The organism is Kutzneria sp. 744 (assembly GCF_000568255.1).
Lineage (GTDB): Bacteria > Actinomycetota > Actinomycetes > Mycobacteriales > Pseudonocardiaceae > Kutzneria.
Genome location: NZ_KK037166.1, coordinates 9,095,834 through 9,146,612, shown reverse-complemented (window position 1 = coordinate 9,146,612; position 50,779 = coordinate 9,095,834). Strand labels below are relative to the sequence as shown.

Sequence of the window (50,779 nt, the reverse complement as noted above, 5' to 3'; positions counted from 1 at the left end):
GGCGCAGGCTCGTCACGGCGTGCCGGGCAGCCTCGGCGTGACGGCCCACACGCCAGTGGGCCAGGGCGAGCGCGTGGTGCGCGTAGGACTGGGCCCAGCGCTCGCCCCGGGCCTCGGCGATCGCGATCGCTTGGGCGGCAAGGACCTCGGCCCGGGCGAGGTCACCTTGAGCGGCCGCCGCCATGGCCGTCGACGCGTAGGCCAACACGATTCGACAGTCGATCACGTTGGCGCGCAAGTAGAACTCGGCGGCGCGGGCATGGTGCCGCTCGGCGAGGGCGAGCTCGCCGTTCGCGAACGCGGAGCCGCCGGTGACCAACAGGGCGTTGGCCATCATCAGCGGATCGCCTGTCTCGTCGGCAATCGCGGTCGCTTCCTCGGCGAAACGCCTGCCCTCAGCCAGTTCCCCGAGCGCGGTCGCGGCGTACGAGTTGAGGCACAACGCATCCTGGCGTATCGCGGCGGGCAGCGCGTCGATGCTCAGCACCCGATCGAGCCAGCGCCGGGACTCGCCGATCCATCCGCACAGCCAGTAGAACGACAGCGCCGTGGCCAGCCGGGCACCGGCGAACGTCTGCTCGCCGAGGCCGAACTCCAGCGCGGCACGGAGATTGCCGTGCTCGCGGCGAATCTGCGTCAGCAGCTCGATCTGGTCCGGGCCGCACCACTGCCGGGCGATGCCCTCGATCAGGCGGCGGAAGTGGTCGAGGTGCCGGCGGCGGAACTGCCGCTCGTCGCCCGATTCCGCCAGCCGCCGCAGGCCGTAGTGGCGGATGGTGTTGAGCATGCGCAGCCGGGTCACGCCGCCGACTTCGTCCCGTACCAGCACGGACTTGTCGACGAGGGCACCCAGCAGCCGCAACAGCGCCGTGGCCGTGATGCGCTCGTCGGTGCACACCGCGGCGGCGGCCTCGACCGTGAAGCCGCCGGTGAACACCGATGCCCTCGCCCACAGGCTTTGCTCGTCGGGAGTGCAGAGCGCGAAGCTCCAGTCCACCGCGGCGATCAACGTCCGCTGGCGCGTCGGCCGGGCCGCGGCCTCGGGCGTGAACAGCGTGAACGTGTCGTCCAGCCGGGCCAGGACGTCGTGCGCCGACATCACCCGCAGCCAGGGCACCACCAGCTCGATGGCCAGCGGGATGCCGTCGAGCCGCGAGCAGATGCCCAGCACGGTGTCGCCATTGTCGCCGTTGACGGTGAAGTTCGGCAGCGCATACGTGGCACGGTCGGCGAACAGGGCGACGGCGTCGTCGGCCACGTGACGGTCGGGCTGGTAGCGGTCGGGCACCGGCAGCGGGCGGATCGGCAGCAGCTGCTCGCCGGCGATGCCGAGAACGTGCCGGCTCGTGGTGAGGAAGCGGACCTCCGGCGCCGCGGCCAGCACCGCCGTGACGAACTCGCGACAGGCCCCGACCAGGTGCTCGCAGTTGTCGAGCACGATGAGCATGGACCTGGGGCTGAGCCAGGAGATGAGCTGCTCGGCCTGCCGCAGGCCGAGATGGGTGGCCGCCACCTGCGGCAACAGCGTCGGGTCGGTCACCGCGCCCAGTTCGATCACGGCCACGCCGTCCGGGAAGCGGGCCTCGTGGGCCAGCCGGCGGGCGATGCGAGTCTTGCCGACGCCGGCCGGGCCGAACAGGGTGAGCAGCCGCACGGCGCCGAGCAGGCGGCCGGCCGTCGCGAGTTCGGCGTCGCGACCAACAAAGGTGGTCAGCTGACAGCTCACGATGCGCTCCCGCCACGGGGGATTTCGAGCATCCGAACGTAATGCAACGACCGGACCGGCCACAATCCCCGCGCTTGATGAGGCTGGCCTTGAGGATTGTCGACGCTTTTCACCCGATTTGATGAAAATGGCGAATTAATCGGCGTTATTGGCCTTGTGCGCGGCCGTCGGCGACCCAGGCCGCCAGCTGCGCTCGTGAGCTGAAGCCGAGCTTGCGAAGGATGTTGGCCAGGTGCTTCTCGGCCGTCCGCGTGGAGATCACCAGCCGGGCGGCGATCTCCTTGTTGGACGCCCCCGCCGCCGCCAGCTCCGCCACCTCGTCCTCACGGCTGGTCAGCACGGACGGCGCCTCCGCGTGCGCGGCGGCCAACACGGTCGCGAACTTGAGCGTGTGCACCACCGCGTCGTCCACCTTCGCCGCGCTCGCCGCGCCCTTGGCATGGATCGCGTCGAATCGCTCGTCCCCCAACGCCTTGCGCGCCGCGCGTTCGCAGCGCTTGTGCGGCACCGCCCAGTTGTCCGAGGCCAGGAACACCGCGCCGCCCGTGTGCCGCCACATCGAGCTCGCCACGCCGAGGACCTCCGCCGCCTGCGGCATCGCGCCGGCCGAGGCCGCGATCCAGGCGATCAGCTCGACCAGCATGGACAGCCCGAGCATGTCGTTGAACTGGTCCTTGATCCGGATGCTCGTCATGGCGTGCCCGGCCGCCTCCGCCAGCCGCCCCAACTGCCAGGTCGCCAGCGCCACCGCGTAGTGCGCGTACGAGCGGGTCCAGCGTTCCCCGTGCTGGTCGGCGAGCTCGATCGCCTGCTCCGCCGCCGTCACCGCGCGGTCGAACTTGCCGGCGAACGCCGCGCACATGCCGAGCGCCGCGTAGGCCAGGATCGTCTGGCAGTCCGTGACTTCCGCCGCCGCGTAGTGGTCCACCGACACCTGGTAGAGCGACAGCCCGTAGTCCAGTTCGCCGCCGACGAACGCCGCCCCGCCGTACGCGAGCATCGCGTTGGCCATCATCAGCGCGTCGCCCGTCTCCCGGGCGATCCTCACCGCCTGCTCCGCCAACACCTTGCCGGCCGGCACCTCGCCGAGGGCGATCGCACAGTAGGCGTTGATCCACAGGGCGTTCTGCCGGACGTCCGTCGGCAGGTTCTCGACCTCCAGCACCCGGTCCAGCCAGCGACGCCCTTCGCCGATGAAGCCACAGTCCAGCCAGTAGTACTGGAGTGCGTTGGCCAGCCTCGCCCCCGTGACACGGCGCTCGGGATCCGTCAGCGCGAACTCCAGCGCCGAACGCAGGTTGTTGTGCTCGCGCCTGGTGTCCGCCAACAGCTCAACCTGGTTGGGGCCCAGCCACTCCTTTTCGTTGCGCTGCGCCAACATCAGCTGGTAGTCGAGGTGCCGGCCGCGGATTCCCCGCTCCTCACCCGACTCCGCCAGCAGCTGCAAGCCGTACTGCCGGATCGTGTACAGCATGCGCAGCCGCGTCACGCCGTCCACTTCATCCCTGACCAGCACCGACTTGTCGACCAGGCCGCCCAGCAGCCTCAGCACCGCCGTCGCCGGAATCCTCTCGTCCGCGCACACCGCCACGACCGCCTCGACCGTGAACCCGCCGCTGAACACCGCCGCCCTGGCCCACAGCGCCTGCTCGTCCGGCGCGCACAGGGCGTAGCTCCAGTCCACCGCCGCGATCAGCGTCTGCTGCCTCGACGGCCTCGCCGCCGCCTCCGCCGTGATCAGCGTGAACGTGTCGTCCAGGCGGCTCAGCACGTCGTTCGTGGACAGCACTCGCAGCCAGGGCACCACCAGCTCGATCGCCAGCGGAATGCCGTCGAGGCGGGTGCAGATGCCCAGCACCGTGTCCCAGTTGTCGTCACTGAGCCGGAAGTTCGGCAGCGCATACGTCGCACGGTCCGTGAACAGCGTGACCGCGTCGTCCACCGTGTCCTCGACCCGCTCCGGCACCGCCAGCGGCCGCACCGGCAGCAGCTGCTCGCCCGGGATGCCCAGCACGTGCCGGCTGGTCGTGAGGAAGCGGACCCCCGGCGCCGTGTCCAGCACCTCGTTCACGAAGTCCCGGCACGCCTGCGCCATGTGCTCGCAGTTGTCCAGCACGATCAGCATGTTCTTGGCGGACAGGAACGCCAGCAGCTGCGGCATCGGCGCCGTCGAGACGTCCCTCAGACCCAGCTCCGCCGCCGCCACCTGCGGCAGCAACCCCGGGTCCGGCACCGCATCCAGCTCGACGAACACCACCCCGTCCGCGAAGCCCTTTTCGGCCCGCGCCGCCACACGCTGCGCCAACCTCGTCTTGCCCACCCCGCCCGCCCCGATCAACGTCAGCAGCCGCGCCCCCGCCAGCAGCCGCCCCGCCTCCCGCATTTCGTTGCCCCGGCCAACGAAGGTCGTCACTTCGCTGATCAATTAACGCTCCCGGCCTCGCCCCTCGGCTCAGCCGAACGTAATACAGGAAATGACCACGCGCAATCCCTCGGTTATCCCTAAGGGCCGAGGTTATTCGGGCGCAAGTCCCCATTCCGGTTGTCGGACGGTTGGGGGGATGCGGGGGTGCAGGCCCGTCCGGACGGGGGATTCGGCGGCGACCCGTCCGGACGGGGGCGGCAGGCCGGGATGGGAGGGGCTCGGCGTGCCGCATGGGAGCGCCGCGGGGGCCGCGGCGGCGGGGGATGTGGTCGCGGGGGCGGCGTTGCGGGGTGGGGGGTGGTTGGGAGGGAGTTTAGGAAGTGGGGGGTGTGGTTCCAAGGGGTTGTTCTGGATCCTGGAACGTTGACTGCTCCTCTGTGCCTGCGACCACACAGTGCACCGCCGCCCAGCGGCCGGAGGGGGTGGGCGGGGCTGTGGCGGGGTTTCTGCGGTGGGTCGCGTGGATTTTGCGCGGAGCCACTGATCGATGTCGCGAAGGGCTGATGCGGGCAGGCAGGCCTGCCCTTCGCGACATCAATTGTACGACATCGATCCCCTCCACGCAAAATCCACGCTTCTTTGGGAGGTTAGAGGGTGGGGCGCGGGAGGGGCACTGCTTGATCGCGGGAGGGGTCGGGTTCACAGGTGAAGGGAGGTCTCCGCCGGCATAGCTTGGGGCTCGTTGCCAACGTAAGCCCGCTTGCCGCCTAGGCATCTATGGTTTCACTTGCCGAAACATCTTCAGTTTCCGACGGGCCCATCTTCAAACGGCCCTACCGTCGCGATTATGCATGAAACATTCACCCGTTAGTGATTCGAGTTCGATCATGCGTTCTAGTAATATAGAGACATGAAAGAAATCTGTCGGGAGTGGGAGGGCGTGGAGCCCTGTGGGGCGATGGTGGATCTGCTGGTGGGGATGGATGTCGGGCGGCTTAGTGAAGAGCAGAAGGTCACGGCTTACATTCTCGCGCGCAAGATCGGAGCGTTTGCCAGTGCGGTGGAGTTGGAGGTGCTCAATGGGGTGGAGGATGTGACGGAAGTGGCGATGGCGGCGAGGGAGCCGGAGAGGGCGGTGGGGAGGCAGAAGGAATTCAGTGGGGTGGTGGAGGCGCTGCCGCGAATGGTGCGGCAGCTGAGGCGCGGGGAGATCGATCTGAGGCGGCTGGAGGTGGTGTACTACTGGTGAACTCATGTTTTCAACTGTCATGGATTCTCGTGTCGTGACGCCCGTTTTGGGTCGGTCGACGGCTGGCGTAGCGGCTCCATGTGATGCCTTCCTCGGCCGCTATTCGTGCGGTGGTGCCGGGGTGGATTCCGAGCATGGAGGCGACCACGGGGCTGGGTGTGGTGTGCAGCAGTTCCCGCAAGCCGGTGGTTCGGCCCAGCTGGATCGGTATCCCGAGTTTGGAGAAGCGGTTGTTGAGTGTCTTGGAGTTGATGGGCTGCTCGGGACGTTTTCCGGGGAAGAGCCAGTCGGTGTTTGCGTTGGGGCCTCGGTAGGTGTTGCGGTGCTCGAGGAGTTGACGGGTCATGTCGTCCAGCGGTGGCGGCAGCGGAGCGGGCGGGTCGCCGAGCCGGATGAAGACGTCGGGGCCGATGATCGAGATGTCGGTGCGTCGCAGGCGGGTGATCCTGCTGAGCGGCTGGGCGTAGAGCAGCACCAGCAGCGCGATGAGACGTTCACGCAGTGGCCACTCGTCGCTGGTGACCAAAGCGTTGATCAGTTCGTGCTGCTGTCGGCGCGGCTGGATGGTGGCGGCGGGCAGTGGCGCCCTGGTGAGGCGACGGCGGGGCATGAGCGTGGCTTGGCCGGCCCAGCGCAGGAACGCGGTGGCGGGCTTTCGGGTCTGAGGGTTGGTCGCGAGCCACGTGTCCAGCGCGGGCTGCGGGCAGGTGGCGAGGGTGTGCCCGCTGATGTCGAGCCAGTTGAGCAGCGCGGCAGCTTGGCGGACGCGTTCGCGAGAGCCGCGGATGGTCGCTGGGCTCAACGGCGCCTGCTCGGCCTTGTGACGCAGGCGCCGCAGTTCGTTCCAGGTGGCGAAGCGCTGCAGAAGAGCCCGGTGTTCGGCGTCAGCGACGGCGTCGAGCTGGGTGTCGAGCCAGCGTTGGAAGAGCATGAGCTGTTTGTCGATCGGCGGGAGGATGCCGCAGACGATCAGCAACTCACGGAGATAGGTGGCTTTGCGCCAGGCCGGATGGGCGGCCAGGGCGTCGTGGCTGATCGCGGTGGCACCGGTAGCAAGTGCGGTGAGCAGGTCGGCGGTGCCGGGTTTGTCCAGCCAGGTCAGTCCGCTGTGTGGCGTGTCGGTCAGGCGCAGCTTGTCCAGCAGCGGCAGCAGTTCCGCGCGGGGCTGGCCGGTGCCGTCGTCGAGCACCGTGGTGAGGCGGTCGGTGAGGGTGCAGCGTTCGCAGAGCTTGTCACTGACCAGGAGTCCCTCGTGATGGCAGCGGCGGCAGAAGAACGAGCGGGCGATGCCCGCGCAGTCGCGGCAAATCGGGTGGCCGGTGTCGTCCCGGCCGGGCAGCAGCCGGTGGTTCCCGCAGTGCGGGCAGCAGCCTCGGTTGCGGGTTGCGCGTTTGATGCAGGGGCGGCAGACCGGCCCCTCCCAACGGACAGCGGGCTGAGAGTAGCGGTCGCAGCGCACGCACTTGCTGTCGGCGAGAGGCGTGTCGCCGCACTGCGCTCGGGTTCGCGGAGTCACTGTGGACGGATGCGAGCGCGCGTGGGCCGTAGCGCTCCCGTAGCTGGCGGTGTGGCCGTTCCGGCCGTGCCGGTGGCAGTGCGGCGGGTGAGGTTGGCGGCCTCGGTGCGGATCAGCTCGGCGGGGCTGCACTCGAAGATGTCACACAAGGCAGCCAGCACCGTGAGCGACAGCCGTTCCGGAGTGCCGGTGACCAGGCGATGGACCTGCGAGACCGACAACTCGACTCCGCGATCGCGCAGCAGCGGGACGAGCTCAGTGGTGGAGAACATGCCGTGATCGGCCATCAGGTCCCGCAGCCGCCAGTCGTAGCTGACCCGCCGCTTCATCGCGTTCATCGTGCGCTCCCGCCGTCGGTGGGCGATTTCAGTGCCGCGGCAAGGGTGTCATCCAGGCTGCGCCGCAGGGTGCGGGTGCGGAAGTCCGAGGAGACGCAGGTGTAGATGGAGGTGGTGGACGAGTGTTCGTGACCGACCTGCTGCTGGACGAAGAACGGGTCCCAGCCGGCCTCGATCAGGTGGGTGACATACGAGCGGCGCAGCGAGTGGAAGTCCAGGCCGGGCTCCAGGCCCAGCGCGTCGCGGTAGGTGGCGAAGCGAGCGTTGAGCGCCGCGCCGCTGATGCGCTTGGACTGCTCCGAGGGCCACAACGCGGGACTGGACGCATGGGCCATGCGCGGCCGGATCTCGGTGATCCACTCCTCCAGCACGTCCACCGACCAGTCCCACACGGTCAGCACGCTGCGCCGCTTGGGCGGGCTGCCGGGTTTGGCCTTGCCGAACCGCACGTGCAGCACGCCGTACTCGCCGAACTCGCGGGCGTGCGGGTTGGTCGCGAGGTCGGCGGTGTCCAGCATCCGCGTCTCGGTGCGGCGCAGGCCAAAGGCATAGGCGACCTTGAACATGGTGGCGTCGCGGAACGCCGCCAGCCATCCTTTGCGGCCGGCGTCGCGCACCCGCAGGACCGCGTCGTCGGCGTAGTCGAAGAACGCCTGGATCTCATCCAAGGTGAACGCCCGTTTCGCCGGCTCGGACTCGTTGTCCTGCACGTGCACCGCGGTGTTCCACTCGTGGCACACCTGCACCGGGTGTGTGCCGAAGCGCCGCTCGCATTCGCCGGCCCATCCGTAGACGGGGTCGGTCAGGTAGTGACAAAACAGCCTCAGGGCCTGCTGGTAGGTCCGCAAGCTCGAGCGGCTCACTCCTTTGATGCCGCGCAGGTCGGCGCACCATTCGTCGACCATCGCGGCACTCCACTGCCAGGGGAAGGCATTGACGTGCTCGACGAAGCCACGCACTCTCTTGTCCCGGTTCGCGATAGTCGAGGAAGCGAGGTTCCGCGCCGCCTGCTGGCGCCCCCAACCGGTCAGCATCGCCTCGAAAACCTGTTCCTCCGGCCGCAGGAACACCACGCCGTCGACCAGCTGCAGCGCTGTCGCGCCCGCCGTCGGCCGCTCTGCCTCGGTCACCAGTCACCTTCCACCGCTCGCATCAGATGCGACATCTTCGCATCGAACGCGATCTACCGCGCAAATCAGCAGCTAGAAGGCGACACAAGTAGCCAATCAGGCCCTCGGTCCAGCCGGGCCGTCACAAGCGCCACCGGCCCGTCAGACGACTCTTACCACACAGGTAGAAGCCACCTTCCGGCAACAGCACCGCCGACTGGTTCCAAGCTGACTCGGGATCGCATCTGATGCGATCCTTGCTACTTGAGCGGACGGTCCATATGGGGGATCCGAGTCTTGTCGCGAAGGTGGAAGACGGGCTGGTGGGGGTGGCGGCGGGGCTCAACCGGAGCCAACTCGCACGGCGGGCCACCAAGCTGGTGGCCCAGGTCGACCCGGAGGGCTACCAGAGGCGCTGCCGGAGCGCGGAGAAGGAGCGGCGGGTGGAGTTCAAGCCGCTGCCGGACGGGATGGCGCAGATCAAGGCGATCCTGCCGGCGGTGCAGGCCAGCATGGCGCAAGAGCTGCTCAGACAGGACGTCGCCGGCCTGCCGGCGGATGAGCGGAGCACGGATCAGAAAAGGGCCGACGCGTTTCTCGAACGGTTCCTGGGCAACGCCAGGGAACGGGAGGTGCAGGTCCACGTGACGGTTCCGATGGAGACGCTGCTGGGCCTCACGGAAGAGCCGGGGCTGCTCGACGGGTACGGGCCGATCGCGGCGGGCATGGCCCGTGAGCTGGCGATGCGAGGGCCGTGGCGCGGGGTGCTGCTGGACGAGTACCGGCACGCGGTGGCGATGAGCACCAAGAAGTACCGGCCAACGGCGCGTATGCGGGAAATGGTGAAGGTGCAGGACGGCGGGGTGTGCACGGCGCCGGGATGCACGAGCCCGATACGAGAACTCGACCACGTCATTCCCTGGCCGAAAGGGAAGACGACGGCCAAGCAGCTCAAAGGGCTGTGCGCCTGGCATCACCACCGCAACCACGACAACTACCGGGTGACGCTGGACGCCGAGGGCAGTGCGCGGTGGACGACGCCGCTAGGGCGCTCCCATACGGTTACGCCCCACCGGTACTGAGTTACACGGGGGAACCGATGGAACGGCCGAAACGCACGGGGTCGGCCACGGGACCGGTCGAGGCGCGCAGCTTGGCGGCCTCCTCCAACTTGGCCAACTGGTCGCCGCCGCCGATCTCGCCCAACAGGATCCGACCGTCCTCGACGCCGAGCACCTGAAAGCGAGTGCCGGGCAAGAAGACGATGGGATCCAGCTCGGGCTCGAAAAAGCCGGTGCGACGGCCGCTGTCGGACCAGATGACGAACTCGGCATCGCCCGGCAGAGCGACCTCGGGGGCGGTGACGGCGTTCAAGAAGCTGACCTCGGTGAGAATGGCCCCGGCACGGTGGGTGCCAGGATCCAAAGCGCCGCCACAGAAAGCGACACCCTCGTAGACGGGCAGGCGCTGGAGGCCGGAAATGACGCAACTCAAGAACGGCAACAGGGCGTCGACATCGCCGGACAACAGGGCCTCATCGGCCTTGCGCTCGCCGGCGGCCAAATACACGAGTACCGACACCAGATCGGTGACAACGGACTGCAACTCGCCCTCGCGGAGCGAAGGATGCTGAATCAACAACCGCAGCACCCGGCTGGCATACGAGTCGTACTGGTCGCCGAGAGTGCGACGCACCCAGGCCCGGTGCTCGTCCAAAGCGGTCTCGGCGGCGACCAGAGTGTCGAGCATGGTGTCGACGTCGATGCCGGGATCCACGAGGAAAGGCTCGATCCGGGCGGGCACGGGCGGCGGCTCGACGGGGGCCGACCAAGTCTCCACCGAGGCGGCGGAACCGGTGAGCTGCACGAGTTCCATCTGACGCCGCAACAACACCATGGTCGGCAGGTCGTCGCCGATGTCGTAGTTGACGTCGACGTCGACGGAGGTCGGCACCGGGTCCGAAGGCTCCAAAGGAACAGCCACGACCGGGGACTCGACAACGGGAGCCTCGACGACGGCCGGCACCAGAACGAAGTCGTCGACAGCAGTCGGCTCCTCGACCTCCGGCTCCAAAGCCTTGACCGGGGCCTCGCCGAAGACCAGACGCACCACCCGCTGCGTTTCCGCGTCCAGGCCGGCGAACAGCTTCGCCCCGGCCACGCTGACCTCGTCCCCAACGGGCTCCCCCGGCACCCCGACGGTCAACCGCGCCCACTCCGGGTCCACCGGCGCGGCCCGAACGACGTCCACCGTCGTGGTCCCGGCGGCCCGAACCCACAACCCGGCGGCCACGGCCTCGACGACGACGTTGGGGGAAAGCTCCCACAGCCCGGGCCGCAACGGCTTCAGCCCACCAACGGGCGGACGGGCGGCGACGACCTCCGGCGGTTTCCCCGGCCGATACCGAAGCTCGGTGGCGAAGGACCGCCAGGTCGCGCGGCCGTCCCCGGCCACGATCCCGACCTCGATGCCCCGTTCCGTGGACAGCGGCAACCCGTTGTAGGCGATCACGGGCCGGCCGATGGTGTCGGCGGCGAACTGCCCCAGGTCGGCCCCGAACGACGCGAACCGAACCCGACGCCGGATCTCCTCCGGCAACGCCTCCCACAACGCCCGCAGGTCAGCCGACGGCAGCCGCCCCTCCTCCGGCCCGCCCAGCACGACGGTCAGCACGTCCATCCGCACCGGCACACCGAAAGCCAGGGTCGAATGCCGGCGGGTGGCGGCGCTGGGCGTCGCATGCAGCCACAGCCCGGTCGGCACGGGCTCCGCCACGGACACGGGACCGGCCCGCCAAGGGGCCGTGGTCATGAACGACTCCCACTCCGGCGACGGGAATCGGGCGCCGAGGGACTCGCTGGGCTTGTCGGGGTGGAAGCTGCGCCACGCGCCGGTGGCGTGGGCGTTGGCGACGAACGTGGAGCCGCCGGGCACCGGCACCAGGGTGCCGTCAGGGGCGACGACCTCGGCCTGCAACTGCTCGGACAGCCACTGCGCCGCGATGGCCCGGGTCGGCCCGCTGCCGGAGGCGCTGCCCGCGCCGGACACGGCCAGCCGCACCGGCCCGCGCCCGCGCAGGGCCTGCACCAGGGCGCTCCAGTAACCGCCGTTGTCCCCGGAAGGGAAGTCCACCACGACCATCGTGCGCCCCGGATCGCCCGGCACCGAGGCGGCCAGCGCCATCGCGTGCCAGCCGGGCCCGGGCGGGGCCGACACGATCAGGGCCGCCCCCACCTGCCGGGTCTGGAACTCGACGACCGGCGGCTGCGCCTCCGCGGGCACGGGGCGCTGCGGCTTCGACCGGCGCGACTTCAACCAGTTGATCACGAAGGCTCACCGGGGACGGGGGACACACGCACGCCCCCGATACTGCCAGGTCCCCCCGGACACCTTCACCCGGCCGGGTGAACAGCGGCGTCGGCGATGGTCGACGCCAGCAGCCGCGTCGAGGTCTGCGCACCCGGGTTGACCAGGGCATCCACCTCGTGCTCGGCCAGCATGCCGGCCAGCTCCTCAGCGTTCACCACCTGCCACGCCTCGGCCCGCACCCGTCCCCGATGCGCCGGGGCGGTGGTCACCAGCAGCGACAGCACGTCGTCGGGTGCCGGGGCGATGACCGGCCGCTGGTGCTCGTCCAGCGCGACCCCGAACTCGGACTCGCGCAGCACGGCGAACAGCGCGTCGGCGTCGACCTCGCCGTCGGCCATCAGCCGCAGCGCGGCGTCCACCGGGTCGGTCGGCGACTCCGGTGTGGCCGGCTCGTAGTCTGGGTTCGGCTCGAACCGGCCGACTGCCCCGTCGGCGGCCACCAGCCAGCCCCCGACCACGGCCTCGGCCGGCGGGTTCTGTCCCGCCGCTGATCGACCCTCTTCGGCTGGCTGCCAGGCCGGGTCGACCAGCAGCATCCACTGGTCATCGGACATCTGACGTCATCTCCTCGATCAGCACCGGTTCGAAGCCTAGCCCCAACCGCTTCATGTCCTGGGCGACCGCGGCGGCCGCCACCGCGGGGCCGCCCTGGGCGTAGGCCCGAGCGACGCCCTCCAGCACGTGCGACAGGGTCAGCCCGGCGGTCACGGCGTCACCGGCCTGCCGCAGGAGCTTGCCCACCACGCCGGCCTTCTCCAGCAGGCGCATGGCGTGCGGCATCGCGGACGCGAGCTTGCCGGCGGCCGCCTCACCTTCCAGGGCCCGGGTCCCGTCCACGGCGTCCTTCGCCGATGACACAACCAGGTCGGTGGTGTCGTCGTGGGCGCCGTGCCCGGCCAGGCTCGCCGCCAGGCCGTGCTCGTCGAGAGACGCCGTGGCGGGCGTGTCCGGGATGGGTTCCAGCAGGTGCGGGTTCACCGGCTGCGGCGTCGGCTCGGGCCGCCAGCCGCCGGTGGCGATCCACCGCCGGACGCGGGATGTGCTGGTGGACGAGAAGCTCGCGCCCAGCACCCGGCCCTCGTGCACCAGCGGACCGTCGCCGGCGGCTCGGCTTTCCGTGACGCCGTGCGGCACAGTGCTCTCGTCGGCGGTGTGCAGGGTGACCACGGCCTCCCGCGAGTTGGCGCGGCCGGGCTCGTACACGCCCTGGATCCCGTTCTCCGGCACCAGTTTCTCGGCGTCGATCACCCGCGTCTTCGGCGGCGTCATCCGCTCCAGGTGCCGCGACACCAGGTGGATCAGGTGCTCACGGGTGTCCGAGGCGCGCAGCTTGCCGGTCGCCTCGGCGGTCTCCTTGGTGTTGCCCAGCATCGAGCCGTTGCCGTAGCCCTTGATGTGCGCCTCCGGCAGCGGCAGCCCGTCGCCCTGCCGCTCGATGGCCAGCTCGGCCAGCGTGCGCGCGAAGTCGTCCAGGCGCTCGGACCGCAGGCGGGGGTCCAGCGTGGTCTGCTTGCGTCCGAACGGGACAGTGACCGGCTCGTGCTTCACCGGCTCGGACAGCGGGCCGTGCTCCCCCACCGCGTTCAGCCGGACCGGGCGGCTCGTCCTGCCGGCATCATCGTCCCAAGTGGACTTGCCGGTGACGGTGAACCGCTGCCGGACATGCTCGCTGACCGGCACCGGCACCCAGCGGTCGTGCCGGTCGAGGTACCGGTCGGTGATGGCGCGCACCGAACCGGCCAGCTTCGGGTCGGACGCGATGTGCGACAACACCGTGGCGGTGACGATGTCCGGCCGCTGGTGCCTGCTCGCCGCCTTGTGCACGGCCGCGAGGTCCAGCTGCCCGCCGTTGGCCGGCAGCTTCGCCACCGCGCTGTCCACAAGGGACTTGGCGAGGGCGATCGTGCCGGCACGGTCGGACAGCCCGATCCGGCCGTCCGGCCGGACGTGGTCGTGTCCGGCGTACTTCCAGTCCTTCCGCATGGCATGGACCATCTCGTCCACCATCGCGGCCTCGTGCCTGGGCAGCACCTCGCCGTAGACGTTGAAGTGGCCGCCGCTCTCCAACCCGGTGAACCGGTCCCCGTCACGGTGCCCGAACCGCATGATCGTGCTGCCGCCGAGCGTCGTGTCGGTGAGGTCCTTACGCTGCAACGCCTTGTGCAGGTCGTGGGCCAGACCGCCGGGCCCGGTCTGCGCGCCGGCCTCACACGCCAGCAGCATCGTGGTGCGCCGGCCGTCGCCGACGGCCTGGAGGAAACCGCTGCTGCGGGCGGCGATCTCGCCCATGGTGTCCGGGCGGACGTGCACGGTGCCGAGGCCGCGGACGTGCAGGCCGGCGGTGTACGGGTTGGCGTGGAAGGCCAGCACCGCGGACTCGTCGGCCATGCCCGGGCGGCTGGTGACGAGGTCCGAGTCGATGGCGCCGCGGTCCTTGCCGTCCGCGTCGTACTGGTAGACGCGGTCCGGGTTGCCGCCACGGGCCCACCGGTCGGCCGCGCGCTGGTCGGATTCCTCCTTGTAGAAGGAGGTTCCGAACACCTTGCCGGACGAGTCCCGCAGGTCGGTCTGGGTGACCCGGCCCATCGGGAACCGGCGTTCACGGCCGGCGGCGTCGTGGCCGCTGAACCAGTCCTGCCGGGTGTCGGCGTGGCTCTCCGCGTGCGGCATGGAATCCACGCCACGCTTGGGTTCCTGCGACAACTGCGCCAGGTGGTGCTGGGTCAGCTTCTCGCCGGCGTGGTGCTCGGTCAGGCCCAGCGCGGTGCCGATCTTGTGCGCCAACTGGTCGCCCGTGCTGTCCGGGCGCCACGTGTCGTGCCGGTCCGGGCCGGACTCGGTGATCTTGGCGCGGACGTCCGCGTCCAGCCGGTCGTCGACCCGCTCCAGCCGCACCCGGAAGTGGTCGCCTCCTGGCAGCCGCTCGTGGTTGAACTGCTGGTCCGCGCCCTGCTCCAGCTTCTTCCACAGCTGGTCGACCTGGTGCGGCGTCCGGTCGCCGGGCTCGATGTGCACCTTGACGGTGGCCTCGCGGACCCAGGTGCCCGGCTTGACCTCCATCCGGCGCATCTCGTAGTGGAACCGGTGCTGGCCGACCTGCGGCCGCACGAAGTTCAGCGGCGCGTCGTCCCGGACGAGGTCGATGTCCGCGTGCGACACCGGCTCGTGGCGAGTCGGCCCATGGGGAGTCGACTCAGCGTCCTCGTCCGGCGCGGAGACGATCCGCTCGCGGTCCTGCACGAGGTGCTCGCCCTCGGCGTGCATCCGGTCCAGCAGCGCGTGGTTCTGCTGGAAGCCGGCCAGGTCGCCGTCCCGCAGCGCCCGCATGGACCGCTCCCGCACCGCGCCGGCGTTCGCCATGTGCACGGCGCCGTTGTGGGCGTTCAGGTCCAGCTGCTGACGCTGGTGGTTCAGATCCTCGTCCAGCGACGCGGTGACGTGCTCCTCGTCGTTCATCCGGAACTGCGGCCCGAGGTCCAGCGCCGGCAGGTGCTGGGCCGGCGGCGCCGGCTCGTCCCGGGACGGCGGCGGCGGGGGCGTTCGGGCACAAGATTTAATATTTGACCAAAAAGGATCCTGCTAGTTCTTATTTGCTAGAAGAAAGATTCGGTGGCCGGACTTAGCGGCAGGTGGTATTAACGTTAAAGTAAGTAACGGGTAAGGTCTGATGGCGCCGGACGATGCCGGCCGTGCTCGTTGGCCTCGCCGAGCTGCCGCTCCAGGTCGGTGATCCGGTCCAGGTGGCCGCCGGCGTAGGCGTCCCACAGCTGCTGGCGCAGCTGGTTGACGTGGTCGTTGTGGTCGCGCTGGTCCTGGAGGTTCTCCGCCAGCTCGTCCCGGTGCTGGTCGCGCAGCTGGTCGATGCGCGGCTTGGCCCGCAGGTACTCGTCGTCCACGGCGTGCTGCGCGGTGACGACGTCCTTCTCCGCATCCTGCCAGTTCTTCTCGGCGTCGCGGACCCTGTCCTGGGCGTCCGAGACATCCCTGGGCAGCGAGCCGTCGTCGTACACCCGGATCCGGGACGAGTCGTCGAACTTCAGCGTGACGCCGCGGTCGCCCTTGACCAGGCGGATCTCGGTGTCGTGCAGCACCACCTTGGTCCGGCCGGAAATGGACGTGGAGCTGCCGGTGGCCGGGTGGACCGGGCCGCTGGAGCCGAGGTTGCGGTTGTTCTCCATGCCGCCGCGGTCGAAGTAGACGCCGGTGCCGCCGGCGTTGACGTCCCGGTGCTGGGCGCTGTGCGGCGGGTCGGTGACGTTGCCGCCGAGGCCGCCGATGATGGCGTTCACCGAGCCGGACACCGACCGGTTCACCGAGGTGTCGATCGAGCTGTGGTCGGTGCGGCCGCCGCCGAGGTCGACCGAGTCGCTGACGGTGGCCAGCCGGGGGTTGGTCAGCTTGGCGTACGCGGTGAGGCCGGCCTCCTTCAGGCCCGGCAGCTCGACCGGCCCCTTGGCCATGGCCGGCATGTTGGCCTTGATCACCTCGGGGGTGAGCGTGGTGGTCAGCGCGTGGTCGGCGGTGGTGTTGAGGTCGCCGGCCAGCTGCCGGGCCTCGTGGCGGATCTCGTCCACGTTGCCGGTGAAGTCGTCCACGTGCAGCTCGTCGGGCAGCCGCTCGCCGTCGCGCTGCCACTGCTCGTGGTCGCTCGGCGGCGTGTCGCGGAAGTGCTCGACGGTCGCCTCGTGGCCGACCGGCCCGTTGGTGGCGGTGCTGACGTCGTCGGCCAGCTTGCGCACCACCAGGTCGTGCGGGTCGGAGTCGGAGACCGCCAGCGACTCGCCCTTGTGCTTGAACTCCAACTGGAACGTGACCGGCAGCTTGTAGCGGGCCTGCGGGCCGCCGGCCGAGCTGCTCTGCGTGATGTCGGTCGAGTCGTTCCTCGTTGTGCTGTGGCCGGTGGAGTGGCTCAGGCTGAACGAGGTCGCGTTGTTGACGGTCATGCTGGCCGACGAGTCGGGCAGGTGCGGCAGGCCCGTGCCCAGCAGCCGGCCGCCGACGCCGGAGCTGGCGTCCTTGCCCTTCATATCGGCCTGGGACAGCGCACCCGTGGCGTCGTGCGACAGCGTGCTGCCGTCGTTGCTGACGCCCAGGTACGTCGCGCCCTCGTCGGTCGGCCGCGCGTGCAGCACGACCTCGTAGTTGTCGTGGGTGAACACGTTGGGCTTCGGCGTCATCAGCGAGACGCCACCGTTGAGCGCACTGTCCACAAGAGATCGAACACCGTCCTGAGAGGACTGCTCGTCCATCCGGCGCAGGTTGCCCATGGCGTCGTCCAGCACGGACTGCGGCAGCAGCTTCGGGCCGAGCTCGCCGAGGTTCGCCCGCAGCGACGGCACCAGGTTCACCAGGTCGCCGGTCGGCTCCACGTGGCCGAAGCCGATCGACGGCCGCTCGGTGGCCAGGGTGCTCGGCGTCGGCAGGCCCGGCTTCGGGCCGATCGGCGTGTCGCCGCCCAGGTTGTGGTCGGGCAGCGCGCCCATCTGCCGCGCTTCCTGCTCGGTGACGCGAACGAACACGCTGTCCGGCAGCTCGACCGTGCGGCCGGCGGTGCGGACGTCGGTGTCGTGCAGGATGCTCGTCTGCCGCGACTCCGCGACCAGGTGCACCCGGGCGTCCATCCGCACCAGCACGGTCCGGCCGTGCGGCGAGGAGACGCCGTGCTCGGCGGTGCCGCCCAACGACTTCGTCAGCTTCGACGTCCACGTCCAGTTGCGCAGGCTCGCCACCGCGAACACGCCGGCGCGGCCCTTGGCGTGCGGCACGTCCGGGGTCAGCGTCAGCGCGTTGCGGGACGCGGAGGTGCCCAGGTTCAGGCCGAAGGAGTGCTGGGTCTGCTTGCCGCCGGAGGCCGAGTAGCCGCCGGAGTCCTCGTGCTTGAGCGAGATGTCGTCCGAAATGGACACGATCCGCGGGTTGTCCAGCTCCATTGTCATGGCGACCGCGCCGACCCGGTCCGCGAGCCGGCGGTTGTGCTGGAGGCCGTCCACCTGCACGCCGTGCTTGACGACCTGCGGGTCGGCGGTCAGGTTCTCCGGGCTGAACGCATGGTGCAGCGCGTCCGCGCTGACCGTGCCGTTCAGCGACAGCGACCGGTCGCCGCCGGCCGCGTCGGCCAGGACGTCGTCCGCGGCCTGCTGGACGTGCTCGGCGCCGATGATCGCCTCCACCCGCTGGAACTCCGGCTGCCGGGTACCGCGGGCCTGCGCGAGCAGGTCGTTGATCGACGGCGGCGTGTCCATCCGCGTGGTGACGTGGTTGTCCACGTGCGGGGTCGCCGCGGCGCCGCGGGTCAGGCTCTCCGGCACCATCACCGTGACCTCGCCGCGCGGCGGCCGGCTCAGGCCGCCGGGCCGGGCCACGTGCGGGTTGTTGTGCACCTCCGGCACGTGTTGGCCAGGCGTGCCGGGCGTGATCCGGCGGATCCACGACCGCACCCGGCTGTGGTCGTTGACGGTGACCTCGTAGTGCACCTTCGCCTTGAAGCCGTGCACGTCCTCGCTGCCGCCGGTGGACAGCTTGTGTCCGGTCGACGGGCCGGCCTCGGTGGAGTGCGCCCGCTGGTAGCCGTACTGCGCGCCGATCGAGGCCGTCGGCGCGCCCTTGACGTGGCCGCCGTCGAACGGCGTGGTGACCCGGCCGTCCGCGTAGACCGTCACACCCTTCTTGGCCGTGTTGGAGACGCCCAGCTTCGTCGACGTGGCGCCGGATCCGCTGATGGCGTGGTCCGGGGCCTTGCCGAGGTGCTCCAGTCCGGTCAGGCGGGCCCTGACCGTGACGGTGACGTAGCGGTTGAAGAACAGGCCCGGCTTCTTGAGCCGGATCTTCATGCCCTTGCCGAGCATGCTGTTCATGTTGGCCTTGAGGTGCTCGTCGGACAGCTTGGTGTCCAGCTCGCGCCGGTTGGCCGCGGCCAGCGCGGTGTCGCCGCGCGAGGCCCCCTTCAGCTTGTCGCTGCCGAAGTCCGGCGCCAGGTCCTTGAGATCCTCGTTGCTCCGCAACGTGTCCTCGACCCGCTCACGCACCTCGTCGCCGCCGGACAGGTGGAAAACCTTGGCCAGCCCCAGGGACTTGCCGCTGGCCAGGTAACTCGGCGCGTGGTGGGCCTGCGGCGTCGGCTGGAAGTCGCCGTGCGCGCCGTTGGGCACCACCAGGCCGGCGTGGTGCGCCTCCAGGCCGGACATCCGGACGTGCGCGGAGGCGTCGTGCACGGTCACCGGGTTGTGCCCGATCACCTGCATGTGCAGCCGGAAGCCCATCTTGTACAGGCCGCTGACGCCCTCGGACGCCAGCACCGACTCCCACTTCGCCGTGTCGCCGACCTTCGTGCCCAGGCTGTCGGTCTTGCTGAACGCGGTGGTGATGCTGGCGCCGGCGGCGATGCTGTGCGTCGGGTCGGCGATGCCGGCCCCGCTGCCGCCCAGCCACAGCTCGCCGCCGGTGGTCGAGGTGTTCGACCGGCCGGGGCCCCCGGACCCGCTCAGCGTCGAGCCGATCTTGTAGCCGCCGGCGCTGCTCTCCAGCGCGGCGTCGGCCGGCTCGATCCGCATCCGGACCGAGCCGATCCGACTGCCGTCCGAGCTGATCAGGTCGGGCGAGTAGATCCAATCCTTGCTCATCGCCGGCAGGTTGTCCCGGACGTTGCCGGCACTGACGAACTGCTGGAGCACCTTGCGGCCCGGCGAGCCGATCTCGGTGATCTTCGGGTGCAGGTCGGCGGCGACCTTGTCGAAGGCCTCGCCGACGCCGTGCACCGACTCGGCCCCGAACACGCCCAGGCCGTCCAGCCGCACCGGCCGCGGCGTGGTGTCGTGCGACGGCGTGTTGGTCTCGTGCGGGAACGCGACCGTGGCCTCGTGCTCGAAGGTCACGCCGCCGGCCGGGTTCGGGTTGACCCCGTGCTTGTCGGTGACCGAGATCTCCAGAGTTGCCTTGCCCTGCACGACATCCGAGCCGGTGTGGCTGACCGACACCGAGTGGCCGGCGCCGTGGCCGGACTCCAGCGTGACGGTCGGGGCGGCGTGCAGGATCGAGCCGAACACGTTGCCGCCGCCGATGCCGTTGCCGGCGCTGACGCCCATGGACAGGTCGTGCTGCTTGGTCTTGGTCGTGCTCTCCGAGGTGGACCGGTCGGTGCCGCCGGAGCGCTCCAGGCCGCGGTTGGCCTCGGTGGTGTGCTGCGCGTCGGTCAGGTCCGTGCGGGCCTTCACCGTCGCCTCGTACACCTTGTCGCCGACCCGGATCTCGAACTTGCGGCCGTCGCCGTGCAGCGAGTCGAAGTCCTGTGTCACCACGTGGTGGATGGCGTCCAGTCCCTGGGCGTTCGCCCGTTCCTCGGCGCTGTGCGGCAGCTGCTCCAGCACGGCCTGCTGGGTCTGGTGGGCCAGCCGGTCGCCGTCGACCAGCTTGCCCAGGCCCAGCGAGTCGCCGTCGTGCACGTAGCTCGACAGCTGGGTGTGGTCGTACGGCTCGGGCTCGTCGTTCTCGCGGATCGAGTCCAGCGGATCGAAGGCCGGCAGGCGCGGCGCGCGCTGCGGTCGCTGGAACGGGTCTCGGGGGTGGTCCTGCTCGTCCAGCCGCAGGGCGTTGCGGTGGTTGGACGGGCCGGCCTCGGTCTCGCCGACGACGCCATGTCGGTCGAACAGCGGCGCGGGCCGGGACGTCGTCACGGTGGACTGGTCGTTGCGCAGGCTGCCGTGCTCGTGGACGTAGGCGTCGATCTGCCCCTGCGTCGGCCTGGCCGGCATGCTGTCGCCGAGCCGGTCGGTCAGCGCCGGGTCGTCGTACACGTGCGACAGCGGCGTGTCCATGGTGATCCGCTCGGCCCCGTAGTTCTGGATCGGGCCGCCGACCTGGGTCTCGCCGGGCACCATGAACGCGACCGCGTCGCCGTTGTGCGCCGAGACGGTCTTGTGCAGGATCATGCCGACCGGGAAGTGGTCGTCGGCCGGGTCGTAGCCGGGCACGAACTTGATGTCGTCGCCTTCGCCCATGCCGGTCCTGCTGATCGCGGCGCCGCCGGCGATGTTGCGCTCGGTCGTGAACGGCACGAACCGGGTCTCGCGGGTGTCGAAGTTCGGGTGGTCCTCCATGCCCAGCGGCGGGATCACGCCCTCCTCGACCGTGTGCCAGGTCGGGTGCCAGGCCGGGATGCCACGCTGCAACCGCAGTCCGTTGGTCAGGTACCGGTCGACCTGGCCGAAGATGTCGGCCCGGTCCTGCGGATCCGCGTCGTCGCGGAACAGGTCCTTGCTGATGAAGGCGTTGTGCTCGTCGAGCTTGTAGAAGTTGCCGACCTCGTGCGCCGGCAGGTCGTGCGGGCCGAGGTGCAGCGTCACCCCGTTCGAGGTGTGCTCCACCAGGGGCGGCGGCGTGTGCTGGCCGGTGACCGCGCCGATCGCCTTGTTCAGCCATGAGGGGGCCGGCCGCTGCCAGCCCGGGCCGTTCGGGTCGTGCCGCAGGGCGCCGTGCTCGGCGACGTAGTCGGCGACCTGCTGCTGGTTCGGCCGCGCCGGCATGTGGTCGGCCAGCGTGAGGCCGTCGTCCGGCCCGCCGAAGACGTGCGACAGCGGCGTGCCCATGTGCAGGGTCGCGGCGTCGAAGTCGTGCAGCGGGCCGCCGAGCTGCGTCTCGGAGGAGTTGATGAACGCGACGGCGTGGCCGTCGCCCTGGGTCACCCGCTTGCTCAGCACCATGCCGACCGGATGGGCCGGGTCGGTCGGGTCGTAGCCGTGCACGAAGCGGCGGTCGTCGGCGCTGCCGTGCATGCCGCGCTGGGACATCGCCGCGCCGACCGCGGTGTTGCGGTCCGCGGTGAACGGCACGTACCGGGTGTCCCAGGTGCTGAAGTCCGGGTGCTCCCGGCTGCCCAGCGGCGGGATCTCGCCGCCCAGCACGTGGTGCCAGGTCGGGTGCCACGCCGCGATGCCCCGGTGCAGCGTGATCCCGTTGGTCAGGTACTCGTGCACCTGCCCGTAGACCAGCGCCGCGTCCCCCGGATTCCGGCCGTCGACCAGTTCCGAGCTGATGAACACGTCCTGGCCGACCAGCTTGTGGAAGCCGCCGACCCGGTGCGCGTCGAACGTGTGGCCGTTGCCGAGGTCGATGTGCTCCGGCTCCGGCTCGGACGCGAAGGCGTTCTTGATCTTGTCGAAGAAGCCCCGGCGGTCCTCGTGGGTGGCCGGGCCGTGGTCCTGGTGCTTGCCCGAGCCGACCGGGTGCTCGTCGAAGTTCCCGGTGTGGAACGCGTGCGGGACCGCCTTGTTGGCGACCTCGACGTGCCGGGCGTCCCAATGGCTGCCGGACTCGATCCGGTTCGCGATGTCGTCACGGGTGCGCTGGTCGACACCGGGCAGGTAGCGCTCCGGGTCGTCGCGCACCTCGTCCGCGACCTGCTTCCAGACGTCCCGGCTCTGGTGCTCGGCGCCCAGGTGCTCGTTCACCCGGCTGGCGAAGGACCGGCCGATGCCGGAGCCGGTGTACAGGTGGCGCTGGATCTGCGGCTCGGCCGGCAGCGGCTTGGCGCGCAAGCCTTCCGGCACCGGCTGCTTGCCGGTGAACATCTCGTGCGAGGTGTCCGGCAACGCCGCATGGTCGTGCGCGACATCCTCGATACCCTTGATGTCCTTGGGCTGGTAACGAGAATTCGGATTCGCCAGACCATCGCCCATCGGGCTCTTGCCGTCGTCGATCCGGTTGCGCAGATCGTGCCGACCACCGTCCAGACTCTTGGCCCGACGACCGTCGTCACTGTTCAGGACCCGGACGTTGTCGTCCTTGCCCGAGATCCGGTTCGGGTTGCCCTCGCTGCGCGCCGTGTCGTTGTAGCGGTCCGGCAAGCCGAGGTAGTGCCCGATCTCGTGCGCGTACTCGCGGTCGGTCGCGTCCAGCGGGAACCGGTGCTGGTTCACCGCACCGTCCTGGTTGACCTTGATCGACTCGTGCGCCGCCGCGGGGTCGTCGTGGAACTCGACCCGGACGTGCAGCTCGTCACCCGAGCTGGGCAGCTTGTGCTGGTTGTTGAACGCCTTGTCGACGCCGTCCTGGATGCGCTGCTTCAGGGCCTCGATCTGCGCGTGGTCGACGTTGGGGCCCTTGGCGAGGTGCAGCTTGACCGTGTGCTCCCGCACCCAGCGGCCCGGCTCCACCTCCATCCGCCGCACGTCGTAGTGGATCTTGCCGTCGACCTTGCTCAGGTCCGCCGGCCGGCCGTCGTCGTGCGTGCGCGCAACCTTGCGGATCACATCCGGGTCGTCCAGCCGGACCGTCCGATGTGGAGCCCGGTCGCGGCCCTCGTTGTACTGGCGGTTCCAGTCCTCTTGCGACACGTTTTCGGGCCGCCGCGGCGCCGAACCGGCGCCGCGCTCGACCGGGTGCGGAGCGGACACCTCGGTGTTGTGGTCGAACTCCGGGGCGTTGCGCTCCGGCAGCGTCTGCGGGTGGTCGGGATCGTGCCGCAGCGCGCCGTACTGGTCGACGTACGCGGCGACCTCGTCCGCCGTCGGCCGCCGCGGCACGATGGCGCTCAGCGGCCCGTGCACGTTCGGGCCCAGCGCCTCGCTGGCCGGGGTGTTCATCCGGAAGGTCGTCGTCTGGTAGTCCCGGACCGGGCCGCCGATCATCGTCTCGCCCGGGTTCATGAAGGCGATGGCGTCGCCGTTGGCGAACGACACGGTCTTGGTCAGCACCTTGCCGACCGGCTGGTTCGGGTCGTTCGGGTCGTAGCCGTGGATGAACTGCCGCTGGTCGCCCGGCCCCATGTTGCTGTTGCCGATGGCGACGCCCGCCGCGATGTCGAAGCTCTCGCTGAACGGCACGTACCGGGACTGGTCGGTGTCGAAGCTCGGCCGGTTCTCGGTGCCCCGCGGCGGGATTTCGCCGTTCTCCACCGCGTGCCAGGTCTGGTGGAAAGCGGCGATGCCGCGGTGCAGTGTCAGCCCCGTGGTCATGTACTGGTGAACCTGGTCGAGCACCTGCTGCTGCTCGGCCGCGCTCACCCGGTCGTCGAGCAGGTGCGAGCTGATGAAGACGTCGCGGTCCTTGACCTTGTAGAAGCCGCCGACGTCGTGCGCGTCGACGTGGTGGCCGTTGCCCAGGTCCAGGTCGAACGTCGGCGGGCCGGTGAGCGTGGACAGCGCGTCGGCCGCCCGATTCCACCACGGGGCCGGCCGCCCCTCGGACCGGCTCGCCTCGGCCCGGTCGTCCTGGAGCTGCCGGGTGAAGTCCACGAACTTCTGCAGGTGCTCGGTCGGGTGCCCGCCCTGGCGCGCGTGCTCGATCTGCTGCTGGACGTGGTCGTGCATCATCCGCAGATCGGCGTCGCTGTAGCCCCGCCAGCTGTGCGCGGTCGGGTCGTTCTCCTGCCGCAGCGCGTGCACGGTGACCGCCGTGTCGCGCTCGTCGCGCAACTGGGCCAGGCGTCGCTCCAGGCGCTGCACGTCGCGGTCCGCCTGCTGGCGGTTGGCCTGCTCGTTGGCGCGGAACAGGTCCGCCACGTTGCGCCGGTCGCGCTGGGCCCTCGCCTCGGCGAGCCGGTTCTCGACGCCGCGCACCCGCTGGTCGACGAAGTCCGGCCGGGCGGCATGCTGCGACGCCTCGATCATCCGCTGGATCGCGGCCGACCGCTCCGGGTCCCGCTCGTACGACTGCCGCATGTCGGTCAGCGTCTTGGTGTCCAGGCCGTACAGCGACGCCTCGAACGAGCGCAGCGGCGTCCCCTCGTGCACGGGACCGAAACCGCCGGGCACCACCATGTCGATGTCCGGCGCGGCGGACCGCGGCGGCTGCTCGGACCGCATGAACGGCTGGGGCTTCGGCTCGGGCCGTGGCGCGGGCGGCGCCTCGTGGCCGGCCTCGTCGTGCTGCTGGTCGTCTCGATGCTGGTCGTTGTACAGGGCGTTCAGGTCGTCGATGCCGCGGTCACGCCCCAGCTGCCCGGTGAAGTCCACGAACTTCTGGAGGTGCTCGGTCGGGTGCCCGCCCTGGCGGGCCGGCTCGATCTGCTGCCGCGCAACGTGGTGCACGGTCGCGAGATCGTTGTCGTCGTAGCCGCGCCAGCTGTGCCCGGCCGGGTCGTCCTCCTGCCGCAGCGCGTTGAGGGTGATCGCCGTGTCGCGCTCACTGCGCAGCTGGGCCAAGCGGTTCTCCAGCAACCGCACCTGGCGCTCGTCGTCCTCCCGGCGGTTGGCCTGCTCCTCCCGGCTCGACCGGGTCCGAAGCGGGTCGGGCAGCCGGCTCGGCGCGGCGTTCTGGTCGCGGCGGGCCTTCGCGTCGGCGAGGCCCTCCTCGGCGGCCCGGATCCGGCGGTCGAACAGGTCGGGCCGCATCGCGTGCCGCGAGACGTCGATCATCTTCTGGACCGCGGCCGACCGCTCCGGGTCGTTGCTGTGCAGCTGCCGCATGGTGGTCAGCGAGTCGCGGTCGAGGCCGAACAGCGACGCCTCGAACGAGCGCAGCGGCGTTCCCTCGTGCACGGGGCCGAAACCGCCGGGCACGGTCATGTTCATGTCCTGGCCCTCGGCCCGCGTCGACGGTCCCGGCCGCATGAACGGCTGCGGCCTCGGCTCGGCCACCGGCGCGGGCTCCGGCTCGTGGGTCAGGTGCAGGTCGTCGTAGCCCCGGTCGCGGCCCAACTGCTCGGTGAAGGCCACGAACTTCTCGAGGTGCTCGGTCGGGTGGCCGCCCCGCTGCGCCGGCTCGATCTGCTGCCGGGCATGGTCGTGCACGGTCCTGAGGTCGTCGTCGCTCAGGTCCCGCCACACGGGCGCGTCCGGGTCGTCCGGGTGCCGCAGCGCCTGCATGGTCAGCGCCGCCGCGCGGTCGTTGCCGACCTCGGCCAGGCGCTCCTCGTGCTGCTGCACCCAGCGCTGGGCCGTCGGGCCGGGATTCGCCTGCGCGTCGCGGTGGGCCCGCGCGTCGGCGAGCCCGTTCTCGATGGCCCGCAGCTGGTTGTCGAAGGTGTCGGGCCGACCGGCGTGCCGCTCCAGGTCGATCATCCGCTGGACGGCGGCCGACCGCTCCGGGTCGTCGGCGTACGTCTGCCGCAGATCGGTCAGCGCCTTGTGATCGAGGCCGTACAGCGACGCCTCGAAGGCCCGCTGCGACCGCTCCTCGTGCACCGCGCCGATGCTGCCGGGCATGAGGTGGTCCACGCCCGGGGTCCCGGTGTGCGCCGCGCCCGGCCGCATGAACGGACCCGGCTCCGGCTCCGGCCCGGTCTCGTGGGCCGGGCCGCCGAACAGCGAGTGCTCGGGGGCGGCACCGCTCAGGCCCAGCTCCCGCACCTGGTTGTACACGCCGTACAGGCGCTCCGTCGGCTGCCCCTCCAGCCGCGCGTTGTGCATCAGGTCGTTGACGTGTTCCTCGATGGCGACGAGGTCGTTGCGCGACAGCTTCTCCCAGCCGGGCGCCTTCGGGTCGGCCGGCAGGTTCAGCGCGTACTCCGTGAGCGCGTCGGCGCGCTCCGCCTCCATCCGCCGCACCTCGGCGGCGAGCTGACGCTCGTGCTGTGCGAGCTCCTGCTGGGCCGCCCGGTGCTGCGCCTGCTCGCGCTCGGTCGCCGCCGGGTCCGGTGGCACGTCCGCGGCCTGCCGCAGGTCGTCGAGTTGCCGCTGCTTCTCTTCGATCTCGTGCCCGAGGTCGCCCAAGTGCTGCTCGAGGCCGCCTTCCTGAAGGCGGTCGATCCGCGTGACGGGGTTGTCGAGCCCCGGCTCCATCTCGAGTCGGCGGATCGGGACCTGCTGCTCGAACTCCTCGTTGCGGCGCTGCTGGCGCTCCGCGATGCCCTCGGTGAAGCGGTCGAACCGCTGGACCCGGTCGTTGAGCCGCGACGCCTCGGCCAACCGGTCGCGGTAGTCGTCGTGCTCGGTCAGCGCCAGCGTGTGTTCGATCTGCTTGACCAGGTCCTTGGCGTCGGCCTCGGCCGCGCGGTGCGGGGCGAGGTCCTCGGCCGGCTCGAACATGTGGGTCACGCGGTGGCTGAGGGACTCACGCTCCTCGAAGCCCCGCCGGTAGTTCTCCACCGTGTCCTTCGCCTCGTCCAACGCGGTCCGCAGCGCGTCGGTGCCCTGCCGCGCGACCTGCACCCAGGCCCGGCGCGCTGCCGGCTCGTTCTGCACCCGCTCGTGCAGCTTGCGCAGGTCCGACGAGTCGAAACCGGCCCGCTCGGCGAGCTCGACCTGCCGGCCCAGGTGCTCGTCGAGTTGGCGGAGCGCCGGGTAGCCGAGCTTGCGCAGCCCGTCGGCGTTGGGGCCGGCCACGTAGCGGTCGACCGCCTGCATCATGTTGGCCTTGCCCAGGTTGGCGTCCAGGTGGGCCAGCTCCTGGCTGGTGCTCCTGAGCCGGCCTTCGAGGCTGGTGATGTGCGTCTTGCGCTGGCTCTCGGCCGTGACGTCGCCGCCGCGCAGCAGCTTGTTCACCCAGCCGGTCTGGGACTTCGCGTCCCGGATCCGGTTCTGGAGGCCGGCGGCCCGGTCCTCGAGCACCTTCCGGTAGCCGGACGGGCCGTCGGGGTGGTTGGCCGCCCGCTTGAGGATCTGCGTCTGCCGGGCGTGGTTGTACGCCGTCCGGTCCTCGCCGTAGCTGGCGTCGTCGACGTGGTGGCCGACCTGCTCGGTGGTGCGGCCGCTCAGCCACGCCTCCATGCCGTCGAGCATCTCCTGGTGGGTCTGCTCGCCCAGCGCGGAGTAACGGCCGTCGTGCGACTGGATCTCCACCGGCGGCGCGTCTTCCGGGCCGTGGTGGGTCTGCACGCCGTTGTGGTCGACGACGACGTGCGCGCCCAGCGCGTTGGCCACGGCGTCGGGCAGGTGCTGTCCCACGTGCGAGTCGTGCCAGGACGGGGTCTGCACGGCCTTGCCGACCAGGTCGGCCGACGACGGGATGGTGCCGTGCTCGACCACGGAGTTGGTGATGTGGTCGACGATGTCGTGGTCGCCGCCGGTCAGCCCGGGGCCGTCCATCATGCCGCGCACGGTCTGCCACCGCCGCGCCGACGGCGTGGCCAGGTCATTGGCCAGGTTCGTCCGCCACTGCGCCAGCTTGGCGTCGCCGGTGAGCCCCGGCTGGTGCGGCTCCAGGTCGGGCGCGAACTTCTCCAGCGTGCGCTGGTCGACGTGGTCCGCGGCCCACTGGGACAGGCCCTGGTGGTCGAGGCCCTGGTACTGGTGCTGCTGCGGGTTCTGCTCGATGTGGTGCGCCACCGAGTCGGTGGCGGCGTCCACGGCCGACCGGCCGCCGAACGGCGTCGCGTGCTCGACCGGCACGTTCTGCATCGCCGAGCTGCGCAGGATCGACTCGACCAGCCCGTCGTCCACAGTGGACGGATGTGCCTGCTTCGGCGGGGCCGGCGGGGCCTCCGGCTCGACGTGGTGGTCGCCGACCGACTCGGCGTCGTAGGAGCCCGGCATCCGATAGGAGGGCTCGTCGGCGCCGCGGTCGAACGCCGGCGCCGCGCGGCCCTCGTCCTGCTGCTGGTGGAGGTGGTCCCGCATGTGCTGCTGGTAGCGCTGCACGGTGTCGTGGGCCTGGCGCAGCTGGTTGGCCTCGTGCGAGCTCAGCACGTAGGTGTCGCCGTCCACCCGGGACTCGTGGTTGGTCCGGATGGGATTCCACTTCGACTGCGCCGGCGGCAGCCGGTAGTTGTCGTTCTCCACGCCGAACTTGCCGTGCATGCGCTGCCGGATCGCGGTGACGTCGTTCATCGCGTTCCGGACGTCGTGGGCCAGGTCGCTCGGGACGACGCCGCGCCGCTCCAGCTCGTTGACGCGGTCAATGGTGTTGGAGTGCTCGGTGATGCCGGAGTGCACGGCCAGCCAGCGCGTGCCCATGGTCAGCGAGCGCAGGAACTGGTCCTTGATGTTGGCCGGGCCGGCGGGCATCTCGTGGGGCCGCCTGTTCGCCTGCTCGGCCAGGCTGTCCCGCACCTCGTGGCGCACGTTGTCCGGCACGTTGGCGTAGGTCGCCTTCATGGCGTCGAACGCAGGCGTGTGGTTGCCGTGGTCCGCGTGGTTCATGCCGTCGACCGGCACTACCCGCGAGTCGTAGATGACACCGAAGTTCGGCGCGCCGCTGGGCTGGCTCATGCTGCGGGTGGCCACGGCGTCCGGCCGCGCGTCCTGGTGGATCGGCAGCCACAGCGTGTCCGCCTCGAACAGCACCTTCTCGTCGCCGGTCGAACGCGGCAGCTTGCTGATGTAGCGCTCCCGGCCGAGGTTGAGCATGTCCTCGGTGAGACTCTGCATCAGCTGGAGGTGCTGGTGCTCGCGCGAACCCGGCGGGACGTCGCCGATGATGGCGAAGTCCAGGTCGCTGGCCGGGCCGAGCTCGCGGCGGCCGTAGCTGCCGACGGCCACGACCGACCACGGGTGGTCGGGCTCGCCGATCATCTTGGCGGCCATCTTGGCCGCCTCGCCGACGATGTTGTCGGCCGAGGCCAGCACGATGTCCGAGGTGGTGCGGGAGATGTCGTGGTCGAGCCCGGTGTTGTTCTCGACCGCGCGGCGGGAGCTGGCCGACGCTGCCTCCATCCGGTTGGACAGGTCGTCGGCGGTGCTGAGCACATCGTGCAGGTGGGCGACGACAAGTCGGTTGCCCAGCTTGCCGGCGGTCTCCTGGCGCTCCCGCGGCGTCAGGTCGGTGCGGCTCAGCTTCTGGGCCAGGTCCTTGGCGTGCTGGTCGTCCATCCGGTCGGCCAGGTGCCGGGCCAGGTCGACCGCGGCCGGGTCGTGGTACTTGCCGACGTTGTTGGCGAAGTCGTCGGTGATCCGGTCGACCAGCTTGCGCTCGCCGCCGGTGTACATGTCGTCCGGCATGGTCGTCTCCGACAGCTTCGCCGGCCGGGACTCGATCTGCTCGGGTTGGTGCGGGTGCGGCTGGTCGTCGCCGCGGTGCGCGTGGTGCTCCAGCGGGTGGCCGTCGAAGTTGTCGGTGTGGAAGGCGTGCGCCGCGGCCTTGTTGGCCGCGGCCACGTGCTCCGGAAGCCAGCGGTCGCCGGACTCGATCCGGTTGGCGAAGTCGTCGCGGGCCTGCCGGCTCGCGCCCGGCAGGTAGCGCTCAGGGTCGTTGCGGATCTCGTCGGCCGTGCGCTGCCAGACGTTGCGGCTGTCGTGGGCCTCGCCGAGGTGGTGGTTGAGCATGCTGGCGAACGACTTCGCCACGCCCTGGCCCGGCTTTGGTCCGATGTGGACGGTGTCGTCGCCGGTCCGCGTCGGCGGCGTGTCCTCCTTGTGGTGCAAGCCTTCCGGCACCGGCTGCTTGCCGGTGAACATGTCATGCGAGGTGTCCGGCAACGCCGCATGGTCGTGCGCGACATCCTCGATACCCTTGATGTCCTTGGGCTGGTAACGAGAATTCGGATTCGCCAGACCATCGCCCATCGGGCTCTTGCCGTCGTCGATCCGGTTGCGCAGATCGTGCCGACCACCGTCCAGACTCTTGGCCCGACGACCGTCGTCACTGTTCAGGACCCGGACGTTGTCGTCCTTGCCCGAGATGCGGTTCGGGTTGTCGGGCGTGCCCGCCCGGTCGTTGTAGCGGTCCGGCAAGCCGAGGAAGTGGCCGACTTCGTGGGCATACTCCCGGTCGGTGGCGTCGAGCGTCCAGCGGTGCTGGTTGACCGCGCCGTCCTGGTTGACGTGGATCGACTCGTGGGCCTGCCGAGGGTCGTCGTGGAACTCCACGCGGACGTGCAGCTCGTCACCCGAGCTGGGCAGCTTGTGCTGGTTGTTGAACGCCTTGTCGACGCCGTCCTGGACGCGCTGCTTCAGGGCCTCGATCTGCGCGTGGTCGACGTTGGGGCCCTTGGCGAGGTGCAGCTTGACCGTATGCTCCTGCACCCAGCGGCCCGGCTCCACCTCCATCCGGCGCACGTCGTAGTGGATCTTGCCGTTGACGTGGCTGAGCTGCGCCGGGCGGCCGTCGGCATGGGTGCGCGGCACGTTCCGCTTCACATCGGGGTCGTCGAGGTTGACCGTCCGATGTGGAGCCCGGTCGCGGCCCTGGTTGTACTGCTTGTTCCAGTCCCGCTGGCTCATGCCCTCGGGCTTGCGCGGGCCCGTGTGCGTGGCCGGCGGGGTGTGGGTGCCGGGCTCGTCGCCGGTGTGCAGGGTGTCGCCGGTGTGCGGCGCGGGGTCGTTGTGCCGAGTCGTGTCGCCAGTGTTGTTGTGCGACACGGTGTTGTTGTCGTGCGGAGCGCCGTGGTCGACCGCGGGCGCGGAACGGCTCTCCGGCGGCAGCTGCGTGCGGGTGTGCCGGTCCAGGAAGTCCATGTACTGCCGGGTGGTGTCGTGGACCTTCTGCATCTCCGCGGCCTCGCCGTGGCTCAGCACGTACCGGTTGTTCTCGATCTTCGGCTCGTCGTTGGGGCTCTTGCCGAACGAGAACCGCGGCTTCGGCGGCGGCATCCGGAAGGTGTCGTTCTCACCGCCGTACGCGCTGTGCATCCGCTGCCGCAGCGCCGACACCTTGTCCATGGCGTCGCGCACGTCCTTGGCCAACGCCGGCGGCAACGTGCCCTGGTGCTCCAACGCGTTCACGCGGTCGATGGTGTTGGTGTGGTGGGTGATGCCGGAGTCCACCGCCAGCGCGCGGGTGCCCAGCGTCAGTATCCGCTGGAACTGGTCCTTGACGTTGACGTCGCCACGCCAGTTCACCGGCTCGTCGCGGGCGGTGAACAGCTTGTCCCGCAAGCCGTTGCGCGCGTTCTGTCGGTCGGTCCGGTCCACGGTGGCGACGGAGTTCTGCATCCGGTCGTGCACCGGCGTGCCGTGTGAGTTGTCCACATTGGGCACACCGTCGACGTGCACCGGACGGGCGTCGTAGACCACGCCGGCCTTCGGGCCCTCGCCGTCGGCGCGCCGGCTGCGGTCCGCGACCTGCTCCGGACGCGCGTCGTTCTGCGTGTCCAGCCACATCGGGTCCGACTCGAACAGCGACTTGCCGTGCGGGGACCGCTCGTTACGGATCGGCCATCAGGTGCTCACGGCCCAGGTTCAGCAGATCAGAAGTGGTGTCCTTGATCAACTGTAGGTGCGCGTGCTCCCGCGAGCCCGGCGGCACGTCGCCGACCACCGAGAAGTCGAGGTCGCTGGCCGGACCCAGCTCCCGGCGCCCGTAGCTGCCGACCGCGACCACCGACCACGGGTGCTCCGGCGCGCCGACCATCTTCACGGCCTGCTTCACGGCCTCGGCCACGACCCGGTCGGCCGAATTCACCACGTGATCGGAGACCGCCCGCGCGGTCGGGCCGTCGAGCTTGCTGTTGCCGCCCGCCAGAGCCTTCGCGGTCTCGGAGGTGACCTTCATCCGAGTGGCCAGGTCCTCGGCCGTCCGGTGCACGTCCTGGAGGTGGTGCGAGACCAGGCGCTTGCCCAACTCGTCGGCGTACTGCTTGCGGACGCCCTCGTCGATGTTCGGGTGCGACAACTTGGTGGCCAGATCCCTGGCCACGTCGTCGCCCGTCTTGTCGGCCAGGTGCCGGGCCAGGTCGAGGCCGGCGGCGTCGCCCCACTTGCCGGCCTTGCCGGCGAAGGTCTCCGTCATCTGGTCGACCAGCTGACGCTCGCCGGGGGTGTAGTCGTCCTCCGGCATCGTCCGCTCGGACAGCGGCCGGGTGACGGTCGGCGCCTCCGGCGGCGGTCCGTCGTGGTGGGCGGTGTTGTCGTGCGGCTGCTGGTCGTGGCTGGTCTGCTCGTGGCTCGTGGACGGCTCGTGGCTGGTGGACGGCTGGTGGCTGGTGGACGCGCCGTGGTCGGCCGGCGGGACGTGGCCGGCCGCGCCGTCGTGGCCGGTGACCGGAGTGTGGGTGACCGGAGTGTGGGTGGCCGGCGGGTTGCCATCACCCTCGCGGTTGAAGGACGGCGCCGGCCGGGACGTCACCGGGTTCGGGTCGTTGCGCAGGCCGCCGTGCTGGTTGACGTAGTCGTCGATCTCCTGCTGCGACGGCTTGGGCGGCATGTCGTCGCCGAGGCGGGTGTTCATCCTCGGGTCGCCGAAGACCTGCGACATCGGGGTGTCCATGTGGAACACCTCGGCGCCGTCGTGCCGCACGGGGCCGCCGACCTGGGTCTCGGTCGGGTTGATGAACGCGACCGAGTCGCCGTCGTGCGAGGACACTGTCTTGGTCAGCACCATGCCGACCGGGTGGTTGTCGTTCTTCGGGTCGTAGCCGGGCACGAAGCGGCGGTCGTCGCCCTCGCCCATCCCCTTGTGCCCCATGGCCGCGGCGGCGGCGACGGTCCGGTCGGCGCTGAACGGCACGAACCGGGTGTCCCGGGTGCTGAAGTCCGGCCGCTCGCCATTGCCCAGCGACGGGATCTCGCCCCGCTCCACCTGGCTCCAGGTCGGGTGCCAGGAGGAGATGCCCCGGTACAGCTTGAGACCGCCCTTCAGGTAGTCGTCCACCTGCTTGAAGACGATCTCCTGGTCACGGTGGTCGGCGTTCTGCGCAAGCAGGTCCTTGCTGATGTACACGTCGTGGTCGTTGAGCTTGTAGAAGCCGCCCACGTCGTGCGCGTCGAGGGTGTTGTGCTCCAGGTCGAGCTGGACCGTCTCCGGCCCGGCCACGGCGTTCTTGATCTTGTCCCACCACGGGGCCGACCGCGAGTTCGGCGAGTTCGGGTCGTTACGCAGCCCGCCGTGCTCGTCCTTGTAGGTCTGGACGTCGTGGTCGGACGGCTTGGGCGGCATGAACGAGCCCAGCGTGCTGCCGTCGTCCTTGCCGCCGAAGACCGCGTGCGCCGGCGTGCCCATGTGGAAGTGCTTGGCGTCGTAGTCGTGGATCGGGCCGCCGACCTGGGTCTCGCCGGAGTTGATGAACGCGACCTCGTCGCCGTTGTTGGCCGAGACCTTCTTGGTCACCACCATGCCGACCGGGTGCGCCGGGTCGTTCGGGTCGTAGCCGGGCACGAAGCGGCGGTCGTCGCCCTCGCCCATCCCCTTGTGGCCCATGGCCGCGCCCATCGCCACGTTGTGGTCGGCGGTGAACGGCACGTACTTGGTGTCGCGCGTGCTGAAGTCCGGGTGGTCGCCGCTGCCCAGCGGCGGGATCTCGCCGCCCTCGACCTGGAGCCAGGTCGGGTGCCAGGCCGAGATGCCGCGGTGCAGCGTCAGCCCGTCGTTGCCCAGGTACTGCTTGACCTGGTCGTAGACGATCGCGGCATCGTGCGGATCCTTGCCGTCGATCAGGTGCGAGCTGATGAAGACGTTGTGGTCGTCCAGCTTGTGGAAGCCGCCGACCCGGTGCGAGTTGACGCTGTGGCCGCCGCCGAGGTCGATGTGCTCCGGCGGGTTGAAGGCGTTCTTGATGCTGTCGAACAGGCCGTGCCGGTCCTCGCGGGTGGCCGGACCGTGCTCGTGCGGCTTGCCGCCGCCGACCGGGTGGCCCTCGAAGTCGTGCGCGCCGAAGGCGTTCCTGGCGGCCTGGTTGGCCACGTCGATGTGCTGGGAATCCCAGTGGTTGCCGGACTCGATCCGGTTCGCGATGTCGTCACGGGTGCGCTGGTCGACACCCGGCAGGTAACGTTCCGGGTCGTTGCGCACCTCGTCGGCCGTGCGCTGCCAGATGTCGCGGCTTTGGTGGCCGCTGCCGAGGTGGTCGTTCAGGTGGCTGGCGAAGGACCGGCCGACACCAGAGCCCGGGGCCGGGCTGTGCGGCACCGGCTCCTCGGTGTGCGGCGCGGGCTCCTCGCTGCGCGGCGGCGGCGTGTTCTCCCTGTGGTGCAAGCCTTCCGGCACCGGCTGCTTGCCGGTGAACATGTCATGCGAGGTGTCCGGCAACGCCGCATGGTCGTGCGCGACATCCTCGATACCCTTGATGTCCTTGGGCTGGTAACGAGAACTCGGATTCGCCAGACCGTCACCCATCGGGCTCTTGCCGTCGTCGATCCGATTGCGCAGATCGTGCCGACCACCATCGAGATTCTTGGCCCGACGACCGTCGTCACTGTTCAGGACCCGGACGTTGTCGTCCTTGCCCGAGATCCGGTTCGGATTGTCGGGCGTGCCCGCCCGGTCGTTGTAGCGGTCCGGCAAGCCGACGTAGTGGCCGACCTCGTGCGCGAACTCCCGGTCGGTCGCGTCCAGTGGGAACCGGTGCTGGTTCACCGCACCGTCCTGATCCACACGGATGGTCTCGTGCGCACCCTTGGGGTCGTCGTGGAACTCGACCCGCACGTGCAGCTCGTCACCCGAGCTGGGCAGCTTGTGCTGGTTGTTGAACGCCTTGTCGACGCCGTTCTGCACCCGCTGCTTGAAGTTCTCGATGTGCGTGTCGGTGACGCCCGGGCCCTTGTCGATGTGGAACTTGACCGTGTGCTCCCGCACCCAGCGGCCCGGCTCCACCTCCATCCGCCGCACGTCATAGTGAATCTTGCCGTCGACCCGGTTCAGCTCGGCCGGCCGGCCGTCGCCATGCGTGCGCGGCACGTTCCGCTTCACATCCGGGTCGTCCAGATTGACCGTCCGATGTGGAGCCCGGTCCCGGCCCTCGTTGTACTGCTTGTTCCACTCCTGCTCGGACAGGTGCTCGGGCTTGCGCGGACCCGAGTGGGTGGCCGGCGGCGGGGTCTCGGTGTGCGGCGTTTGCTCGCCCGTGTGCGGCGTCGGCGCAGTGTCGTGGTGAGTGGTGTCGTGGTGAGTGGTGTCGTGGTGAGTGGTGTCGTGGTGAGTGGTGTCGTTGTTGTGTTCGGCCGGCGGGCGGTTGTTCCCGGCGTGGTCGCCTTGGTGGTTCGAGTCGCCGGTGTTGCCGTCGCGCGTCGAGTCGCCGGTGCGGGGCGCGCCGCCGGTGTTGCTGTGCGGCGCGGTGTTGCTGTCGTGCGGGGCGGTGCTGCTGTCATGCGGGGTGTGGTCGACCGGCGGCGCGGATCGGCTCTCTGGCGGCAGCTCCGTGCGCACGTGCTGGTTCAGGAAGTCCATGTACCGCTGCGTGGTGTCGTGGACCTTCTGCATGTCCGCGGCCTCGCCGTGGCTCAGCACATAGGTGTTGTTCTCGATCTTCGACTCGTCGTTGGGGCTCTTGCCGAACGAGAACCGACCCTTCGGCGGCGGCGCCCGGAAAGTGTCCTTCTCACCGCCGTACGCGCTGTGCATCCGCTGCCGCAGCGCCGACACCTTGTCCATGGCGTCGCGCACGTCCTTGGCCAACGCCGGCGGCAACGTGCCCTGGTGCTCCAACGCGTTCACACGATCGTTCGTGTTGGTGTGGTGGGTGATCCCCGAATCCACCGCCAGCCCCCGGGTGCCCAGCGTCAGCGCCCGCTGGAACCGGTCCTTGACGTTGACGTCCTTGGTCCAGTCCACCGGCTTGCGGAAGTCGTGCAGGTTGTCCCGCAAGCCGTCGCGCACGTTCTCCCGGTCGTTCCGGTCCACGTTGCCGATGGTGTCTTTCATCTGGTCGTGCGCCGGCGTGCCGTGCGAGTTGTCCAAGTTGGGCACACCGTCGATGTGGACCGGCCGGGAGTCGTAGACCACGCCGGCGTTCGGCGCGTCGCCCGGCATCCGCCGGCTGGTGTTCGCGACCGGCCCGGGACGCGCGTCGGCGTGGGTGTCCAGCCACAGCGTGTCCGCCTCGAACAGCGACTTGCCGTGCGGGGACCGCTCGTTCGGATCGGCCATCAGGTGCTCACGGCCCAGGTTCAGCAGATCAGAAGTGGTGTCCTTGATCAACTGTAGGTGCGCGTGCTCCCGCGAGCCCGGCGGCACGTCGCCGACCACCGAGAAGTCGAGGTCGCTGGCCGGACCCAGCTCCCGGCGCCCGTAGCTGCCGACCGCGACCACCGACCACGGGTGCTCCGGCGCGCCGACCATCTTCACGGCCTGCTTCACGGCCTCGGCCACGACCCGGTCGGCCGAATTCACCACGTGATCGGAGACCGCCCGCGCGGTCGGGCCGTCGAGCTTGCTGTTGCCGCCCGCCAGAGCCTTCGCGGTCTCGGAGGTGACCTTCATCCGAGTGGCCAGGTCCTCGGCCGTCCGGTGCACGTCCTGGAGGTGGTGCGAGACCAGGCGCTTGCCCAACTCGTCGGCGTACTGCTTGCGGACGCCCTCGTCGATGTTCGGGTGCGACAACTTGGTGGCCAGGTCCTTCGACCCCTCGTCGCCCAGCCGGTCGGCCAGGTGCTTGGCCAGGTCGAGGCCCCCGGCGTCGCCCCACTTGCCGGCCTTGTCGGCAAAACCGTCGGCCATCTGGTCGACCATGCGCCGCTCGCCGTCGGTGTACATGCCCTCGGGCATCGTCCGCTCGGCCAGCTTGGGGGTGATGTGCGGCGCCGCCGGTTGCGGGCCGTCGTCGTGGTGGCCGGTGTTGTTGTCGTGCGCCGGCTGGTCGTGCGTGGTCTGGTCGTGGCTCGTGGCGGGTTCGTGGCTGGTGGACGGGCCGTGGTCGGCCGGCGGCACGTGGCTGGACGAGCCGTCGTGGCTGGTCGCCGCCGCGTGCGGGGCCGGGGTCGGGACAGCCGGGGTGTGGGTGGCCGGCGGGTTGCCGTCGCCCTCGCGGTTGAAGGACGGCGCCGGCCGGGACGTCACCGGGTTCGGCTCGTTGTGCCGGTCGCCGCTCTCCGTCTTCGGTCGCGGCGGTGCCGTCCGGTTCTGGTCGTCGCGGCCCTTCGGCGCCGTGTCCGGCTTGTCGTTGGCGCGGGTGTTCGGCCGGTTGTCCGACGGCTGCGACCGGTTCGGCGTCGGCGACGCCGTCTCCCGCTCCGGCCTGCCGCTGGTGTTGTTCGACGGCCCGCCGTGGTGGTCGCCGCCGACGCCCATCGGTGGCGACGCGACCGGGTTCTCCTGCGGCGTCTGGGTTTCGTGCGGGGTCGGCGTCTCGTTGTGCGGCACCGGCTGCTCGATCGCCGCCTCGTGCGGCACCGGCGCGGCCGGGGTGTGGTCGACCGGCGGGACGTGGTTGACGGCCGGAGCGTTCTCGGCCGGCGGGGTGTGGTTGACGGCCGGCGCGTTCTCCACCGGCGGCGTGCGCTCGGCCGGCGGGGTGTGGTTGACGACCGGGGCGTTGTCGGCGGGCGGGGTGTGCTGGGCCGGCGGCTCGTGCGGGGCCTGCTGGGTGAGCGGCTGCTGGACCGGTGCCTCGTGCTGGGTGACCGGCTCGTGGTTGGTGGTGGTGTTGTCGTGCGTGACCGGAGCGCTGTCCTTGGGCAGGTTGCTCTCGGTACTGATCTTCGGCGCGTCGGTCTTGGGGGTGTGGTCGACGGTGACCGGGCGGTCCGAGCCGCGCGGCGGCGGGGTGGCGGACGGCTGCGTCGGGGTGTTCGTGGTGCCGCGGCTCGGCGGCGGCGTGTTGCTGACGCCGCGTTCGCCGCCGGTGGTGTTGTTGTTGCCGCGGTTGTCGGTGACGGGGCCGTCGTGCTGGCCGCCCATCATCGGCGGCGGCGCGGACTGCTGCGGCTGCTGGGTGTGCGGCTGCTCCTGTGGGGCACGGGCCGGACCGCCACCGGCGTCGGAACTGGTGCCGGTGTTGGCGGGCCGCACACCGCCGAGGTTGCCGGTGTTGGTGTCCGAGCTGTGCTGCTGCACGGTCGAGTCGTCGTGGTGCTGCTGCGCCGGCGGCGGGGTCTGGTGTTGCTCGACCGGCGTGTTCTGGTGCTCGACCGGCGGCGTGGACTGGTGCTCCGCGGGCGGGGACTGATGCTGCGCGGGCGGAGTCGACTGCACCGGCGGGGCCGAGTGCTCGGCCGGCGGGGTGGCGTGCTGCACCGGGGGCGCGGCGTGCTCCACCGGCGGGGCCGCGTGCTGAACCGGGGGCGCGGCGTGCTGCACGGGGGGCGTGGACTGCTGCACGGGCAGGGCCGCGTGCTGCGCCGGGGGCGTCTGGTGCTGCGCCGGAGGTGTGGCCTGCTCGGGCGGGGGCGTCTGGGTGTGCTGCACGGGCGGCGGCGCGGACGTCTCGGTGCTCTGCTGCACCGGAGGGGCCGCGTGCTCGGTCGGCGGGGTCTGCTGCGTCTGCGGCGGAGTCTCGTGGGACGGGGGCGGAGTCTGCGAACCCTGCCCACGCGGCGGAGTCGACTGCAGCACGGGCGGCGTGTTGCTGCCACGAGAAGGCGGCGGCGTGGAGGACGAGGAGCCACCACGCGAAGGAGCCTGCGGCGGCGGGGCGTCCTGGCCCTGCTGCACGGGCGGCGCATCCTGATGCTGCACGGGCGGCGGCGCGCCCTGCGAGCCGGTGTTCTCGGCCGGCGGCGGCACGTGGTTCTGCGACCCGGAGTTGTTCTGCGACCCGGAGTTGTTCTGGGAGCCGGTGTTCTCCACCGGCGGCGGCACGTTGTTCTGCGACCCGGACGACGACGCGGGCGGCGGGGCCTCGGAACCGTGCGAGCTGTTGTTGCCGTTGCCGGTGTTGGCGAAGTTGTTGCCGCCGACGGGGGGCGGCGGGCCGTCCAGGCCCTCCAGTCCGGAGTGGTTTCCGTTGCCGTTGCCGGAGTTGAAGTCCTCGGAGTGGGTCTCCGGCGGGGTGAAGTCGCTGGAGGTGTTGGGCTTGTTGAAGTCGCCGGAGTCGAACTTGGGGGCGTTGACGTCGCCGACGTGGATGTCGCCCATGTGCGGCGAACCGCCGCCGTGGCCGCGCTTGCCACCGCCGCCCAGCGCACCGGCCAGACCCGAGGTGAGGCCGTAGCCGAGGTTGGCGTCGTCGCCGTTCATCAGGTTGCTGATCTCGGTCATGCCGAGGCCGGTGGCGCCGCCGGTGAGCAGCTGGCCGAGGAACTTGTCGCCGAAGCCGGTGGTCTTGAACTTGCTGAGGCCCATGCCGATGCCGCCGCCCAGCGCACCGCCGATCGCGCCCATCTCGGCGGCGCTGCCGGTGTTGGCCCAGTTCCACGAGAAGTCGTCGCCGTTGAGCTTGGCCTTGATCGCCTGGATGGTCTGGATGGCGACGTCCAGCGCGACCTGGGAGACGACGCCCATCAGGATGGCCATCGCCAGCCGCCGCAGGATCATCGTCACGGTCAGCCGGGTGGCGGCGACGAAGCCGGGCACCAGCGCCTCGCTGGCGCCGAAGGTCCAGAACGCGTTGGCCGCGGCCCAGGCCAGCTCGGCGGCCAGCAGCACCAGCTGGCCGATGATCATGTACTTGGAGTACTCGGTCTGCTGCGCGGTCTTGTTGGACAGCTTGGTGATCTGCTTGCCCGCGTCGACCAGGGCCGGCAGCTGCTTGTGCATCTGGGTGACGAACTGCGCGAACGCCTCGGCCGGCTGGCCGCTGAGATTGCCGGTGACCAGATTGAACAGCGGCTCGAACTCGCCGGAGATCTCCTGGATGGAGTTCGAGAACTCGGTCCACGCGCGGCCGAGCTCGCGCAGCTTGTCCTCGTCACCCTTGGGCCACGCCTGACCGGCAACGATCTTGAACAACCAGTCAAGCTCGGAGGGCATCTCCAGACTCATGGCCTGTCCTTCGTCCTTCTCACGGCAATCCGACGGCGGTCGGGCCCGGCCCGCCGGTGGCGGACCGGGCCCGGTCGGTCACTGCTCGGGGACCGCGGGGATTCGCGGTTCGAGCGGGGTGAACCGCTCCGGCTCCAACTCGGCGAAGCCGGCCGGCTCGGCGGGCACGCCCTCACGCGCGGGTTCCAGCAGCCGTTCCGACACCGGCAGCGCCGGCTCGGTCAGCCGCACCGGTTCGTCCATCCGGACCGGTTCGAGCCGATGCGCCGGCTGGAGCGGGGTTGCATCCTGGACCCGCTCGAACGCGTGCACCGGCTGCGCCAGGGTGCCTTCGTGCACTCGCTCGAACGAATGCGTCGGCTGCAACGGCGTTGCTTCGTGCACCCGCTCGAACGTCTGCACCGGCGTGCCCTCGTGCACCGACTTGAAGAACCGGGGCTCGGCCGGGATGGACTCGTGGGCCGGCAACAGCGTGCCCTCGCGCCGAACCCCCTGCTGCAACGGTTGCGCCGGGATCGCCTCCTCACGGGCCAAAAGGTGATGCGCCGGCGTCGCGGGAATCGCTTCCTCGCGGGCCAACAGCGGATGCGCCGGCGTCGCCGGAATCGCCTCCTCACGCGCCAACAACGGATGCGCCGGCTCCGCCGGCAGCAACCGGCCCTCGGCCAGGACACCGCGCTGCATCGGCTCGGCCGGCACGCCGTCTTCCTGCGGCAGCAACCGTTCCATGGGGCGGAGCGGCTCGGCCGGGATGCCGGGCTGCGCGGCCTCGAACCGGGCCGGCTGCAACGGCTCCAGCGGCGTGCCCTCCTCACGGCCGAGCGCAATGCCCGGCTCCATCGGCTCCAGCGCGTCCATCCGCTTGGCCGGAATGCCCGCCTCCTCCGGGAGCAGGGCATCCATCTCTTTTCCGGCCCTGTAACGGCTCCAGCGGGGTTTTTCTCCTCACGGCCGAGCATGGTGCCGGGCTCCATGGGCATCAGCGCGTCCATCCGCCGCCGGGCCTGCAACGGCTCCAGGGGCGTGCCGTCTGGGTTGGTGGCCGGGATGCCGGGCTCCCTTTCCAGGGCGTCCATCCGCCTGGCCTTCATGAACTGCCGCGGCTGCATCACGTCGTCCATCCGACGGGCCCGGGTCAGCGGCGGGTTGTCGCCGCCACCACCGCCACCGCCGTAGTTGCCGCCGCCGGAGCCGTCGGAGTCCGAGTTGAGGTTCCGCGCGGTCTCCTTCGCCGAGTCGTCGATCTTGCTGTAGCCGGTCATCATGCCCTTGATGCCCTTCGCCACACCGTGCGTGGCGTCGGCCATGCCGGACGCGCCCTGCAGCGTCTGGTCCCGGCTGGTGCCGTACTGCTTCCAGAAGTTCTCGCCGTTCTTGTCCTCGCCCCACGGCTTGCCCAGGCTGTCCAAAGTGGACTCAAGCTGCTGGGTGATCTGCGAGATCCGGTCGCCCAGGCTCTGCAGGCCGGCGACCGCAGGCGCCATGCCCTCGGTGCTGACCGAGAAGTTGCTGTCGGCCATCGGAACCTCCTCAGTCCTCGGCGCCGGGAACGCGGCCGTTGTCCACGTACTCGCGGACCGCGTCCGACATGAACGGGTTGCGCGGCAGCGCCTTGCCCAGCTCGGAGTTCTCGCCGAACAGCTGCGAGATGTCGATGCCGGCCGGCGCGTTGGCCGCCATCAGCTCCTGCTGCTGCTTCATCACGTGCGCGCGGGCCGCGTTGAACGTCTCCATGATCACGTTGGCCAGCTCCATCGGCGCCATCTCGCGGTAGGCGTCGGTGGGGAACTTCAGCTCGAGGATCTGACCCTGCGGACCCACCGTCACCGACACCGACTTGCGCTGCGAGGCGGCGGTGCCGGTGATCTCCTGCATCTGCTTCTGGTGCTCGGTGATCTGCTCGAGCTGGCGGTGGTAGTCGGCCATCATCTCGTTGATGGCCTCGTCGTACGGCGACGACATGGTCAGCTCCTCTCACTCGTCGAGACGGTCATCCCAGCACCCCCGGCAGGTCCGAGCTACGCCCGTCCCACTGGTCGGACCGGCGGTCGAGCAGGTCGGCGGATGTGCGCTCCGGCTCCTCCTCGCCGTCCTCGGCGTCCGCGTCGGGCTCGGGTTCGGGCTCCGGCATCGGCTCGGGCATCGCCGCCGAGCTGCGCAGCACGACCTCCTCGGCCGGCTGCCCCGGCGCGGTGACGACCTTCTCCGGCCGCCACGTCGCCAGGTGCGGCTGGTCGGCCGGAGCCGGCACGCCACGCATGTCGCCCTGCACCCACTTGTCGTTGTCCTCGACGGGCGCGTCGGTCTGGACGTCGCCGTCATTGTTCCGGCCGCCGCGGCCGAACAGCCACGGCATCACCGCGACCGAACCGGCAGCACCCGCCTCCCACGCCGTGAAGTCCTCGGCGCCGTCCTGACCGTTCACCATGGCCACACGGTCGGGAGGCGTCATCGGTTCAGCCGGCACGGCGTCGTGCTGGGTTCCGCCCGGGTGGCCGTGCTGGTGCTCGGCGAAGCCGGACTCGGAGAACGCCGTCCCGCCCGGGGCGAGCAGCTGCGAGGCCTCGGACCGATGCTCGCCCGGCGCGGCGCCGGTCGACGCCGACGTCGGCAGCGGTGGGATCATCATCGGGTCGGCGGAGGTGGTCGCAAAAAAAGGCTGTCCGTCGCCGACCACGGTCGCGTCGGTCGCCGGCAGGTCGGACAGGCCGCCGCCACCGCCGACCGCGCCGGTGCCACCGGTGATCAGCCCCGACGGGTCGCTGCCGCCGTCCTCCGAACCACCCGGGAACTCGGTCGGGTTGAGCAGGACGCTGGCGTCGGACCGGGTCGGCGCGTTGTTCTGGCCGGCGCCGGCGCCGGCGCCGCCCATGCCGCCGCCCGGCATCATCGGCATGCCCGGGGTCCCGGCCGGGCCGCCCGCGGACGCGAGCTGCTGCGGGGTGGCCTCCAGGCCGTCCGGGCCGAGGGCCTCCTCGACCGGCAGGTTCGGGTTGTCGACGGAGGTGCCGTCCGGCGCGGTGGCCGGGCCGAGGTCGCCGTCGAACGCCGACACCTGCGGGATGTCCAGGCCGGACAGGCCGCCGGAGCCACCCTCCGCGGCGCCCGCGCCGCCGGTGATCAGACCCGACGGGTCGCCGATCGTGTCGTCCAGGCTGCCCGGGAACGCCGTCGGGTTGAGCAGGCCGCTCGCGTCCGACTTGACCGGCTGGTTGTTCTGCCCGCCCTGGCCGCCGCCCATGCCGCCCATGCCCGGCGACATCGGCATGCCCGGCGCACCGGGGCCGCCGGCCTGCTGCTGCTGGCCGCCGCCGAGGTTCTCGGTGCTGAGGCCGCCGTCACCGAGACCGGCCAGCGACGGGTCGCTGACATCGGTGCCGCCCGGGAATCCCTCCAGCGACGGCAGGTCGGCCGCGCCACCGAGGCCGCCACCGCCACCACCGGCGCCGGTGTCGAGTCCGTCCAGACCGGACAGTCCGCCGCCGAGACCGGACAGCGCACCGGGGCCGCCGGTGAGCAGGCCGGACGAGTCGAAGCCACCGCCGAGGTCGCCGGGGAACGGCGTCGGGTTGAGCAGGCCGCTCGCGTCCGACTTGACCGGGTTGTTCTGGTTGCCCTGACCGCCACCCATGCCGCCCATACCGGGCGGCATCATCGGCATGCCGGAACCCATGTTGCCCTGGCTGCCGGGGCCGTTGGCTCCGCCGAGGCCGGAGTCGCCGAGGCCGGGGAAGCCCTGCAGCGCAGGGTTGTCCGACACCAGGTTTTTGCCGAGGTCGCCGAGGCCGCCGGCGTCACCGAGGCCGTCTGCGCCACCGCCGACACCACCGCCGGCGCCGCCACCGAGGCCCGGGAAGTCCTTCAGAGCCGGATTGTCCAGGCCGCTGGTGTCCAGACCGCTGCCGTCGGCGAACGGGTCGCTGCTGTTGTTCAGGCCGCTGGTGGCGAGGTTGTTGTCCAGCCCGCTGTTGCCGAGACCGCTGTTGCCCAGGCCGGGGAAGTTCGTCAGCGGCGGCGGCGAGAAGGCCGAGCCGCCGCCGAGACCGCTGTCACCACCGGGGCCACCGAGGCCGCTGTCGCCGGAACCTGGGAAGTTGGACAACGGGGGCGAGTTGAAGTCGCTCAGGCCCGGACCGCTGCCCCCACCGAGACCGCTGTCGCCGCCACCGGGGAAGTCGCTCAAGCCCGGACCGCTGCCCCCACCGAGACCGCTGTCGCCACCGCCGGGGAAGTCGCTCAAGCCCGGACCGCTGCCCCCACCGCCGCCGAGGCCTGGGCCACCGGTGCCGTCACCGGGGCCGGCCGCGAAGTTCTGCAGGGGCGGCGGCGTGAAGTCGCTGCCACCGGGGCCATTGCCGCCAGGGCCATTGCCGCCGGGGTTGAACGGGTCGGGGCTGCCGAACGGGTTGTTGCCGTCGCCGAAGGGGTTGTTGCCGTCCCCGAACGGGTTGTTGCCGTCCCCGAAGGGATTGTTGTTGCCGTTGCCGAACGGGTTGTTGTTGGGGTCGTTCGGGCCCGGGTTGTTGTCGGTGCTCGGCGGGGTGAAGCCGTCGTTGGTGACCTTGTAGTTGTTGGACAGGTTGGTGATGACGGTCCGCATGTCGCGGTTGAGCGCGTCGACGACCTCCTGCTTCTCGTGCACCATCACCACGCCGTCCACCACATGGGCACCCATCTTGATCGCCTGGTCGGCGTACCAGTGGTCGATGGCGTGCAGCGTGTTGATCGCGGTGGCCAGGTGCTGGCCGCTGGCGTACACCTGGTTCGGGATGTCGTCCCCGGCCACGTCGCCGGCCAGAACCTGCGCGTTGGCGTGGATGTTCTGGCCCAGCGAGTACATCATCTGGTTGAACTGGCCGGCGGCCGCGCCCTTCCAGGGCGCGTCGTCGCCGTAGGACAGGGCGTCGGCCTGGTCCTTGATGCTCTGCGCCACCATCTGGAGCGTGTTCTTCACGTACTCCAGGGTGTTGGCCGCGGTGTAGAGGGAGTTCGGGTCGGACAGGCCGCTGTTGGTGTTGTTGCCGTAGGCGCCGACGACCGCCGTCATGATCTTGTGCCAGTCCCACTGGGTGAAGTCGTCCGGGGTCCCCTCGCCGGGGTTGTTGCTGTCCGGATTCGGATCCGCCATGGCTCTTCCACTTCTCTGATCTCAGCGGGACGTGGGCACGGCCGGCCGTCCGTCCACTTCGGACGGACGGCCGGTCGCCGGCACTACGAGCCGGTGCCGAACTTGGAACCGGCCGAACCGACCGCGGTGATGTCGGAGCCCACGTCGCCCATCGCCCGCGACAGCTGCTGGCCGGTGACCTTGTTCAGGTCGTCGATGTTCTCGTAGTCCCTGGCCAGCTTGAGCACCGCCTCGTGGGTGTCAGTGACCGACTTGACGCACTTCTTGAGCACGGTCTCGAAGCCGGACTGGAGCATGCCGTCGCCGGAGTCCCCAGTGAGCATCGTCTTGATCACGTGCCCGGTGTTGAAGTCACCCGCCTGCACCTTCGGCATGCTCTGCACGTACGACAGCGCCTTGTTCAGCGGGTCGATGAGCTGACCGATGTTGTCGGCGAAGATCTTCATCGACGGCGTGCTCACCGTCGTGGTGCCGCTGCCGCCGTGACCCTTGCCGGGCACGTTCGGCGGCGTCAGCGACGGCGAGCCGTCAGGGTTGGTCGGGCCCCCGCCGGTGACCGGCGGCGGCGTGTTGTTCGGGTCCCAGTTGGTCAGACCCGGCTTCGACGACGAGGACGAATCGCCCTTGCCGCTGACGAAATCTCCGTAGCCACCCATTGTCGACCTCCAGGGGTCAGGACCAGGTCTGCGTGCCGACCTTCTCGCCGTGCGTGATCAGCTCGTGGATCTGCATCAGGTCGTGCTGGGCCCGCTGCAGCTTCTGGGTCATTTCCTCGTGCGCCTGGTTGTAGTGCTGCTGCACCAGCATGAACTGGTCCTTGGTGGCGCCGTCGGTGTCGGCCAGCCGCGAGTTGATCGCGCTGACCAGCGCCTCGCCGACCTGGGTCAGCTCGTTGGCGATGCCCTGGAGCGCCTCGCCGATCTGCGGGGTCGTGTCCAGCTGCATGGAGTAGTCGGCCATCGTCTTCTCTCTTCTCGGTTCGTTCAGGTCAGGGGAAGGAGGGTCACAGACCCTGCAGGCCGCCCATGGAGCTGGTCGTGCCGCGCGCCACCACGTTGATGTTCTCGTGGGTGCCGCTGAAGTTGCTGTGCGTGCTGACCATCTTCTCCTGCATCTCGCGCAGGGTGGACAGCACCTTGTTGGCGCCTTCCTGGAAGTTGCTCATCGCGTCCTGGAACAGCGAGGCCGCGTCGCCGGTCCACGCGGCGGCGAGCGAGTCGCACTCGCTGATGACGCGCTGCAGGTCGCTCTGCACCGAGTCGACGGCCTCCTGCTGGCTCTGCGCGGTCCCGGAGAGACCAGCAAGATCAATCTTGGAAATCGACGACGCCATGTGGCTTCGCTCCTCACAGCTGGTGGTGCGCTAGGTCACCACGTTGGGTTTGTTTCGGTGTCCGGTCCGGCTCACGCCGGCACGGGCACCGCCTTTCGCTCCTCGACCGACGGCTTGACACCGTCGAGGTCGGCCGTGGTGACCGTCCTTGAGGTGGTGCCCGCCGCGACTGCCGCGGCGAGCTTGTGCGCGTCCCGGACGCCGCCGGCCGGAAGCCCGGCCGTCAGCATCGCGGCGACGTCTTCCCCCGCCTGCCAACCGTTCTCGGTCCACCAGCGGACGACGAGTGCGGCTCGCTCGGCCGGCGAGTAGTCGGTGAAGCGCAGGTGCTCGGCGAAACGACCGGCGAGTTCGGTCCGGCCGAGCAGCGCGCCGATGAGTTGCTGCTGCCCCACGAGCAACAGCACGGTCTCCGCCGGGGCCGCCGCGAGCACCTCGCGCACCGCGTTGACGACGCGGCCCTTCTCGGCGTCCGACCGCTGCAGGAACTGCGGGTCGATGTCGACGAGCAGCGCGCCGCCGGCGGCCGCCTCGACCGCGACCCGCACCCGGATCTCGGCCTGGCCGTCGAACTTGCACGGCAGGCCGGACAGCGGCAGCTCGACGACCGCGCCGGCGGCGATCAGCCCCAGCTCGGCCAGCGAGCGGGTGAACAGCCGGGCCATGGTGCGCCGGCCGCTGCCGACCGGGCCGTCGAACACCATGTTGGCCAGCCCGCCCAGCGGCTGCCGCCGCCGGTGCAGGGCCAGCAGTCCGGTCAACCGGGCCAGCAACGCGTCCTTCACGGCCTGCTGACCGACCATTGTGGACAGTCGGCGGGCGCTCGGGCCGGGCGGCAGGTTGTCCTCGGGCGTGTCGGTGCCGTCGTCGCCCTCGGCCATCGGCACGTCGGTGGTGGCGAACCGGCTCAGCTCGTTGTCCGCGCCGCCGGAGATCGCCAGTCGGGAGGCCTGGGTGGAGATCATCGACTCGAACAGCTGCCGGGCGACACGGCCGTTGCCGAAGGTCTTGCCCTTGGGCGTCTTGTCGAAGTACCGGTGCAGCGCGTTCAGCACGTCGTCGTCGAGCTCGTAGTAGTGCTTGGCCGCCATGCCCCGCACGATGGTGACGAGCTCGTCCACCGTGTAGTTGGGGAACTCCACGGTCTTGGTGAACCGGGAGGCCATACCGGGGTTGGAGGCGAGGAACTGCGCCATCTGGTCGGTGTAGCCGGCGACGATCACCACGATGTCGGTGCGGTGGTCCTCCATCAGCTTCATGACGGTGTCCACCGCCTCCTGGCCGAAGTCCGGGCCGGAGCCGCCGGACTGGCTGGTCAGGGTGTACGCCTCGTCGATGAACAGCACGCCGCCGAGCGCCTTCTCGAACACCTCGGTGGTCTTGATGGCGGTGGCGCCGATGTACTGCGCGACCAGGTCCTGCCGCGCGACCTCGATCATGTGGCCCTGGCGGAGAATCCCCAGTTCGGCCAGCACCGAGCCGTAGAGGCGGGCGACCGTCGTCTTACCGGTGCCGGGCGGGCCGGCGAAGACCAGGTGCCGGCTCAGCGCCGGCATCGGCAGGCCCATCTGCTCCCGCCGCTGGGCCATCCGGTTCAGGTTGATCAGTCCGGTGACCTCGGCTTTTCACCGAGTCGAGGCCGACGAGGCTGTGCAGGTCGGCCAGCGGACCCTCGCCGCGGTGCCCGGCCTGCTCCTCGTGTAGAGCCTGGCACCGTTCAAGAACATCGAACTATTGACGTTTTCCCAAGACCACGAATTATAATTTGAAATATGCAACCGCGTCTCCTAATTATTATCATCTTACACCCGAGATTTCCGCCCCGCAGACGTGCTGGTTACCATCTTAAAGGCATTCTCCATAGATATTATACTTTGGTTGGCAGATTTCATAACCACATCTTTGGGACCTTTACGCCGGATCGCCCCCGGAAGCGGCCGGCGCGGCCGGCTGGGCGCTCACGGTCGGGGCCGGCGCGGGAGCCGCGGGGGCGGTCGGCGGCGTGGACGGGGCCGGCGGGGCGCTGCCCTCGTTGTCGAAGATCTCGCAGGAGTCCAGTTCGGACACTCCGCTGCCCTGGACGTCGATGCCCGGCCCGGAGTTGTGGTGCACGCGGCAGCGGGTGGCGCGCAGCGTGCCGCCGTCGGCGACGACGATGCCGGCGCCGCGGACCTCGGTGACCTCGCTGGCCTCCAGCGTCAGCACGCTGCCGGAGCCGATCTCGATCGGGCAGCCCAGCGCCGCCGCCGAGCTCACGGTCGCCCGCGCCTGGCCGGTCAGCAGCAGGCCCGCGCCGGCGGTGGTGCGCACCCGCAGCTCGTCGACCCGGCCGGTGGACGAACCCTCCAGCGCGACACCGACTCCGCCGGCCAGCTCGATGACGGCGCGGCGCAGGTCGATGCCGGAGTCGACGACCCGCACTCCCCCGTCCACGGAAAGCCCGTCGATACGCGCCTTTCCGCCGCCGCTGACCAACACTGCCGACTGGTCGGCCTTGGTGACGGTCAGCATCCTGATCGACGGGTCGGCGGAGGCGTCGACCAGCAGGCCGATCGGGCTCTCGCTGATGGTGCAGTTCTCGATCACCGGCGAGGCGCCGCCGGTCACGTGCACGCCCTGGCGCGCGGCGCCGGTGAAGGTGCAGCCCGTCAGCGTCGGCTTCGCGCCGTTGGCGATGTGCACGGCCTGGCCACCCGAACCGCTGAACGTGCAGTCGGTCATGGTGACCGCGCCCGCGCCGGTCAGGTAGGCGTCCAGACTGGCGCTCTCGGTGATGCTGACCCGGGTCAGCTCCGCCCGGCCGTCCTGCTCGATCACCACCGCCGGCTTGCCGCTGCCGACGATCTTCGTGTCGACGATCTGGCCGACCCCGGAACCGTTGACGCACAGGCCGTTGCCCTTGACGTGGTCGAAGACGCAGCCGCGCACCTGCACCCGGCCGCCCTCGGCCACGACCATCGCCGACGAGCCGACCTCGGCGATCACCGTCTCCTCGACTGAGCTGTTGCCCACCGAGGTGACCACGACGCCGGCGCCGGTCGGGTTCTGCACCCGGCACTGCCGCATCGCCAGCACGCCGGTCTGCCGGGCCAGCACGGCCGTCCAGGCCGCGCCGCCGACGCGGCAGTTGTCCAGCGCCGCCTCGCCGTGCCGGACGTCCAGCACCGGCAGCTCGGCGTCGTCGCCGGTGATGTCCAGACCGGACAGCTGCACCGCGCCGCCGGCGACCACCAGCGTGCTGCCCTTGGTGGCGTGCAGGCGAACCGTGCCGGGGCCGTCCTGGGCGCTGATGGTCACCACGCCGGTGATGGCCAGCGACTCGTCGTACCGGCCGGCGGCAACGTTGATCACCGAGCCGTCGGTGGCCTTGGCCAGCGCCTCCGCGATGGTGCGGAAGGCGCCCGGCACCTCGAGAACCTGCCGGGTCATGCGCTCGTCCTCTCCATGGCGGTGGAAAGCAGTCCGGGCGGGGCACTGGCCGTCGGCCGCGCCCCGGAGGGACCTGCGACCTGGGCCCCGGCGACCTGGGCCCACGCCTGCGCGGCCTGGTCGAGGCCGCCGAGCGCCAGGTCGTCGAACATGCTGCGGCCGGTGTTGACCTGGCCGTCCTCGCCGATCTCGGCGGTGGACAGCTCCCGCAGCAGCACCACCGGGTTCGGCTCGTCCCGGACTTCCAGCACCTTGAAGTTGGTGCCCGGCACGAACAGCACCTGGTCGGCGACGGACGGGTCGATCAGCTGGGTGCGGCGGGCGGTCATCGACCACACGCGGAACTCCACCTCGCCGGCCATGCCCGGCCGGCCGGCCGTGGTGGCGGTCAGGAAGGCCCATTCGCTGACCAGCAGGCGATTGCGGTACCAGTCCAGCTCGGACTCGCCGGCCGCGGCCCACAGCTGGGTCGCGCCGCGGTAGGACGGCAGGCGCTTCAGGCCGGACGTGACGACCCGGGCCAGCGGCACGTGCGGGCCGGGAGCGGCCGAGCGGACCGCCTCGTCCAGGCCGGCGCTGTCGCCGGTCAGGTAGACGCGGACGCCGACCAGGTCGGCCAGCACCTCGTCGGCCTGCATGCCGACGCGCAGGCCCGGCACCTGCGACAGCATCCGGGACACCGTGCTGGCGGCCACGTCGTACTGGGAGTTCAGGGTCTTGCGCAGCCAGGCCCGCTCTTCGGTCAGGCCACGGGCGGGCGGCACCGCGCATGCCCCCGGCACCGGCACCGGCTGCACCGCGACGGCACGGACGGCGACGACCTCCGGCTCCGCGACG

20 protein-coding genes and 1 pseudogene are annotated in these 50,779 nt (G+C 70.5%); 2 read left to right on the top strand and 19 right to left on the bottom strand.

Annotation, left to right across the window (positions count from 1 at the left end):
- Positions 1-1,726 (bottom strand): ATP-binding protein (locus tag KUTG_RS62270; RefSeq protein ID WP_052396034.1); only part of this gene is annotated, 1,726 nt, incomplete at its 3' end.
- Between the two features lie 145 nt (positions 1,727-1,871).
- Positions 1,872-4,139, bottom strand: coding sequence for an ATP-binding protein (locus KUTG_RS41820; RefSeq protein WP_052396033.1), 2,268 nt, complete (start codon positions 4,137-4,139; stop codon positions 1,872-1,874).
- A gap of 862 nt (positions 4,140-5,001) precedes the next feature.
- Here KUTG_RS41820 and KUTG_RS41815 point away from each other — a divergent pair.
- Positions 5,002-5,340, top strand: coding sequence for a hypothetical protein (locus KUTG_RS41815; RefSeq protein ID WP_043724992.1), 339 nt, complete (start codon positions 5,002-5,004; stop codon positions 5,338-5,340).
- Positions 5,341-5,350: 10 nt separating this feature from the next.
- On the opposite strand, the gene KUTG_RS41810 is transcribed toward KUTG_RS41815, so the two are convergent.
- The 3 genes from KUTG_RS41810 to KUTG_RS41800 are packed head-to-tail and all read right to left on the bottom strand — an operon-like array spanning position 5,351 to position 8,324.
- Positions 5,351-6,856, bottom strand: coding sequence for a hypothetical protein (locus tag KUTG_RS41810; protein ID WP_052394356.1), 1,506 nt, complete (start codon positions 6,854-6,856; stop codon positions 5,351-5,353).
- On the bottom strand, positions 6,853-7,194 hold the full coding sequence (locus KUTG_RS41805) for a helix-turn-helix domain-containing protein (RefSeq protein ID WP_369794451.1): 342 nt from the start codon (positions 7,192-7,194) through the stop codon (positions 6,853-6,855). Before KUTG_RS41805 ends, KUTG_RS41810 begins: the two co-directional genes overlap by 4 nt.
- Positions 7,191-8,324 carry a tyrosine-type recombinase/integrase gene (locus KUTG_RS41800; RefSeq protein ID WP_043716792.1) on the bottom strand — a complete coding sequence of 378 codons (1,134 nt, stop codon included), beginning with the start codon at positions 8,322-8,324 and terminating at the stop codon, positions 7,191-7,193. Before KUTG_RS41800 ends, KUTG_RS41805 begins: the two co-directional genes overlap by 4 nt.
- Positions 8,325-8,551: 227 nt before the next feature.
- Here KUTG_RS41800 and KUTG_RS41795 point away from each other — a divergent pair, with 227 nt between their 5' ends.
- A complete protein-coding gene (locus KUTG_RS41795) occupies positions 8,552-9,385 on the top strand; it encodes an HNH endonuclease (RefSeq protein ID WP_043724990.1) in 834 nt (277 codons plus the stop codon).
- A gap of 1 nt (position 9,386) precedes the next feature.
- Here the strand turns inward: KUTG_RS41795 and KUTG_RS41790 are convergent, their stop codons facing one another.
- The 14 genes and pseudogenes from KUTG_RS41790 to KUTG_RS59640 form a co-directional block, all read right to left on the bottom strand.
- Positions 9,387-11,630 carry a hypothetical protein gene (locus tag KUTG_RS41790; protein WP_043724987.1) on the bottom strand — a complete coding sequence of 748 codons (2,244 nt, stop codon included), beginning with the start codon at positions 11,628-11,630 and terminating at the stop codon, positions 9,387-9,389.
- A 65-nt stretch (positions 11,631-11,695) separates the two neighbouring features.
- Positions 11,696-12,226, bottom strand: a complete 531-nt coding sequence (locus tag KUTG_RS41785) for a type VII secretion system-associated protein (RefSeq protein WP_043724984.1) — start codon at positions 12,224-12,226, stop codon at positions 11,696-11,698.
- Entirely contained in the window at positions 12,216-15,128 is a 2,913-nt protein-coding gene (locus tag KUTG_RS41780; RefSeq protein WP_043724982.1) for a hypothetical protein, read from the bottom strand. The genes KUTG_RS41785 and KUTG_RS41780 overlap by 11 nt, the downstream gene beginning before the upstream one ends.
- 185 nt (positions 15,129-15,313) lie before the next feature.
- A complete protein-coding gene (locus tag KUTG_RS41775; RefSeq protein ID WP_043724979.1) occupies positions 15,314-31,582 on the bottom strand; it encodes a putative nucleotidyltransferase substrate binding domain-containing protein in 16,269 nt (5,422 codons plus the stop codon).
- A 43-nt stretch (positions 31,583-31,625) separates the two neighbouring features.
- Complete coding sequence (locus tag KUTG_RS41770; RefSeq protein ID WP_043724978.1) at positions 31,626-40,052, bottom strand: WXG100-like domain-containing protein; 8,427 nt, start codon at positions 40,050-40,052, stop codon at positions 31,626-31,628.
- A 78-nt stretch (positions 40,053-40,130) separates the two neighbouring features.
- The gene (locus KUTG_RS41765; protein ID WP_043724975.1) at positions 40,131-40,955 is read right to left on the bottom strand and encodes a hypothetical protein; all 825 of its coding nucleotides are present in this window, start codon (positions 40,953-40,955) and stop codon (positions 40,131-40,133) included.
- Positions 40,956-41,582: 627 nt separating this feature from the next.
- Positions 41,583-42,014, bottom strand: a complete 432-nt coding sequence (locus KUTG_RS41760; RefSeq protein WP_043724972.1) for a YbaB/EbfC family nucleoid-associated protein — start codon at positions 42,012-42,014, stop codon at positions 41,583-41,585.
- A gap of 28 nt (positions 42,015-42,042) precedes the next feature.
- Entirely contained in the window at positions 42,043-45,180 is a 3,138-nt protein-coding gene (locus KUTG_RS41755; RefSeq protein WP_043724971.1) for a hypothetical protein, read from the bottom strand.
- Between the two features lie 83 nt (positions 45,181-45,263).
- Complete coding sequence (locus KUTG_RS41750) at positions 45,264-45,836, bottom strand: hypothetical protein (protein ID WP_043724968.1); 573 nt, start codon at positions 45,834-45,836, stop codon at positions 45,264-45,266.
- A gap of 16 nt (positions 45,837-45,852) precedes the next feature.
- The gene (locus KUTG_RS41745; protein ID WP_043724966.1) at positions 45,853-46,140 is read right to left on the bottom strand and encodes a hypothetical protein; all 288 of its coding nucleotides are present in this window, start codon (positions 46,138-46,140) and stop codon (positions 45,853-45,855) included.
- A 43-nt stretch (positions 46,141-46,183) separates the two neighbouring features.
- Positions 46,184-46,513, bottom strand: coding sequence for a WXG100 family type VII secretion target (locus tag KUTG_RS41740; protein WP_043724963.1), 330 nt, complete (start codon positions 46,511-46,513; stop codon positions 46,184-46,186).
- 71 nt (positions 46,514-46,584) lie between these two features.
- Entirely contained in the window at positions 46,585-48,102 is a 1,518-nt protein-coding gene (locus KUTG_RS41735; RefSeq protein WP_052396032.1) for an AAA family ATPase, read from the bottom strand.
- 322 nt (positions 48,103-48,424) lie between these two features.
- Entirely contained in the window at positions 48,425-49,942 is a 1,518-nt protein-coding gene (locus tag KUTG_RS41730) for a right-handed parallel beta-helix repeat-containing protein (RefSeq protein WP_052396031.1), read from the bottom strand.
- Positions 49,939-50,779: pseudogene (locus KUTG_RS59640) on the bottom strand (hypothetical protein); the annotation flags it as partial. The gene KUTG_RS41730 and the pseudogene KUTG_RS59640, both read right to left, overlap by 4 nt.

Coding starts and splice junctions, on each gene's coding strand:
- KUTG_RS41740 (WP_043724963.1), bottom strand. CDS start 46,513: ATGGCGTCGTCGATTTCCAAGATTGATCTTGCTGGTCTCTCCGGGACC.
- KUTG_RS41730 (WP_052396031.1), bottom strand. CDS start 49,942: ATGACCCGGCAGGTTCTCGAGGTGCCGGGCGCCTTCCGCACCATCGCG.
- KUTG_RS41735 (WP_052396032.1), bottom strand. CDS start 48,102: ATGGCCCAGCGGCGGGAGCAGATGGGCCTGCCGATGCCGGCGCTGAGC.
- KUTG_RS41795 (WP_043724990.1), top strand. CDS start 8,552: ATGCGATCCTTGCTACTTGAGCGGACGGTCCATATGGGGGATCCGAGT.
- KUTG_RS41780 (WP_043724982.1), bottom strand. CDS start 15,128: ATGAACGACGAGGAGCACGTCACCGCGTCGCTGGACGAGGATCTGAAC.
- KUTG_RS41775 (WP_043724979.1), bottom strand. CDS start 31,582: ATGTGGCTGGACACGCAGAACGACGCGCGTCCGGAGCAGGTCGCGGAC.
- KUTG_RS41805 (WP_369794451.1), bottom strand. CDS start 7,194: ATGAACGCGATGAAGCGGCGGGTCAGCTACGACTGGCGGCTGCGGGAC.
- KUTG_RS41750 (WP_043724968.1), bottom strand. CDS start 45,836: ATGGGTGGCTACGGAGATTTCGTCAGCGGCAAGGGCGATTCGTCCTCG.
- KUTG_RS41745 (WP_043724966.1), bottom strand. CDS start 46,140: ATGGCCGACTACTCCATGCAGCTGGACACGACCCCGCAGATCGGCGAG.
- KUTG_RS41770 (WP_043724978.1), bottom strand. CDS start 40,052: ATGAGTCTGGAGATGCCCTCCGAGCTTGACTGGTTGTTCAAGATCGTT.
- KUTG_RS41755 (WP_043724971.1), bottom strand. CDS start 45,180: ATGGCGGATCCGAATCCGGACAGCAACAACCCCGGCGAGGGGACCCCG.
- KUTG_RS41785 (WP_043724984.1), bottom strand. CDS start 12,226: ATGTCCGATGACCAGTGGATGCTGCTGGTCGACCCGGCCTGGCAGCCA.
- KUTG_RS41815 (WP_043724992.1), top strand. CDS start 5,002: ATGAAAGAAATCTGTCGGGAGTGGGAGGGCGTGGAGCCCTGTGGGGCG.
- KUTG_RS41765 (WP_043724975.1), bottom strand. CDS start 40,955: ATGGATGCCCTGCTCCCGGAGGAGGCGGGCATTCCGGCCAAGCGGATG.
- KUTG_RS41760 (WP_043724972.1), bottom strand. CDS start 42,014: ATGTCGTCGCCGTACGACGAGGCCATCAACGAGATGATGGCCGACTAC.